Below are 57,671 nucleotides of genomic sequence, written 5' to 3'. Positions count from 1 at the left end.
TAGACGAAATAATTAATGTATCGTTTTCATGTTTTTTTGGCACTTGTAATACAAAATTACCATCGATATTTGTTACTGTACCAATAGTGGTGTTTTTAATGTAGACACTTGCGCTTGCAATAGGAAAAGAATCTAATGTATCTACAACGGTATTTTTAAGTTCGGTTTGCGCGTAACTTGTACATCCTAAAAAAAGTAATAGTACAACTGCTAATTGTTTTGTGTTTTTAAATTGCATAGTATATATTTAATAATAGTCTAGGACAGTTTAGTGTAGTTAACGATTTAGAATTCCATATAGTATTAATTACAAATAAAATACTATTGTTAGTTCGATTCTAAACGAGAAACAATGTAGCAATTTTGAAAATACTACTAAAATTATTTTAGCGTTGCTTTATATGCTAACAAATGAATTACCATTTTAACAAAATAGAGATACTAATTTCATGAAAATGTTAATCGTATTATTTTGCCGCAGGTTTGTATTCCTTTTTATCGATTACCATTTTTGCAATTATTTCGCGAAGTATTTCACTTGTTCCTCCACCAATTGGTCCTAATCTGCTATCACGCAAAAGTCGTGCCATTGGATATTCTTCCATATAACCATAACCACCTAAAAACTGCACACATTGATAAGCAACCTCATCTGCCATTTTGGTAGATTTTAATTTCGAAATGGTAGCTTCTTTTACTACGTATTCTCCTTTATTAAGTCTGTAAGCTACAGAGTAGTTATAGGTTTTACACATATCCATATCTGCATACAAGTCAACAAAACTATGACGAAGTGCTTGAAATTTATCTATGGTTTTACCAAAGGCAGTACGTTCGCTCATGTATTGCCTAGCATACTCTAAAGCGTACTCTGCTCTAGCATGTGCATTAATTCCCATAATTAATCTTTCTAGTGCAAAATGCTGCATAATGTACGGGAACCCTTTTCCTTCTTCTCCCATTAAATTACTAGCGGGAATGGTAACATTATCGAAAGCAATTTCTGCTGTATCACTTGCCCTCCAACCTAACTTATCTAATTTGGTTGCAGATATTCCTGGTGTATCTCTATCCATTATAAAAATACTAATTCCTTTATTTCCTAGATCGGGAGTGGTTTTAGCAGCAACTACGAGATAGTCACTATATACTCCGTTTGTAATAAATGTTTTAGAGCCATTTAACACATAAGTATCTCCTTTTTTAACTGCTGTAGTTCGCATTCCTGCAACGTCAGACCCTCCAAAAGGCTCTGTAATACATAAACATCCTATTTTTTCTCCAGTAATACTTGCTGTTAAGTATTTCTCTTTTATTTCGTGGCTTCCTTCTTTATTAACATGTGTCATTGCTAAATAAGTATGCGCCCATATATTAGCTGCAAAACCGCCAGAGTTTATTTTTTGTAATTCTTCTAACAATATAACCGTATAGAATAAATCTAGATTTAGACCGCCATATGCTTCGGGATAAGCTAATCCAAAAAAGCCCATTTCACCAAATTTCTTCCAAATAAAACGTTCAACCGTTCCAGTTTCTTCCCATTTATTTATATGTGGAACCACTTCTTTTTTCAAGAAATCTTGTAAACTCTGTCTAAATAATTGATGCTCTTCTGTGAAGTACATATTGCTCATAGTCCTAATGGATTTATTATATTCTAATTAAGAGTCAAATATAATTTAATTATCTCAATTTTTTTAACTGGAAAGCCTTTTACTTTTATTAATTCATCAATAGATTGAAAACCTTCACGCAACGTTCTTTGCTCTATAATTTGATGTGCAACTTCATAATCCACATAAGGTATATTAACGAACTGATCTCTTGTAGCGGTATTAAGATTAATTTTATTTACTGTTTTCGGAGTTTTCACAGTAAACTCATTTGTAATACGTGTAATCACTTCTGGTTGCAAGCCATAAACTTCTTGTAACTGTACATCTGCAATAAATCCGTTTTGCTTATTTCTATATTTTATAATTCTATTAGAAAAAGCTTCTCCAATTCCTCTCACTTTTTGCAACTGACTGGCTGTTGCAGTGTTTAAATCAATTTTTTGCTGAAATGTTTTTGGTGTATTGGAATAGTTTGTTGTTTTATAATTTGAATATTTTTTTGGTTTGGGGTTCGTAACCCATTCTGGGAATTTAAAAAAAGGTGAAATAATATTTAAAAGGGAATCGGAAACTTTAGTCACTTGCTGAAACTGCAGCACGGAGTTTACCCATTTATCTTGTTTTCTAAATAGTAGTAATCTATTTATTTCTTCATTAGACATTCCTAGAGTGTACCCTTTATAATCGGTTATAAAATTAGGGTTGAAAGGATAAATCTTCGGTTTACGTTTTTCTATTTCTACAATACGAAGAGAATCCATTTCTTTTTTAAAAAGTGCTAATTGTTTTTGGTTTACCGGAATTTCTTCGGAAGAAAAATCGTTAAAAAACATAAAACATTGTAAAGCAATAATAATTGCCAACAAAAGAAAAATCCCATTTCGTTGGTTTTTAGTAAACACGAAATGGGATTTTAAAATATTCATCTTGTTAGTTTTAGCAAGATGAAGTTACAAAAAATATTTATTTATCTGAAATTCTATTTTTAATAGCGTCTGTATATTTCTTTAATTCCTCACGTACTCTTGGTGCTAATAATACAAGTCCTATCATATTTGGAACCATCATTGCAAAGATCATAGCATCAGAGAAACCTATTACAGATCCTAAACTAGCAGCAGAACCAATAACTACAAATACACAGAATATTAATTTATATGCATATTCCATTTTTTTAGACCTTCCAAAAAGGTAAGCCCAACCTTGAAAACCGTAGTAAGACCAAGATATCATGGTACTAAATGCAAATAAAACAACTGCAACGGTTAATACATATGGGAACCATGAAATTGCAGATTCGAATGCTCCTGAAGTTAATAAAATTGCCTGGGCATCGTTTAATCCTGCATTTGCAGCAGTTACATTTCCTGTAATAATTAATACTAAAGCGGTCATGGTACAAACCACAACCGTATCGATAAATGGCTCTAATAAAGCGACCATACCTTCACTTGCAGCATAGTTTGTTTTTACTGCAGAGTGTGCAATAGAAGCCGAACCTACACCAGCTTCATTAGAGAAAGCTGCACGTCTAAATCCTTGTACTAATACACCAATTGCTCCACCAGCAACACCTTCTGGGCTAAAAGCACCACTAAAAATCTGTCCAAATGCATCTCCAATCATAGAATAGTTTGCAATAATTACAAACAAAGAAGCTGCAACATATATAGCAACCATAAATGGTACAATTTTATCGGTTACTTTGGCAATTTTCTTAATTCCACCAATAATAACGATACCTACTAGTACAGCCATTACAATACCAAACAACCATCCTTTACCATATAAGAAAGATTCGTTTCCTCCTGTAATATTTTGTACTAATTGAAAAGCTTGATTTACCTGAAACATGTTTCCTCCACCAAAAGAACCACCAATTACAAAAATAGCAAATAACCCTGCTAATACTTTTCCTAAAGAGCCAAGTCCTTTTGCCTTTAAACCTTTGGTTAAGTAGTACATTGGTCCACCGTAAACGGTTCCATCTGCGCCAATATCTCTATATTTTACACCTAGTGTACATTCTACAAATTTAGAAGCCATTCCTAAAAAACCTGCAACAATCATCCAGAATGTAGCTCCAGCTCCACCAACCGAAACTGCAATTGCAACTCCAGCAATATTACCTAAACCAACAGTAGCAGATAGTGCTGCTGTTAAAGCTTGAAAGTGGCTTACCTCTCCGTCATGACCTTCGACTCTTATTGTATCTGGATTATCTTCTTCGTCTGTAAATTTAGATTTCTCTATTTCTACTTTATGGTTTTCTCTATGATCTAAATCATCATATTTTCCTCTAACAATATTTACAGATGTAATAAACCCTCTAAAATTGATAAACTTAAAGTAAAACGTAAAATATAAAGCTCCTAATATTAATGGAAATAACACCCAAAAGACTTTAACGTTTCCTCCAAAATCAATCTGGTAGAAAATAAAATTAACAAACCATCCTGTAGCATCTCCAAAAACTTGATCTATTTTCTGGTCAATGCCAACCTCTTGCGCATCTTGAGCAAAATTTATAAATGGTAAAATGAATGTAAAAATGGTAAGAAGATATTTCTTCATGATATAATATTAGTTAGTTAAATTTAAATTAAGATAGCAATATGCTAAAAAAAAACGGTTTTTTAAAGCATATCCTGTTAAAATAGAACTCTAGTGCAAGTTGTATACGGTATTTAACACTTGTATTTGCTCTGGCCTACCAAGCACAATTATCTTGGCATTAGCCTCTAGTTTTTGATCTGCTTCTGGGTTTACAATATATTCGCCATCGCCATTTTTATACCCTATTACATTACAACCGGTTTTTCTACGCAAGTCTAAATCTCGTATCGTTTTAATACTTACATTGGTATCGTATAATTTTTCTACTACAATCTCTTCCACATTAATATTTGAATTCCCTACAATACCTAAGTTATCTATAAACTCTATTAAATCGGGAACAACCACTAAAGATGCCATATGATCTCCACCAATTCTATCTGGAAGTATTACATTATTTGCTCCCGCAAACTTTAATTTTTTATATGATGTTTCTTCCGACGCTCTACTAATTATTCGTAAACCTGTATTCATTTGTCTTGCCGAAAGAACCACAAATAAATTATCCGCATCACTTGGCAATGCAGAGATTAATGTATTTGCTCTATCAATTCCTGCATCCAATAAAACTTCATCTTCATTTGCATTACCTAAAATAAAAGGGATTTCTTCACATTCAAACTTATCTATAGTTTCTTTATCTTTTTCAATAACAACAAATGGCTTATTGTAAGCTAGTAATTTTTTGGCTGCTTGTTTTCCGTTTCTTCCATAACCACAAATAATAATATGGTTTGCAAGTTCATCTATGGTTTTTTGCATCTTTTTTTGTTTTAATTCTTCCAAATTATTTTTGCTTAAAATATATTCTGTAATTACTGTTAAAGCGTAACCAACAATTATTATACTTATTAATATTAAAAATATAGTAAACATTTTAGATATTGGATCTAGTGGTTGCACTTCTCCAAAACCAACCGTTGTAATGGTTATTACCGTCATGTATAAGGAATCTATCCAAGAATAATGGGATAATAATTTAAAACCTAACACTCCTATTAGCAGTAATATTACCAACAAAGTAATAGCTGTATATATTCTAGTTCTAAAAAATTTTAAAAAAGGGCTCATCATACTTATAGATCGAAAACGGATGTTCGTTTTGTATAAATTACATCCTTTATTTTCATCCAAAAAGCTAAGAATAGGTATAAGGCAAATCCAAACCCAACGGTTACAAAAGTGAGATAAATAAAAGAAGTTCTTACCACTTTTGCTCGCATACCTAATCTATCGGCGATACGTTGGCAAACGTAATACCCATGCTTTTGAAAATATAAGAGAATGCGATAAAAAATGTTCATGACTGCAATTTAGTTAATTGACATCAATTTTTAAATAAAAAATGCAAATTACAAAGACATAATAAGAACATATTAATTGCCAGACAATAAACTATTACCAATTGCACATTGCAAACATTTGTTTTTAACGCAATATTCGTTTTTAAGTTGCAGTAATGCTTGGCTATGCATAGCCGATTTAGAAATTACTTGTAACTCTTGAAACTTAGTTACAATACTATTTTTTTCGGAAACTATTTCATTTATAAGTGTAATAACAGCTTCATCTACAGCTTTACCTTGTTTTTTTGCATAACTAAATTTGAGCGGTACAATGGTATTAATAATTAATAGGTCGATAAAAGCAGTTGTGATTCTTTTTTTAGAAGATTTGCTCTTTTTCCCAAAGGTAAAATGTGTTTCCCAATACGCAGAAGTACTAACCTGAAACAATTTGTAAATTTCTTCTTTAGCGGAAGCACTTATAATTTTAGAGAATAAATGGTTTTCTGAAGCATAGACACCAACTAATTGTGACAAACGAATGGTTGGAAAATTTAGTGGTCGCAATCTAAAAAACTGTAATGGAGTAACAGATGGATTAGACAAGCCAAACTTTTGTTTTAAAAATTGATATTCTTTTTGAAGTTCTAAATAATATATATCTTGAACTTCTTCATTTAACAAATCACTTTGACCAAAAAGCAAAGCTTCTAAACTACTATGCTTACTTTGTAGTTTTTGAATAATATTAAAATCTATAGAATTTGCTAGACTTAAAAAAGCATCTCCATTTACTTTTAAACCAAAACTTTTAGCAAGCATTTTAAAAAGTACCGCTTCCCAATTGTTTTTACTACTCTTTAATAATTGTGTAATTTCTTTAGACTTTCGCTCTAAACGTTCCAAATATAAACGCTCTAGCCAATTGTGCACGATAAACTTATCTACAGTTATAAAATCATTTTCGCAATTAATCCACTTCTGCTTTTTATTAAATAGCTTTTGGTAACCATATAATGCGCTTTTATTTACTAAATTTTTAAGCACTAAAGTTGGTATAGTGGTATTGTCTTTTCGGTGTATTTCTGTATCGTGTTTCCAAACCACATGTAAGATTACATTATCGTAGTTTTTATCTTGTTCGTGGTTATGTAAAAACCAATCACTAGCATTTACATGTATTTCTACATTACCTGCCCAAAGTTGATTTGCAATTGTAATTTGCGCATTAAAAAAATCAGGTCCAGCATCAAGGTTATACGAACCAACTTGTAAAACAGAAACTGGTTCTTGGTTTGTAGTTTTTAAGTTAGTAAGTGCAAACTTTTTATATCGCCAAATATAATGTAGAAAATTTTCTATCATTTTACTAAAGTAATATTTAGAATTTAAATGACAAAAAAATGGTTCACTTAATACTAGGAAACAAAGGCTCCGGCAAAACAACCTATGCCAACCAATTAAAAAAAAAGAAACCAAAGGAATCCTTTTTTTTATAGATACCTGGAACAAAACCCTATTTCTTAAAGATAAAAAAATTGAAGATGGATTAGATTGGTTTTTAGAACGAATAGAAAGAGTAGAAACCCTCATTCTAGATTTAATTATACAACTAGAAAACGCTAATACAGATGTTATTTTAGGTTTAGGGCTTTCTAAATTTAAACATCGCGAAAAGTTTAGAAAATTTGCCAAACTTCATGGTTTTGAGATACAATTACATTTTTTAGATATTCCGAAAGAAACTAGATTACAGCGTATATTGCAAAGAAATTCTGAAAAAGGAGACACCTTCCAATTTGAAGTAAGCCAAGCAGATTTTGATTTTATGGAAAGTAGGTTTGAAAAACCTACTGCTGAAGAAATGCAACATGGTATTGTTGTTAATACCTAAAAAAGTAGAACAATTTTTCGAATTAAAAAGGTTGTTTCCTCAAAACCTTTCTTGCATCACGGGTTTTGAAAATAAGAAGTCACTTTATTAAAGTAAATAATACCTTTAATAAAGTGACTTCTTATAAAATATAACAGCTATGAAATACCCCTTAATTCTTTGGGTTATTTTCTAGGGTTTCATTAGGGTCTTCTTCGGTAGCTTTTGGTTTTTCAATTATAGGTTCCTCATGGATATAGTCTCTAATCGATGCTACTTTCTCACTGCTTTTGTCTAACATTTTACTAGCTGTTTGTTTTTCCCTATTTTTATTGTAAAACATTCCTTTTTCTTTTGGTTGGTTATACAATTCTGGAGTTAAATATTTACCACTTCTTTCACCTTCTTTTAATATTACTGTTTCTCTTTTATTCGGGTTTTGCTGTAAATACGGATCATTTCGCTCTGCGGTAACTTCCCAGGATACTTTTTTATTAGGCACCCCTCCAGCAACAACAAATTGTCTGTTAGTAATTTCTGTTTCTATAAACAAATTAGGCATAGCAGCTCCAATTGCGGTTAATTGATAGGATGGATTTTTATTTACACTATCATAGTAATCTGGTAAGCTTACAATTGCTTTACCAGTAGCATCAAAAACAGCAACTCCTCTGTATTTATTTAATACTTCATTAGACTCAATAGAAAAATGTTTTAATATTTTATTTGCTGGATCTTCTGGATGATCTATCATAAATGCTTTTGCTCCTGTAGCACTAGAATCTCCTAAAGAAAATGTACCATACCACCCTCCTTGACCCAACACTCCAATACCCCAACCTGCTACTGGTTGGGAATAACCAAATACTCCAACATGATCAGTAACATCTGTTCCTGTGTAAGCAAAATCGCCTACATTTACAGTTCCTACAATACTATTATTTTGATTTTGAGCAAGAATTGCAGACCCTTGACCTTGATGTACGGAGAAAATGGCAGCATCGGTATTGGCCGTATTATTAATATTAAACTCTGCATTTCTTCCATCGGCTCCAGAGTGATTTACTAGCACACCATGACCAATACCGCTTTGTACGCCAGCTAAAACGGCTCCGTTAACAAAGGCTCCCGTTGCCGTGGCTGTTCTTACAGTGGCATTAAATGCATAAACATCACCTCCTGCAGTAGGAGTGGCCACATTATCCACTGCTATAACCTCTACACCAGTACCATCATTTGTGCCTAGATCTATATATTCCCCTACTCCTCCTGCATTCATTAAGTTAATTGTCCCTAAGGTATTACTATTAAGCACATTGTATATACCATAATTTCCAGCTACTTCATTATATAGACCCATACCCGTACCATTTTGGTAAATTGACATCCCATCTCCACTTCCTGCATGAAAAATATAGACGCCGGAACTATTGGATCCCGCATTTCCCATATTTATATAAGATCCTAGTCCTAAACCTAACTGGTCAATAAATTGGCCTGTGGTTCCCGCTACCGTTGTATTAGTCATACTAATTAAAAGTCCGTGAGCATTTATACCAGTACCTAATTGTATAGCGCGCATAGCGGCAGTGTTGGATGACGTATTTAAATTTTGTGCATGAATACCATATCCTGTACCTGAATTTTTAACCCACAATGCTGAACTTGCATTTGCTAAATTACCATGAGAAGCCTCAATAGTGTTTCCTGTTACTGCAACTGATTCAACATCTAATTGGGAGTTTGGCGTTATAGTACCTATACCAACTTGTGCTTGAATAGTATATGTCATAGACACAAAAACAATACCCATTGCCATTGTTTTAACCGTAGTGAAATATTTTTTTATCATAATAGCTTATTTTTAATAGTAATAAATATATTTTCTAATTTACTTTATTGGTAATTTATTCGATAAATCACCAATTTATAAGTCATAACCTATAAATACACTGAATTACAATCAATTAACCTGCTGGATATTTTTTATTTCTGGATATTAAAAAAGGAACATAGGTATTCTGGAAAGCCTAATCCTTTACAATTAAAAAACAAATAGTAAGAAATTTTATATTTTTATATGTTTAAAGAAACAATTAAAATCTAAAAAAATGGTTCACTTAATACTAGGAAACACAGGTTCTGGGAAAACCACTTATTCCAACCAATTAAAAAAAGAAACCAAAGGAATCCTTTTTTCTATAGATACCTGGAACAAAACCCTGTTTCTTACCGATAAGAAACCCGAAGATGGATTAGATTGGTTTTTAGAACGTATTGAAAGAGCAGAAACACTAATTCTAGATCTAGTGATACAACTAGAAAATGCCAATACCGATGCGATTCTAGATTTAGGTCTTTCGAAATTTTCTCATCGTGAAAAATTTAGACAATTTGCTTCAAAACATGGTTTTGAAATTAAAACCCATTTCTTAGATATTAATAAAGCAACCCGATTACAGCGTGTATTAAAAAGAAACACAGAAAAAGGAGATACTTTTGAATTTGAAGTATCACAAGAAAACTTTGATTTTATGGAATCCTGGTTTGAAAAACCTACTGCTCAAGAAATGAAAGGTGGTGTTATTGTTAGAGAGTAAAAGTAGATTACTTGTATTTTATAAATAATATTACGTTTTTGGCATGTTTTTTGTTAAAATTTTAACAACTATAAAGCAATCCATCATGAAAAAACTTAACGTTCTATTTATTTTAATTATTGCATTTTTACTAGTTTCTTGTAATTCTGACGATGACAACTCAACCACTTCTAACACCTCTATTAATTTAACTTCTATAAAAAAAGACTACTATATTAATGATGCATTCTCACATTCATCCAATTATAGTTTTGAAGAAAACAAATTGATAAAAGTCGAACACTCTTATGGAAGATCTGAAGAATTATTTTATGAGAATGATTTAGTATCTAACATCTTAAAGTATGATGCTTCTAATAATTTAGAATGGACAAACACATACACTTATGATAACGCTAAAAGATTAATACAGAAAAACTCGATATCCAGCTCAAGCAATCCAAGCGCAAATCAAGAGAAAGAAATTACTTATACTGATAATTCTAATATACAAGTATTATTCACTTTAAGTAGTACTCAAACTACTAATGAAAACATTACACTAAATCCTGAAAATCTTATTATTGAAAACAAACTATTAAATGATGAGGAACAAATTATGTCTGAAAAGCATTATGAATATATAAATAATAATTTAACAAGATTTGAGATAAAAGATCCTAACGAAAATACTTTGCTAGAAGCAACATTTGAATATTTAGACATGGAAGCTTCAGATTTTTACAATTATAATATATTTACCTACGGACCAGAATGGAAAAACAACTATGCACTTGACACCCAATTTGGATTAGGCATAGAAACTTACCAAATAAGTAAAAATTATATAAGTAGTTATTATCGTTATGATTACGATATAAATATTTCAAGAACAGTAACATTTGATTATGAATTTGACTCTAATGATAATATTGTTGAGCAGATTGAAAACATGATTGAATCTGACGGAGACACCTATAAAACAGTTACTACTTATAATTATGAGTAAATAATTTATATTAATTTACAACAAAAAACTTCTTAGAATTTAGGAGGTTTTTTTGTTTTTGCTGGAATCCTGAGTTTACTTTATTATTTAGCATTCAAAACAATAGACACATTATATTAATTTGCTGTTAAGAATTCTGGTTTACCTAGTTTATAAGCTAAGACATAGCTATTTTTGTATACACTTAAAACGTACTATTAATACAAAAATACACCATGAAAAACCTTAAAAACAAAAAAGCAATAATTACCGGAGGAGGTAGAGGATTAGGAAAAGCAACTGCAATAGCTTTTGCCCAAGAAGGAATAGATGTAGCCATTACTGGTAGAAATGAAGCTACGTTAATTGAAACAACTGCTCAAATAAAAGCATTAGGTGTAAATGCAACGTACGCCGTTTTTGATGTGGGAAATTATGAAGAAGTTAAATCTGGTATTAAAACTTTAATTGAAACACTTGGCTCAGTAGATATTTTGGTAAACAATGCAGGAATTGCGGCTTTTGGAACTTTAAATGAAATGGATGTAAACCAATGGAGTCAAATAATACAAACTAACTTAATGGGAATGTATTATGTTACCAAAGAAGTTTTGCCGCACTTGATGGAAAAAAACCAAGGCGATATTTTTAATGTAGCTTCAACAGCTGGATTAACAGGTAATGCAAGTACTTCTGCTTATTCTGCTTCAAAATTTGCAGTTATTGGTATGTCGGAATCTTTAATGAAGGAAGTACGCAAAAACAATATTAGAGTGTGCACATTAACACCAAGCACCATTGCTTCAGACATGTCTATAGATTTAGGCATTGCAACTAAAGACTCTGAAGACAGTGTTTTACAACCCGAAGATTTTGCAGAACTTATTGTTGCTGGTTTAAAATTACCTAGAAGAGCGATGTTAAAAGGAGCTTCTTTATGGTCTACAAATCCGTAATAATTTACAAGGATTGACTATCCTTCAAAGATTAAAAAGAAAAAAACACTCGAAATAAAATATTCGATAATAAAAAACCTCCTGAAATTTCAGGAGGTTTTTTTATTTATTTAGAACGGAAACTATAAGATAAGAGTTAATCGATGTAACCCATTTTTTTCATCCAATCGTTATTGTACATTTTACCAACATAACGACTTCCATGATCATGGAATAAAACAACTACGACATCGTCTTTTTTAAATTCATCTTTTAGTTGCAGTAATCCTTTAATTGCTGCTCCAGCGCTATTTCCTAAAAACATACCTTCTTCTAAAGCTAATTTTTGGGTATATATTGCTGCATCTTTATCGGTTACTTTAGTAAATCCATCAATTAGAGAAAAGTCTACATTTTCTGGTAAAATATCTTCTCCAATACCCTCGGTTACATATGGATATATTTCATTTTCATCAAAGATTCCTGTTTCGTGGTATTTTTTAAAAACAGAACCATAGGTATCAATTCCCCATACTTTTACATCTGGATTTTGTTCTTTTAGATATTTACTAATTCCAGAAATGGTTCCTCCTGTTCCAACACCAACCACAAAATGCGTTACTTTACCTTCTGTTTGTTTCCAAATTTCTGGTCCAGTACTCTGGTAATGTGCTTTTGCATTACTTGGATTATCATATTGATTTACATACCATGAGTTTGGTGTTTCTTCCCCTAAACGTTTAGATACCGAGTAGTACGATCTAGGATCTGTTGGTTCAACATCTGTAGGGCAAACTATCACCTCAGCTCCATGTGCTCTTAATACGTCACATTTTTCTTTAGATTGTTTATCACTAATCACAAAAATACATTTGTAGCCTTTAACAATTGCAGCAAGCGCTAGACCTAATCCTGTATTTCCAGAAGTACCTTCAATAATAGTTCCTCCAGGTTTTAAACGTCCGTCTGCCTCAGCATCTTCGATCATGGTTAAAGCCATTCTATCTTTTGCAGAATTCCCTGGATTAAAAGTTTCGTATTTAGCAAGCACCAAACAAGGTAAGTCTGCTGTAAGTTTATTTAGTTTTACTAATGGCGTGTTCCCAATAGTTTCTAGTATATTTTTTGCGTATTCCATGTTATTTTTTTACTGTTGCAAAAATAGTTAAAAGGGAATAGTTAAAAGTTAAAAGTTCTATTTTATTTTTCCATAGCGGTTTGGTTGTTATTTAATCTTTTCGTTTTTAGAGTTAGATTCCTCGACTTTACTCGGAATGACAAAATTGGACTGGAATGATAAAAGCGCCAAAAGAAAGCATCTAAAATAGGATAGAAGTATTGTATTTTTATTAAAAATTTCTTTTTAGGCCGCGTTAGCGATTGTAGTGGCATCCTTTTTTGAGGTACGAGAAAAAGATATAACGAAAAGCGCAGTACTACGCAGCTTAAGCGAAGTAGTAAACGCCATAATTATCTATTCGAAACGAATGGCTTTTACTGGTGAAATTTTGGTAATTAAATAAGATGGTATTAAAAGCATAATTAAGCATAGTATAAAAGTACCAATATTTAGTGCGAGGATATAGCCTAAATTTATATAGACTGGCACTTCACTTACATGGTAAACATCCGGATCTAAAGGGAAAAATTTACCATATTTTTGTGCTAGTAATATGACAAAACCGATAAGATTTCCCCAAAACAATCCAATTAGAATAATATAGCTTGCGTTGTATAAAAATATTTTTCTTATGCTCCAATTGTTACTTCCTAGCGCTTTAAAAACACCTATCATTTTTGTGCGTTCGAGTATTAAAACAAGTAATGCGGTTATCATATTTATTCCCGCTACAAGGATCATAATCCCGATAATACCATAGGTGTTTTTATCGAAAATACTTATCCACTCGAAAATAGAAGCGTGTTTTTGTTCGACAGTTACTGCGTTTAATAAAGAAGGTGTATTTTGAAATACTTCTCTGTATTTATCTTGTAGTTGGTTATAATCGTTTAATAAAACCTCAAAACTCCCTACTTGATCTGGCTCCCACTGGTTAAGTCTTTGTATATGTCTAATATCTCCAAGCACATAGGTCTCATCAAATTCTTTAAGTCCAGAATTGTAAATCCCAACTATGGTATAACGAATTTGTGTAGGTAGTTTGTTTGGATCTTCTTTTTTAAAATAGGTACTGAATTTATCGCCTAATTTAAACTGCATTCTTTTTGCTAAATCTTGTGAAATAAGCACGTCTTGATTTCTTTCTTTCGTGTAGTCTGGCAATCTACCTTCAACAAGAAAATCCGTGAAATATTCCCAGTTATAATCGGCTCCCACACCTTTTACAATAATAGCTTCGAAGTCAGTTTCGGTTCTAATCACACCAAATTTAGATGCAACTGCTTGTACGTTTTTGATGCCTTCTACATGCTTGAACTTTGGGTAAAAATCTTGTTTTGTAGTTATTGGTTTTCCGCTTTCTTGGGAATTATTGCTATCGAAGTTCGAAATAATTATGTGTCCATTAAACGCCGAAACTTTATCTCTAATCTTTTGCTGCAAGCCAATTCCTGTAGCAACTGCTATCATCATCACAATAATACCAACAGCAATTGCAGCAATTCCAATTTTTATTATTGGTGCTGAAACACTACTTTTATACGCTTTACTACTAATAATGCGTTTAGCTATAAAAAACTCGAAATTCAAACTAGATTATGCGATTAAATGTTTTCAAAAATACAGTTTTATTATTTGTTTTGGTATTAATTTCTTGTGCTTCTAAATCAAAAGAAAAATTAGCCGAGAATAAGGAGGTACATCAACAGGTTGCACGTGACATAGAACTACCAAACAACAACGATTTACGTATTGGCGCAAACCAAACAGAAGCTTATTTACCTTTATTAATTGGAAAGCGAGTTGGTATTGTTGCAAATCAGACTTCTGTTATTTTTAAGCTAAATGAGAATGAGATTACTTCGTTAGAAACAACTCCTATAAAAAACACTTACACACATCTTGTGGACTCATTGGTTTCTTTAAAAGTAGATGTAAAAAAAGTATTTTCTCCAGAACATGGTTTTAGAGGTATTGCGGATGCTGGAGAACTTTTAAAAGATGGAGTTGACACCAAAACGGGATTACCTATTGTTTCTATTTATGGACAAAACAAAAAACCATCTATTAAACAACTTGCTGATTTAGATATTATGATTTTTGATATTCAAGATGTTGGCGCACGTTTTTATACTTATATTTCTTCTTTACATTATGTGATGGAAGCTTGCGCAGAAGCGAATATTCCAGTTATTATTTTAGATAGGCCAAACCCAAATGGACATTATATTGATGGCCCAATTTTAGAGTTAGAACACAAAAGTTTTGTTGGTTTGCATCCTATTCCTGTGGTGCATGGGATGACTATTGGCGAATATGCTAAAATGATTAATGGTGAAAAATGGTTAGAAAACGGTTTACAAAGTGACATTACTGTAATTTCTATGAAAAACTACACCCATGAAACGGTATATGATTTACCTATTAAGCCTTCCCCAAACTTACCTAATGCGAAATCTATAAACTTATATCCTAGTTTGTGTTTCTTTGAAGGAACAAACGTAAGCGCTGGTAGAGGAACAAATAAACAGTTTCAAATATTTGGAAGCCCTTTTTTAGATACTAAAATGTTTAATTACGAATATACTTTCACACCACGACCAAATGTTGGATCTAAACACCCAAAAAACGAAAATAAGGTGTGCTATGGCATGGATTTAAGCGACACTAAATATTTAAATAGATTAGACTTAAACTATTTGATAGAAGCATACCAAGCTACAGCAAACAAGGAAACCTTTTTTAATGCATATTTCACCACGCTAGCAGGAACAAAAAAGCTTCAAAAACAAATAGAAACAAAGCATACTGCTTACGAGATTAAGAAAACTTGGGCTAGAGGTTTAGCAGATTATGATAAGATGCGACAACCTTATTTATTATATAAATAAAAAACCTCTAGAATAAAATCTAGAGGCTTTACCTATATGTGATTTTGGTTATATAACTAATTTAAACTAGTTGTATGGTTCTCCATTTGGTCTTAAATTTTCTGCTCTATACTCTTCACGAGATTGAACCACGTAACGACCTCCTCTTCCATTTGTAAGATTGTAACTTTTATACTCTGTAGAATCTAAACTAGGTTTTCTTGCTTCGACAACTCTAGTAGGCCTTTGTGTTTTTGTTCTAACTGGTTTTGCATCTGCAATTGTTTTTTCTTTTTCTACTCTTACTTTTTCAGGTCTAGGTGTGCGTGCTTTGGTAACTCTTGTTTTCTTTTCTTTTGTAATTTCTTTTTTAACCTTTTTCTTTACTACTCGTTCTTTCTTAATACGTTCCTTTTTTACAGGTACTTCTTTTTCTTCTTCTGTAGTAGCAACTTTTTCTTCTTCAATAACTATTGGCTCTTCCTCAATAATTTCAGGCTCTGTAACTGCTTCTGCAATTAATTCTTCTTCAATAGGATCTTCAATTGGTAAAAGTCTAGAAATTCTAAAAACGATTGTTTTTTGATCTTGGTAAATACCTTCTGTTTTTTCTATTTGAAAAGCAGCAATAGTATACTCTCCAACTGGAACAGATTTTAAAGGAATACTTATTTGCTTTTTCTCTCCTTCTACTGGAAAAACTTTAGCTTCATAAGCACCAATAAACTCTACTTTATATAATTTGTAGTCACTGCTTAAATGTAGCGTATCTCCTGCTCTATTTAAATTGTGCTGTAAACTATTAGCCTCTGAGTTAATATTTTTTGCAATTGTAGAATATACTGTAGTTTGACCAAATGATGCACTAAAGGTCATCAAGGCCATAAATAAACATAATATCGTAATTTTCCCCTCTTTCATTACGTGAATAAATTTGTACCGATTAATTGATTTAATTATTTGCTATTAATCAAATTCCGATCCAAAGATTAGTATAATTTACAAAAAAAAGGAATTTACATATGTTAGATGTAGGTATTTTCGTTGAATACCAAATTTTACAGACGAAATACTATTGAGCTGAAACAAAAGACTTTAGTTTCGAATACAATTCACAAAAAACACGAAATGCTTACGTTTTTTTACAAAAAACAACAATTCATCAAAGCTAATCCCTTACCACCAAATAAGTTGTAAGGATTTAATAATTTTCTTGATAAATCTGCAATAATACATCTGGATAATCCGTAATAATTCCGTCTACATTATTATGCATCATTTCTAACATTTCTGAAGCAGTATTAACAGTCCACGGAATTACTTTAAATCCTTGAACATGATATGCACTTGTGTTTTCTTTATTTACTAGTTTATAATACGGACTTATAATTTCTGGTGAAAAACTTAACTGTTTTAATTTTTCTGAAATGTCTTCATTTTCATCTACCAAAAGAGCTACTTGCATTTTTGGTGCTTGTTTTTTTATTTCTTCTAAAATACGAATATCAAAAGATTGCAAATTGCATTGATTAAATACTTGATGCTCATGGATCGTTTGTAAAACTAACTGAACAAATTCCTCCGGTTTTGGAGTAAAAACAGTATCGTATTCGGGAAGTGCCTTGATTTCAATATTGAATTTAATTTCTTTATTTAATGCATTAGAAACAATGAATACTTCACTTAAAGAAGGCTTATAGGCTTTTTGTTTTTCTTGACTTGGAAATCTTTCATGAAATTTAATTCCGCAATCGTAAGCTTTAATTTCTTCGTGTGTTAATTGGTATAGATTGTACTTTTTAGCATCTGCCTCTGGTATTTCTTTACCGTTAGCATCTAAACAAATCACAGGGTTCATATAAGGTTCGTGAGATACAATTACAATATTATCTTTAGAAACAGCTACATCCAATTCTAAAGTATGTACACCAAGTACTATTGCTTTTTTAAACCCTTGAAGTGTGTTTTCTGGCATTAAACCTCTACAACCTCTGTGCCCTTGAATGTCTATCGTTTTCGAAGAATTACAGTTCATAAATAAAAACATTAAAAAAAAGACTGTTAGCTTTTGCATTATTCTTCCTTTACAGCAACTATAGTTTGGTTTCTATATTCTTGGAAAGGTTGCTTTAGCAAATTAGTAATACTACTATTTTCTGCTTCGTTAGGAAACACATCCACTCCATAAACTAATTTGTCTCTATCTAATATCATGAAAGTTCCGAAAAGCCTATCCCAAACCGAAAAAATATTTCCGTAATTAGAATCGGTATAAGGCAACACGTAATGGTGATGTACTTTGTGCATATCTGGCGAAACTAAAAAGTAACTTAATGCATTATCTAATTTTCTTGGTAACTTAATATTTGCATGAGTAAATTGTGTTGCGACTAAGGATAAAGATTGATATAACATTACAATTGCTATTGGTGTACCAACTATAAAAACCCCAAAAAGAGTAAATGCAAAACGGATAATACTTTCTAACGGATGATGCCTATTTGCAGTTGTTGTATCTACTTTATGATCTGAGTGGTGAACAATATGAATTTTCCATAATGGTTTTACTTTGTGTTCTACATAGTGTGCCAAATATGCACCAAAAAAATCTAGAAAAAACACACCTAAAAAGACATATAAAACCAATGGCATATTAGGAAGCCAGTTAATAATACCAAAGTCATTTATTTTAACCCAATCGGCAGTTTTTAACAATAAAAAGGCTAATGTGAAATTTACAATTATAGTAGTAAGCGTAAAGAATAAATTAGGCACTGCATGTTTCCACTTTTTATAATTGAATTTATACAATGGAAGCACTCCTTCTAATAGCCAAAAAAAAGTGATTCCACCAACAAGAATAAGACTTCTATGTAAGGATGGAATAGTTTCAAAGTAGTTAATAAGGTTTTCCAAATTAGAAAGTTTTAGTTTTTAAAGATACTAAAAAAAAGGAATGCTTGCAGGAAGCAACAATATGCAATAAAAAACACGCTTTATATTTTTATTCTTTTTTTCATAGCTTCTACTATATTAAAAGCAGCAGGACATATAGCAACATTTTTCATGGTAAGATTAGAAATTTGCTGAAATTTTTTTCGATCGGTATGTGGAAATTCACGACAAGCTTTTGGTCTTACATCATAAATAGAACAGTAATTATCTGCACCTAAAAAAGTACATGGTACCGATTGCAACACATAATCGTTTTCTTCGTCTACTCGTAAATAATTCGCAATAAACTGCTGTGGCTTTTGTTTGAAAAATTTAGCTATTCGTTCTACATCTTTATCTGTAAACAAAGGACCTGTTGTTTTACAGCAATTCGCACAAGTTAAGCAGTCTGTTCGCTCAAATTCTTCTTCGTGCAATTCTTGCATGATATAATCTAAATTTTTTGGTGCTTTCTTTTTTAGCTTTGTAAAAAAGGTTTTGTTTTCCTTATGTTTATCTTTGGCAAGCTTTGGGAGCTGATTTAGAAATTCTTCCATAGAAGCAAAAATAGAATTTTTTGAGACACTTTGATCGTGCTTAGTGTGACAAAATAAATAAATAAATAACAGATTGCTAAAGTCTCGCAACAATAATTATATGGAAAAAGATTTATTTGGAAAAGCTTTATTAGATTACCAAAACGGAAACTATACCGAAGACATTATCACTTCTACTAATATTAGTGACGCAGACGAGTTACCAATTCCATATCTTTTTAGAAGTTTTAAGGACATGCCGAAACTAGAACAAAAAGCACTACAACTCTGTAAAGGAAGTGTTTTAGATGTTGGAGCTGGAGCAGGAAGTCATAGTTTATATTTACAAGAAAAAGGCTTTACAATAAAAGCTATTGATATTTCGGAAGGTGCTATTACAGTTTGCAAAAAAAGAGGCATTATTAAAGCAGAAGTAAAAGCGATTTTAAATGAAACGCAAACCTTTGACACTATTTTATTACTTATGAATGGTACTGGAATTTTTCAAGAATTACAACAAGTTGCAATGTATTTGAAGCATTTAAAAAAACTACTAAATCCCGAAGGACAAATACTAATAGATTCTAGCGACATTAAATACATGTACGAAGATGAAGATGGCGGATTCTGGATGGATACCACTGCCAATTATTATGGTGAATTAGATTACTTTTTAAGCTATAAAGACGAAAAAGAAAAACCTATGAAATGGCTCTATTTAGACTTTAATACTTTATTTACTGCTTGTACTTCTGTTGGGTTACAATGCGAATTAATTACCGAAGGAGCACACTTTGATTATTTAGCGAAAATTTACTAATTACAATTCGTATTGTAAAAAGCTGCTATTTCATAAAAATTATCTTTATGCATTTTTTTTGAGTCTAGTTTTTTTACTAAAGCATCACAATCTGCAAAAAATTCCATGGCACGAACACGAAAGCCTTTCACTTTTACTTTCTCTAAGACTTCACCTTCTTTGACTAAAAATAATCGATTATGATTAAAATAATTACTAGCAGAAGGGCCTTCTTGTTCCCAAGGGTTTTCGTCATTTTGTATTGATGTTTGCATGTTCGTTTTTTCTGTTCTACCTACAATAGCTACATTTCCTTCTACAATTAGTTGAACAAAAGCTAAACGTTTTTTCTTTTTTGAGATAAACATGGTTGTATATTTATCTACTCTATCTTCTACTTTAAAAAGAACACTATCTACTTGATTCGGTTTATACTTTTCTTTTTTAGCTTTTCTATCGGTTCTAAACTTTAGCATTTCATTAGAAGAAATAGTAATAGCATTATAGGGCTGCAAAGGCAAAAAGGCTTGTCCTGTTTTTACTTCGCCTGATTTTAAAAACACCTCAGCATCTGTCCATCCATATTGAGCAACTAGAGAATGACTAACAAAAACAAAAAAGAGTATCGTTATTAATTTACTTTGCATGATTCCGATTAAAATTAGAGATTTCTTTTTGCTTTACGTAATCGCTTTTTTTCGTCTTTGGTGTATTGCTTGTATGCTGCAATAGTTTTTAAATCTGCTTTACCAGTAATAGCAACATCGTAACCTAAATTAGACATTTTAATCTGTAGTGTATTCAATTTGGCTTTATCCTTTGCTAACTTTGAAAACTCACAATCTATAGTTTGCCAATTTGATAAGTTTCCATCTTCCAGAATACATTTAACATAGCATTTTCCAGGTTCAGGATTAGGAGGTAACTCTTGTGCAAAACTGTTTAAAGAAAAAAGCGCAATAAAAATGATACATAAGAAATATTTCATCTTACAAATTAAATCCTTTTTCACTTAGTTTATCTACAATTGTTCTATAAAAACCACTACTCCACATTTCCGAAATCTGGCTCATAGATGCATTCATAGAGTCTTGAGAACCTGTGATTTTTTGTCCGGTATCACTTCTATAAAATTCGGTTAAAGCTACTTTATCACCTTCGGTAAGGTTTTCTGCTTTTTTAAACATATTCTGTCCAGCTTTGGTAGCGTATAAAGCGTTCATGTTTTTTACATCTTGGTGTGTAAAATGGCCACGATAAGCAGAAACTACCATTTGGCTTAGTTCTTCTAAAGATTCTGTTTTAAGACCTTTAAGTTCGGTCCAAAGCGATGCAGGAACTTCTTGAGAAGCATATTGTTCTTGTAGCATAGAAAACATTTGGTCTACTACATTTTCGTAATAATCATAGGTACCATTGCTTTTAATACATTGTTTTACATCTTCACTATAGGCATCTACTTGTGCAAAAGTTGTTGTAGTTATAATTAATGCTAGTATAAATGTGTATATTTTTTTCATGTTTACTTTCCGCGAAAGCGGTAATCTTAGTTAATAAATATTTTTACAAAGAAAGCAATTATTGTGCCACGCCACCTATAAAAGTTTGTTGTACTTTAATTTTAGGGATTTCTTGAACAGCAACTTGCATGATATCTTTATCTAATATAATAAAATCTGCATACTTTCCAGTTTCAATGCTTCCTTTTTCTCGATCTACAAAATTAGCTTAAGCTTCCCAAATAGTCATTTCTTTAAAGTTTCTTTTCCTAAGCGTTCTTCTGCCCAATACATATCGTTTGTGCTTCCTAGTCCTACAAACTTCTCCTCTTTTATGGCAAAAGCGTATGCGTTTTCAAAGTTAGGATTAACAGTGTACGCTTTGCTTTCGTGATTACAATGTCTACTTATTCTTTTTCATAATTACCAAAGAATATTAATAAAAAGGCGAGTATACTTTTCCTGACTATAATGTCCATACGCAATACAATTTAACTTAAAAAAAGAATGAATCAAAATGGTGTTATTAAGTTAAACAAGAAAAGTATTCAAAAATAGAACGCTTATATTTTAAAACCCTTTTGAGTTTCGATTTTTAGATTTTGAATCCGTTTTTAGTAGGACAGCTTGTCTTAAAAATCAAATTTATAAGTTGCTCCTGCTAAAAACTGAAGCCCTTGTACGGGATAGTTTTGCCAACGATTGTATTCTTGGTTTGCAATATTATTTATTTTAGCAAATGCAGACCATCTATCGTTAATATGATAACCAACGTGTGCATTAGCATCAAAATAACTTTTTAAAGAGATAGTTTCTGTAGGATTTAATAAATCTACAAACAACGGATTGTCAATATCATTAAAACCGGCTAACCCTTTACGTTCTCCTACAAAAAATAAATTTGCACCTGCAAACCACTGTTTGGTAATTTGATAATCTAAAAACAGATTTGCTTTAAAGTTTGGAAGATTCCATGCTTCCGCTTCTTGATCTACATTATAAGAAAAATATGCCGCTTTAACACCTAATGTAAAATTACGATTTAGGTCTGCATTTATTTCTCCTGAAACTGAAAAGGTAGAAACATCATCGTAAACGATTCCAAAAGAATTTCCATTTTGGTATGCTTCATCGGCATCAAACCCGTAAGGAACCAAATTATTTCTATACATTGCTTTATCGTTTTCTCTACTATATTTTCCATCAATATTATAATTTACACCATTAGCCACTTTCCCTTTTAAACCTACAAAAACATTATACTTTTGATCGGTTGGTGTTATAAATAATGTTGGAGATACAAATGGGTTTTCTTGCGCAAAATCGTAATAAGTGTTTTGAATTAAGTCTCCTTTAATTCCTCCATAAGCGATTAAAATTTCATCTACCATTCTGTACGAAGCTTTTATATTAGGATAGATGAAAAATTTATTATCTCCATATTCTGTATCGTTTAAATAGAAGAAAGAAACTCCTAAGTCTAGGGTTAGATCCTCTTTAATTAATTGATACGTTGGCGAAATACCAATATTAAAGTTTCCATATTTTAATTCTTCATCTATAGCATAATTTCTATCGAATTTCCCTCCTAAGTAATCTACTTGTAAGCCAATATTAAAATCTAAATCCTGAATAGAGATATCTCCGTTAGTTTGGATTAACAATCTATTTTCACCAGAACTATTATTGTCTCCAAAACGTCTATATAAAATACTGGCTTCGTTTATATACGAATCTGTAAAGGCAACATCTGCTCCAAGATTAAAGCCTAAAAAAGCATGATCTACATCTCCAATAGCATCGGCAGCATCTTTATTATATAAAGGTTGCGGCAAGCCGTACCAGTTGTATTTTTGGTGTAGAAATCCGCCTTCAATATTCCATGCTAAATCGCGTTCATTTCTAGAGTAATTAGCACTTACTTTAGTATTCGAAAAATTATCGTCTAAAAGAATATCATTAATTCCGCCTTGTGATGAATGATGACTCACATAACCACCAACACTTTCGGTTCTACTAAAGGCATGATTTAAATATACTTCACCTAAAATAGAAGTATACATACCTCCTGCTAAAGTGGCATAATTATCATACAATTTTGCAGGTTCTTCTTTATCTACAACAGCAGCTTTTCCTTTTGCAGGAGTAAATGTAGAAGCCACAGGAAAAGAAAAAATGTTGTATTTAATTTCCTTTTTTGTAGTAGTCGTTGCATCATCTAAAGACGGAATTTCTTTTACTTTAAATGCATCGGAAACAGAAGGAGTATATGGTTTTACAACTTGAATAACATCTGGATTTAGAGTATCCTGTTCTCTTTCTTGTGAAAAACCTAATGTAGAAACAATGGTTAGGATAAAAATTAGAATTTTATTTTTTTGCTTTCGCATATCTTTTTGATATTTATTTGAACGATGAAATGCTATAACTTGGCTTAGCATGACCTTTTTTTTTTTAACGCTTATAGCTTGTAACAAAACTAATCTTCTGGTACAACAGAAGCATTTGTTTTTGCTTGTTCCGTTTTTATTTTGTTTAATTCGGTTTGTGCTTCTGTAACAACATCGGAATAGCTTGCAAAATTTTTAACTACACTTTCTAGAATATAAGTTGCTTGAAAGGCATCGTCCAGAGCATAATAGTTTTTCGCCATAACAACTAATCCTTTTGCACTATAGTATTTATAACCCGAATAATCTTTTGCTAATCGTTGCATGGTTACGTTAGATGCTTTATAACTTCCAGCTTTATTTTCAAAATACCCGTTGTAAAATAATGCTTCTGCTGCAGTTTCTCCTGTTGCGGTAAGCGCTACTTGTGCATAAGCCGTTTTTGCCTTTGCTTCGTCTCCTGTTTTTATTGCAGAACGAGCAATAATAACATGTGCATCGCTTTTAATTTTATTATCTAAGCCATTTTTTAATAGTACTTTTTCCGCGTAAGCGACCGCTTCATTATACTGTTCTAACTCGTAATTTGCTTTCATTAAATTAGATTGTGCAAAAATAACATTCTGCGGAAAACTAGCTTCTGTTTCTAACCTACTTAGCACAGGTATAGCTGCAGTCCAATTTTTATTTTCGGTATGCACTTGTGCTAAACGCAATAAAGATTCTTCGGTAAATTCACTTTGCGAAGCATCGATTACATATTGAAAATGAGGAATAGCAGTTTCTTTTAAATCTTTTTTAAAATATAATTCTGCGATATAAAAATGCGATTGTAAAGCATGTAATCCGTTTGGGAACTGATTTAAATACACATTAAATTGTTGGATTGCTTGATTTGTATTATTGTCTAAATATTTCTTCTCTGCTGCTTCGTAGGTTGTATTATCTAAATCGGCATCTGTAACTTCTACATAATCTAATGTTTGCACCCAAGACGCGTATTCGTCGACTCTACCAGTATCTATATAAATTAAACGTGCAGTTGCCACAGCTTGATTAGCTTCTGGTGTACTTGGAAAATCTGCAGCAATTTGTTTAAACTTCACTAAAGCAGGATCATTTTCGCTGGCATTATAATGCACTAATCCTTGGCGTAAAAGTGCTTTTGGCACGAATACACTACTATTATATTCGCTATTTAAACGGTTATAAGACTGCATTGCTTTTTCAGTATTGCCAGCCTTTACATAAGAATTACCTAATTCGTACATAGCATCATCTCGTAAAGTAGATTTTGGATACTTCGAAATAAAAGTTTCTAATTCGGAAATCTTTTTCGCAGCATCTCCTGCATAACCAGCACTTAATGCTTTTTGAAAAAATGCATAATCGGATTCTATTTCTCCAATTTGAATGGCTTTATTATATGCTTGAATTGCTTCGTTATATTGACTAGAAACGAAATAACCATCCCCTAAACGAAGGTATGCATCATTCCTCCTAACCGGATCTTCTTTTCTTTTAGTAATAAACTGATTGAAATACGGTGTTGCTTGTGTGTAGTTTTTCTGTTTAAAATACGTGTATGCAATATTGTAATCTAAATTGGTAATTTCTGGTGTTTGAGATGCAGAAGTTTGCTGTTCAAACTGTTTAAAACCGACTAAAGCATCCTCAAAATTAGAAAGATTATAATCTGTTTCTGCTTTCCAAAAAGTAGCTCTTGCAGTATATTTAGCATCTTGTGGTTCTTTTAATGAAGCATCAAAAAGGCTTTCTGCTTCTTGATATTTACTATCGTTATACAATTCGATCCCTCTATAAAAGGTTACTTTTTGATAAGCGACTTTATTTTCAAAACTTTTTTTTCCTTCTAATAATTTTAAAGCCTCCTTGTAGTTTTTAGATGTGATATAAGAATCTATTAGTAGAGTTTCCATTTCACTCTTATAAGATGTCTCTGGATATTTTTCTAAATAAGCAGCTAATACCTGCGGAGCCGATTGATAGGGATTTCCTATTTCGTAACTAATTTTCGCATAGTTTAACCACGCATCTTCTTGAATTTTTAAATCGTAATCCATTTCGGAAGCATTACGAAACGCATTTAAAGCCTGTTGTTTTTTATTAACATTTACATAGCTTTCTCCTAAATGATAGTATGCATTTTGCGCTACACTATTATTACCTCCTATTATTTTATTGAACTCACTTATTGCTTTGTCATAGTCTTTTTGTTTGTAGTAAGCGTAACCTAATTGGTAATAATCTGTGTTATTCCATTTACCACGAGTTCCTTCGTATTTGGTTAAAAATGGAATAGCTTCAGCATATTTTTCTAGATTAAAATAACTTTCGCCTATAATTTTATTGAGTTGAGACACTTCAGTTTCATCACTATTTGGTAGTTGTTCTTTTGCTAATGTAATTGCTTCTTCAAACTTGCCAAGTTTAAAATGTAAATCTGCTTGATAATAGGAAAGTTTTTCTTTGTATTTTTCTTCTTCTCCTACCTGATTAAAGTATTCATTTGCCTTGTCATAATCATCATTTTCATAAGCCATAAAACCGATATAATATTTTGCTTGCGCTCCATATCTTCCTGAATTTTCTACACGACTTAAATACTCTCTTGCAGTTTTATAATCTTGAGTTACAAAAGCAACATAGCCATTATTAAAGTTATAGCGTTCTTTTTCTGATCTAGCCAATCCGCTTTCTTCCACTTTATCATACCATTTTTTAGCATGTGCATATTTTTCGTTAACAAAATAATAATCTGCTACATCTGCATATGCTGTATTTCGTTTGGTACTTGTTGGATACTTTGCTACAAAATCTTCGATTAACTGATCTGCATTTTGTTGGTTTAAACGCACTGCACAATTAGCAATATAAAATGCACAATTACTTTGTAACACATCTGTTTTTGCTGTTTTTTTTATTTGATTAAATAAAGACTGAGCTGCCAGATATTGTTGATTATTATATAAACTAAGTGCTTTTTGATACGCTACTAAATCATTAGTATATGCTGCAGATTGTTGCGCTATTATTTGAAAACTACAAGCAATAGCAAGGAGAAATATATAAAGGTTTTTTCTAGTCATGGACTATGTTTTTTATTCAAGAATCAAATATAAATCAATATATAAATGATAACGTTAGAATTTTGTTATAATTATACACCGAGTTATTAATAATTAGTGCTGTTTACTAATTATTAGACACAGAAATATTGAGAAGTCTTCGTTTTAAGAAAACTTTTAAATTATAACTTTTCACTTTTAATTTATTAATAATACATTTACAACTCTTAAAACCAAAATACTATATGTCGAATCCTGTTTTACAATTAAAAGATGTTTCTATTTTTCAAGGAAATAACTTAGTCCTTTCTGATGTTAATGTAGAAGTAAACAAAGGTGATTTTGTGTATTTGATTGGAAAAACGGGTTCTGGAAAAAGTAGTTTTATGAAAACCCTTTATGGCGATTTAGCTTTAACAGAAGGCCAAGGGCATATAGTAGATTATGACTTACGAAAACTAAAAGAAAAGGAAATTCCATTTTTAAGACGAAAATTGGGTGTTGTTTTTCAAGACTTTAAATTACTTACAGATAGAACCATTAACGACAATTTATTATTTGTTTTAAAGGCTACTGGTTGGAAAGACAAAGCTAAAATGAAAACTAGAATAGACGAGGTTTTAGATAAAGTTGCAATGAAAACCAAAGGTTTTAAATTTCCGCATGAACTTTCTGGAGGAGAACAACAAAGAGTTGCTATTGCTAGAGCTTTGCTTAATGACCCTGAACTAATACTTGCCGATGAGCCAACAGGAAATCTAGATCCGCAAACTAGTATTGAAGTTATGGAAGTTTTACAAGAAATAAATAAAAACGGTAATACTATTTTAATGGCAACACATGATTATGCATTGTTATTAAAATACCCAAGTAAGACTTTAAAATGTGATGAGAATCAGATTTTTGAAGTTGTACAACGTAAAGGTTAAAACAACCTCTTAAAAAAACGTTTTAAGCCACTTTCTTTTTTAGAAGGAGTTGCTTTTAATTGTTTATCTTTCTTAAATTCAATAATAAAAACGCCAAAATTATTTAATGTTTTATTTCTTGAAGGATCTACTGCCTGCATTGGCACTGTAATTTTAGAGTCTTCCGTTACAGTTCCAGATTTTAAAATATGGTTTAAATCCTCAACATCTGTAATAGTAAAAGCGCTACCTTTTTCGATATTATATTCCGAGAAATCGATAACTACGTCTTGTTCTTCCTTATTAAAAAGTACTACTCGAAAGCTGTTATTTTTATATTCACTTTTTGTGATATCTAAAACATTGTTTAGATTAAAAGCACCAATATGTTTTTTCTGGCTACTAATATCGATGTTAAACATGGATTTCCATTTGTTAAGTGGATAGTTTGTTTTATTAATTCGAAAAGCATCGTTATTTTTAGAGTAGTATAAATTGTTACTAAACTTCCAGTTTTTATTTTTTGCCAAATCAAAAACGGAATTTGTAAAATTCATATAACCAGTATAGACAATATTATTTTTAAAGGTTAATGTTTTTGCGTATAATATTCTGAGTGCATTATTTCTTCCTAAAATAATATTATTATCTACCACAACATTCTCTACTGGTGACTTGTGGTAAAAACCTAAAGTTAAAGAAGGTGCATCTCCATTAACCTCATTTTTTAGATAGTTTGTATTGTGGTACAATATGTTATTGGTTACTTTAATATTTTTAGCAATGTTTATGGCATTTCTATCATCTGAAGCTACAATAATATTATCTACCGTATATTTATTTGCAGGCAAACCACTATTAAAAATCACATTATTATCTAAAGTTATGTTCTTCACATATTCAAAATCTGCTTTTCTTCCTGCAGACCAAACCTCAATACCTTTGTAGTAGTTATTAAAAATAACATTGTTTTTTATAATTCTTTCTTCTTCACTTTTATTCTGCACATAAAAACCTTCTCCTGCTCCTCTTCCTTTTTCATTAATTACACCATTATTAAAAACAAAACACTCTGTAATTAAAGTTCCTCCTGTACTTTTCCAAGAGCCAAAACCCAAACCTGGATTATTATATATTTTAAGGTTAATAAACTTGCAGTTTCTTCCCGACAAATGATATACACCTGCGATTTGATTTTTGAAGTTGGCATCTTTTTTATTTCTAGAAAATTCACCTAACCATGTAACTTCAAAATCTTTATAAATTACTTGTCCGCCTCGAATTCCTAATGTTTGTTCTTTTGTTGAAGCAACATTTCCATTTAAAATTACGCTTTCCCCTTGGTATGCACTTACCGTTATATATGTATTAGGTATTGTACAGTTAAGCGTACTATTATACCTGCCATTATACACACCTTCGTGCAACCAAATAGTATCGCCTCCTTTAACCACCTTAATAGATTGTTTTAATGCGGTCTGCAGATCCCAAGGGTTTTGCAAAGTACCATTGCCAGTAGCTGTTCCTGGCGACGTTTTATGGTCTTCTGGAAACACATGAAACTCTTGTTGCGCATAGCCAACAGCAACAATTAATACTGATAATAAGGTTAGATAAATTTTATTCATAGTAACAAAATTACAATTACTATACCAATAGCAAACAGATTACATTATTTTTGTTAGTTTTGAACAAATCTAACAAGCATTCATGCTCTCTATTTTAATTCCTACATACAACTATAACATTAGCGCACTTGTTGAAGAAGTGTATGCGCAAACAAAACAGCTATCTGTAGATTTTGAAATATTATGTTATGATGATGGTTCGACAGATAAAAATATTATTACTGCTAATAAAGAAATAAATAATTTAGAAAACGCTCAATATTTAATACTTGAAAAAAATATTGGTAGAAGCGCTATTCGGAATCTTTTAGCAAAAGAGGCAAAAAACGAATGGTTACTTTTTTTAGATGCAGATGTATTACCAAAAGAAAGCAATTTTATTGCTACCTATTTACAAGCTATAACAAAAGCTTCGCAAGTAATTTATGGTGGCATTTTATATACTAAAAAAAAGCCTGACGATGACCATTTACTGCGTTGGACCTACGGAAAAAAGCGAGAGGCATTAGCTACTAAAAAAAGGAACGAAAATATTTATTTAAGCTTTTTGACCTTAAATTTTTTAATAAGAAAAGATGTTTTTAATGTAGTTTCCTTTGATGAAGACATTCCTAACTTAAGACATGAAGACACTTTATTTTCTTACCATTTAAAATTAAATAAAATAAAAGTCGAACATATTGAAAACCCAACCTATCATTTAGGTTTAGAAAAAAGCAGTCTGTTTTTAAAAAAATCTATTGAATCTGTAGACGCCTTACATTTATTTTTAAAACAAAACTTAATACCCAAAAATTATACTTTAATTACAAGAGTCTTTTTTAGTATAAAAAGATTAAAGCTTCCATTTTTATTTGCCTTTATTTATAGAACGTTTAAAGGTTCTTTTGAAAAAAATTTACTTTCAAAAAAACCGTCTTTATACCTATTTGATTTATATAGATTAAGCTACCTTTGTTATTTACATATCTAATAAATGCCATTTTTCTCCATAGTAATTCCATTATACAACAAAGAACACTTTATTGTCAACACAATAAAAAGTGTACTTGAGCAAACATTTCAAGATTTTGAAATTATTGTGGTTAATGATGGTTCTACGGATGCGAGTTTAAAACTATTAGATACTTTTAACGATTCTAGAATACAAATATTTACGATAAAAAACCAAGGTGTTGCACATGCTAGAAACTATGGAATAGAAAAAGCAACTGCAGCTTATATTGCTTTTATAGATGCTGATGACTTATGGTTAAACAACCATTTAGCACAACTTAAAAAATTACAAGAAGATTTCCCTAACTGTGGTTTATATGCAAATGCATATGTAAAAAAAATGGGTGAAATCGCTTTAGAATCCGATTATATAGACATTCCTAATGCATGGAATGGTATTGTTAAGGACTATTTTAAATCCAGTCAATTTAGCTGTGTTGCATGGACATCTGCAGTAATGGTTCCTAAAAAAACATTGGAGGCCTTTAATGGCTTTGATGAAAAAATTACACTTGGCGCTGGAGAAGACACCGATTTATGGATGAAAATAGCGATACAACATCCAATAGCTTTTAACAATAATGTTACTGCCGTTTATAACTTACATGCAGATAACAGAATTTCTAATGCCAATACCAATTTAAGACAGTTTTTAGATTTAGATGTATATGAAGAAGCTGCTAAAAACAATCCTTCTTTAAAAAAATATCTAGATTTCAATAGATTTTCTATTGCTTTGCAATACAAACTTGTAGGTAATAAAGAGAAGATGGATTTTTATTTAAAGCATTTAAACAAGCGTAATTTAAATGCAAAACAACGTTTTATACTTAGTTGCAATAAAAGCACTTTATTGTTTTTAATGAAAACACAAAAAGTACTACGACAGTTTCACGTTAATTTAAGTCCGTTTAAATAACTCGAAGTCTTTGTATTCTCGAATGTAATCGCTCTCTTCAAAAACATCTGAAGCTAACACCAAACAAACAGATCCGGAAGAAAAATCTTCCAGCTCACGCCAAATCCCTGTTGGAATTAACAACCCTTTATTTGGCTTATTAAGTGTAATAGATTGTTTTTGTTTTCCATCATCTAGAATCACAGTAAAACTACCACTTAAGGCAACCAAGAATTCTAATTGCTCTTTATGTGCATGACCACCTCGATATGCATCACTGGGCACATCATATAAATAATACACTCTTTTAATCTCAAAAGGAGTACAATCTTTCTCTATAACAGCTAGATTACCTCTACTATCGGCAATTCGAGGTATATCAATAATTTTAATATCTTTTATAATAGTATGACTCATGTACTTTCAATTATTTTTTTCCAATTCTTAGAAATCTTCTCTATAGAAAACCTAGCAACACTTTGTTTTGCATTTGCTTTACAGTGTTGATACAATGTTTTGTCAAATATAAAACTATCCATAGCTTCCGCTAGTGCATTTATGTCATAATTTTCTACTAACAATCCATTTACCTTATTTTGTATTACTTCTCTTGGCCCAGAATTACAGTTCACAGAAATTACTGGAGTTGCTAATGCTAACGATTCTGGAATTACCATAGGGAAACCTTCGTGTCTACTTGTAAGCATAGTAAACAAAGCATTTTTAACATACGGATACGGATTTGCGGTAAACCCCTTAAATACCACATGTGTTTCTAATTGTATTTTTTTTGTGTATGTTATTATTTCATTTAGATCTTCACCATTACCGAGAATCCATAATTTAATGTTTTGGGTTGGCAATTTGGATGCTTTATATCCATTTAATAAAAGTTTTAAATTCTTGTGTTCATCGTCTATCCGTCCGTAATAAATAATATACGTACTCTTTTCTGCTTCAACCACATTGAAATCTAAAGCCTTTCTTTCTATATCCTCAAAATCAAATGCATTATAAATAGTATGCATCTTTTTAATTTGAAATTCTTTTTTAAATTTCTGATTTATTTCTTCGGAAACCGCCGTAAATGTTTCGTTTTTATACAACCACGCATTCAACCATTTATAAGGAGTAAATGTTTTTTCTTGCACATAATTATGAAGTACATAAATTACAGGAATATGTCTGTATAAATATTTTGTGAATATATATTCTCTGTAGGCTAAGATACGATATCTATTATCGATAATACAATCAAAATGATGCTCTTTAAAGTATTGCTTTAATTTTCGGAATCTTTTTATTTTCCCTAAAAAAGTATCATTTTTATCTTTAAATTCCCCTAAATTAAAAAGCGTACCAGAATACTCATATTCTACTTGTGATAACAGCGTTACCACATGTACATTATATCCTAGATTATGCAAAATAGTGGTAAGTGTTGCCGAAGATTTTTCTGCTCCTCCTTTAGCTAATGAAGGAGTAACGACACAAATCTTTTTTTTATTGTTATTTTGCAAGGGTAAATTTTTAGAAACCAAAGATAGTAAATGAAAATTTTATTAATAGGAGAATATAGTAGATTACATAATTCTTTAAAAGAAGGGTTAGAATCGCTTGGAGCACAAGTTACTATTGCCGGTTTTGGTGATGACTTTAAAAATTATCCTGTCGATATTTATTTAAAAAACGCGTATAACAAAGGGATTCTACTTTTAGCAAAAAAAATCATCTATAAATTAACAGCAATAGATATTACTTCTTTAAGTACGAAAAGGCAAATTAACAAACACAAAAGTAAGCTTGTTAATTTTGATGTTGTCCAATTAATAAATGAAAACCCTTTTTGTACAATTCCGAAATTAGAGATCACATTATTACAACACCTTTTCAAACATAATAAAAAAGTGTTTTTACTGTCTTGTGGTACCGATTATATCAGTGTAAATTATGCTTTTGACAAAAAGTTTAGATACTCCATTTTTACTCCGTATGAAAACAATAAAGTCTCTAAAGCTAATTACTGGAATGTATTAAAATGGCGTACAAAACCTTTTAAAAAATTACATGATTATGTTTTTAAAAACATTCAAGGCGTAATTTCAAGCGACTTAGATTATCATTTACCAATGCGTAATGACAATAAATATATTGGCTTAATACCGAACCCCATAAACACAGATAAAGTAAAAGTAGAGCCCATAAACATTACAAATAAGATTGTAATTTTTCATGGCATAAATGACAAGAATTACTACAAAAAAGGTAATGATTTATTTGATGAAGCATTACAAATAATTAAAGATAAATATCCCTCAAAAATTGAGATTATTGAAGCTAGAAGCCTTCCGTATTCCGAATATATAAAATCTTATAATTCTGCTCATATCCTTCTGGATCAAGTATTTGCTTATGACCAAGGTTATAACGCCTTAGAAGCAATGGCAAAAGGAAAAGTGGTTTTTACTGGAGCAGAACAAGAATGGTTAGATTATTATCATATTGAAGAAGATACTATTGCTATAAATGCCTTACCAGATGCTAAAAAAATTGCAGAAAAATTAGAATGGCTAATTCTACATCCGGAGAAAATTGCTGAAATTTCTAAAAACGCTAGAGCTTTTATTGAAAAAGAACATCATTACGTTTTAATAGCTAAAAAGTATTTAGAAGCTTGGTCTATAACGCGCTAAATTAATGTCCTTATCCTTTTCACTAAAGCGCCTCTTAGTATAACATTTTCAGGCAAAACCTTTCCTTCGAAGCAAATAAAGGTATTCTCTATTTCAACTGAAGATGGATAGGATCTAAAACGAACTTCTTTCATTCTAATAGTAAAAAATACAATTCAGAAAAAAAAAAAAACGTACTAGTCATTAGCTTCATCTACATCAGGAATAACACCAAACAACGAAGAACTAAAGATTAATAAGATTACCACATAGTAAATAAGGTAATTAACAAAGTGAGCTATTGCTGCCCCTTTTACACCATACAAGTCAATAAAATATATGTTCGCTAAATACATTAATAGTACAGAAAACGCTTCGGTTATTATATAGTGCCAAAACATATTTTTTGCTAAAAACTGATAGGCTATTACAATGGATAAAATCTTAACAAAATCACCTAGTAGTTGCCAAAAAAACAAATCTTCTACGGGTTTAAATTCGGCAGTAAAAACAATTGCAACAATATACGATCTAAGGAAATAAATAATAACTAAACCTACCGCAAAAATGGGGATTATCGTTTTATAAAACCCAAAAACTTCTTTTCTAAATTCTTTAACGTTATCTATTTCAGACAAACGAGGTAAAATATATAAGGTTAACAAAGAACTTACAAACATTAAATAATACTTTGATATTCGTGTCATTGCTTCCCAAAAACCAGCAGCTTGAGGACTAACATTATCTATAATATAAGTACGAACTGCAATTGCTACAAGAGGTAAAATTATTGCAGAAAACAATGCCATTACCGAATATGAGCTTAATTTTTTAATAGAAGAAAAACTTATACTCTTAACCTTTACTAGCGGCATTAAGTTTCGATGATTTAAAATACCAACCAGAGTAATTAATAAAATTAAAGACTCCGCAATTACAATAGCAATTAAGGCGCCGTCTATTTTATTTAACCAAATTAAAACAATCGTTATAAGCGCTCCTAAAACTTGACCAATAATACTAATAATAAGAATGATTCTATATTTGGAAAACCCATTTAAAATGGAGAAAGCGAACATATTCAACGCATAGAAAGGTAATGCAATTGCAAATATTTTAATTACATACGCATAATTATTATATGCTGGAAAAAGATAGTTATTGATATGTTCTGCATTAAAATAACTTAAAAAAGAAACCAGAAAAGTAGATATAAAACCTAAGTAAAAGACGGTCGATAAGGTTTTACTTAATTCTAAAGCATTGTCTTTAAACTCTGCCACATATTTAACCACGCCGTTATAAAGCCCAAGAATAGAAATGGATTGTGCGGAATGTAAAAAATTACGCAAATTCCCAATTAAAGCCATTCCTTCTGCTCCTATAAAATAAGCAATAGCTTTAGAGGTTAAAAAACCCGTAAGTATTTTAGTTAAAACTGCCGCAGAGTTTAGCGAAGCAACTTTAAATAAAACATTAGAGTTTATATAATTTAATACGCGCTTCATCGGTTTACACGTTTTGATTTATTGCGTATAGAGGAAGCATTTGCATATATTTTTTTTAGATAAAATGTAGGTCGAAATATTTTCAATTAATAGCCGTTTAAAATTTTAATAACTTGCGTTACCTCGTCAGCTGTAAGAACAGGACTCATAGGTAAACTTACAATGTTTTTATGAATTTCTTCTGTTATTGGCAATTCTAATGACTCAAATGCTTTAAATGCCTCTTGTTTATGGGGCGCAATAGGATAATGCATTAAAGTTTCTATTTGATGTTGATCTAAATAATTTATAAAATGGTCTCTATTTTCTACTAAAACTACAAACACATGAAACACATGATTGTTAGAATTATTATAAAACGGAAGTATTACTTTTTCGTTATTAACTTCAGCAATATAGCGCTTTGCTACCTGTCTTCTAATTTCATTATCTGCATCTAACGTTGGAAGTTTTACATTTAAAAATGCGGCTTGAATTTCGTCCAATCTATTATTAAATCCGATTAGTTCATTTACATATTTTTTGGAAGCACCGTAGTTTCTTATTTTTTTAATCACTTCTGCTAAAGCAGTATTATTTGTAGTAACTGCTCCTGCATCACCTAAAGCACCAAGATTTTTACTCGGATAAAAACTAAAGGCTGCAGCATCACTTAAATTTCCCGCTTTTTTGTTGTTTTCATACACTGCACCATGTGCTTGTGCTGCATCTTCGACAACTAATATATCATGCTTTTTTGCAAGTATATTAATACGTTCCATATCTGCTATTTGTCCGTATAAATGTACCGCAAGAATCGCTTTTGTTTTTGGTGTTATTTGCTTTTCAATATTAGTGACAGAAATATTATAAGTGTTTAGGTCTGGTTCTACAAAAATCGGTTTTAATCCAGCTTGCATTACCGATATGATACTTGCTATATATGTGTTTGCAGGCACAATAACCTCGTCATTATCTTGTAATAGGTCAAGTTCTTTATAGGCCTTAAATATTAAAATTAATGCATCTAAGCCATTACTTGTTCCAACACAATGTTTGGCACCGCAATAGTTTGCAAAGTTGGTTTCAAAAGCTGTTACTTGCTTGCCTAAAACATAGTAACCAGAATTTAAAAACTGTTGAAACTGTTCTTGAAACTGCATTTCAAAACGTGCATTAATTTTATGTAAGTCTAGAAACTTAATCATATAAAAATAGCATCAAGGTTATTAATATTTTTTAAATCTATTTGGTAAAAGTCTTGCGTAATGGTTCTTGCTCCAAAACCTTCTTTCCAGTATTGCAATCCTTGATTTATATTTTTGCTTTGGTTTTCATTCGAGATTCCGAAATCAAAATAAGCTTTATCGGCAAAGACTTCCTGCATCAAATATAGATGTAAAAAATCTAAACTTCCTATTATATTTTTATCTTCATTACCAGAAATGTATTGGGAATGCGCAACATATTTTGTTTCAAAAATAGTAGTTCCAGCAACAATTTCATCGTTCTTATACACGTTAAATTGTCTAATTTGTTTTGGAAACTTACGCTTTAAATATGTAATTTCTGCTAAACTATGAACTGGTTGCGCTTCATGCTTCGCATTTAAATTTGGTACGAGAATCGTATTCCAAAAAGCATCGAACGTTTCTACTTCTTCCACTACCAAATTATTTTTTAAAGCTCTTTTATTTCCTGCAATTCTATCTTTAGATGGCTTTGGTTTTTGCTGCACATTTAAAACCGAAAGCGTATCTCTACGAATCAGATCTGCTTTCAAAATAAAAGACAAATACTGCATTTCATCATTTGGCACCAAACTATAAAAAGAAGGAAGCTCTTTTAGCTGTATACTTTCAAACCCATTTTTTTTATAAAAACTTAAGGCTGCTTTTAAACAGTCGGCAAACTCTTTTAGTTTTATGGTTTCTAAAACTACCATTCCGCCATACGTTAAACCTTGATGCGAGTATATTTTATTCCCTACAAAGTTAGCAGGTAAAACAGCTATGAGTTTTTCTTTTTTAAAAACAAGTATCGAGTAATCGTTAAATCGATCTTCATGGTATTCTATAAAGTCTCTATGAAATAGAAAAGTAGCATTTTTGGCTTTCGTTATAAAACGATCCCAAAGTGCTTTATGCCCCGGTTTATATTTATGTATCGTGAAAATAATTACTGCGTTTTTTTAGAAAGCTGAATTTACTAATTTAAAAGCTATTTATGTAATTTAACCGCTTTGAAGTTTAGTTTCCCTCCTTTATTAAATTATAATCGCCATTACTTTTTATTGCTTGCTGTGGCTTACGGAATATACCGTTTTTATTATCTAGGTAATAGCTTTCATCTTCTTCTAGATTATTTAGGTAGGTTTCATCTTCACTTAACACTGAAAACAAAACTCGGAACAAATTAACATTGGATTTTAATTTCACATCTTCATCTCCTACTAAATTACCATTCCATTTTATAGCTAATAATGAAGAAAAAATAGAATTCATATTTTGAATACTATTATATTTTTCCGTAAAGTTATCTAAACCAAGCATTCCTCCATGATCTGCAATTACTATTACAATAGCATCCGGGTCTTGAATAGCTATATGATTGATCGTTTTTTTTAACCATAAATTGGCCTCCTTAATTCTACTTAAATACCATTCTCTTTCGATTTCTACATCTGTAATATCATCATAAAGTATAACGTGATGCGGCATTAATTTTTCTACAAAGAAGAATTTTGGATTAGAAGCATCTATTTTCATCATTTCCTTTAAATCGACTAAAACATCTTTTTCGACATTTCCACCATGACTAAAAAGCGGTATTTCCTTTAGGCTAATATTTCTATAATCATACTTTTGATCACTATTATTGTGTTGAAAATATTCATTTTCAACAACCAAAAATGTACTATAATTATTCTTGTCCAAAATAGAAATAACCGGATTTTCACCACTTATAACATCTCGTGCATTTAGCATTTCTAGTGAAGGAAAAATATATTCACCAAAATAGTGATGTTTCATACTAAACATGGATGCATTAGAGGTCAAAGTAGCTGGATAATTGCTTCTAAAATCGGGATATACTTTAAAGCCTTCTGTTTCTAGCCAATTATATATTTCACTTTCCGAATTATATGGCGCCTGGCTTAAAACCTCTTTACTAACATAACCATCTGGCTGTATTAAGTAAATATTTGGTGTTTTTGTTAGCTCCACATTTTCAATAGCATCTGGTTGTTCTTGCCAGCTTAATGGTTTAAAAGAATCATATAAAGAAATTACAATTTTACAAAAAGGAAAAATACACATTAGTACTACTAATACTAAAAGCTTCTTGTAGGATTTGTAAAACTTAAAGGATAATAAAAAGGCAAGAATATAGATAAGAACTAAAGCCTTCTTCATTAGTTTGAAATAAATAATTTGAGATAAAAATGTAGCAACAACAATAATTACAAGAACAAAAAGCAAATGTTTTTTATACTTTTTTAAAGCGGGTAATCTATTAAAGATAAAATAAGAAATGGTAAAAACAAAAACGGAAACCCCCACAAATAAAAGAAAAAAGGTTGCAAATTGTTCTAGTGAGTTTTTAGAAAAAAAGTAGTTAGAATAAAAATATAATAAAGGATACAAACCACATATTAATCCTGCTAGTAGTGGCGTATCTTTATCTGAATTTATGAAGTTTAATATTTTGTTTTTAATCATAGTGCTAAATTCAACTTGCAAGTGAAATCACTTACTTATTCGTTTTTTTTATCTAGTTTTATAATAGGCAGGTAATTTAGTCATTTTCTAACTTTTATAATTCTTCTCTAAGGTAATTTTATATAGATGGATAAAGAAAAGTTAATTTTCAATATTATTTATACGTATTACTAGAATATATTTTAAGAATAAGCTCTTGTTTTAATCCAATAACTCTATATTTAAACTCTCTAAATTAAACTTCTTTTGAAAGCTAAAAAACTTTTTAATACTAACTACATTCTATTATTTGGTTATGCTTTGATTTTTTTTTACTTACTGTATAAAGGAGCTATTTACTATCCTGACTCTCCAAGTTATTTAGAAGCAAACATTTTTAGATCTCCTGGCTACCCTATTTTCACTAGGCTTATTCAAGTTTTTAGTCAAAACTATTTTGACTATGTCATTCTGACAATACAGATACTATTTAATCTATTTGCTATACATATTCTATATAAAAAAGTATTAGACTTGCTAACTCTCAATTTAGTTTTTAAGATCCTATTATTTGCTATTTTAGTTTTCCCTTTATTTGAACCATTATTAATGGCTAATAGAATTTGTTCGGAAGCTATTAGTTATCCTTTGTATTTATTATTTATCTCCTTTACGCTACATTTTTTATTTAAAAAGAATAACAGGTCTTTAATATTCCTTTCCATTAGCTATGTATTGTTAGTGTTAACTAGAGGTCAATTTCTTTTATTGCCAATTATTATAGCATTTATATATGTATTAAAATGGAGGAAATCTATTTTTAAACAAGAGAAGTTAATTCCATTTATTATTCTTCTTTTTATTCCTCTACTTCCTATATTACTAGACAAAAGTTATCATAAAGTAAAGGACGGTGTTTTTATCTCTACTCCTTTTAAATATGTAAACGCAATGGCTTCTGCATTATATGTTAGTGAAGCTAGTAACGTAAACTTATTTAAAGATCCCGATCTTAAACACATTTTTAAAATGAGTCATGATTTTACAGCAAAAAACAATTGGCTAATGTCTAGTAAAGAAAGAGCTTCCTTTGCTGCGTACTACAACGATTTTCATGGAAAATTAGTCCATATTTGCAATACTACTTTTCATAACAAAGGGACACAATACTATCTAGACAAAAATCAATCAATTGTTGAAGCTAGAACCAACATAGAATTAGCAGGAAAAAAAATGTTTCCAATACTTATTAAAAACAACTTTAGTAAATGGTTTCCTTTATATTTAAGCAATATCATTCATGGCTTTAAATCCGTTTTTCTATTAATATTCATTGCTATTATTTTATTTTTTAGCGGATTAAAAATATGCCGTTTTTATTCTGATAAGTTTGCCATTCTATTTCTTTTCTCTTCTTTTATTTTAATAAATGCACTTATAGTATCTTTCGTTAGCCATTCTATTATAAGATATTTATTTTATAATTACTTTTTAATTTTTTTAATCTTTGTTGAACTTTACAAACTAATTCTTACTAAGAAAAATGATTGAACTATCTGTTGTAATGCCGTGTTTAAACGAAGCAGAAACCCTAGAAACCTGTATTGTAAAAGCATTCACCTTTATGAAGCTTCATGCTGTTTCTGGAGAAGTAGTTATTGCAGACAATGGTAGTACTGATGGTTCACAAGAAATAGCCAAAAAACTAAACGCCAGAGTCATTACTGTTAAAAATAAAGGCTATGGCTCTGCCCTTAGAGGTGGTATTGAAGCTGCAAATGGCAAGTATATAATTATGGGGGATGCTGACGATAGTTATGATTTTGAAGCACTTTTACCTTACTTAAAAGAGCTAAGAAATGGTAATGATCTTGTTATGGGAAACAGGTTTAAAGGTGGAATAAAAAAAGGCGCAATGCCTTTGCTTCATAAATATTTAGGAAACCCTGTATTATCGTTTATTGGGAGATTGTTTTTTAAAATCCATATTGGTGACTTTCACTGTGGTTTAAGAGGATTTTCTAAAGAAGCGTATTACAAAATGAATTTACAAACTACAGGAATGGAGTTTGCATCAGAAATGATCGTGAAATCTAAACTTAACAACCTAACTATAGCAGAAGTATCAACCATTTTACATGAAGATGGAAGATCAAGACCTCCGCATTTAAACACGTGGCGAGATGGTTGGAGACATTTACGTTTTTTAATGCTATATGCTCCTAACTGGTTGTTTTTATATCCTGGTATTCTTCTATTTTTAGTTGGTTTTATTTTTTCTACTTTATTAATTAAAAGCCCGTTAGTTTTTGAAACATTTACATTAGATGTGCACACCTTACTTTACACTTCAACCTTTTTACTTATAGGTTTTCAGTTTATAGTATTTTATGCATTAACAAAAATTTATGCTGTAGAAAATGGCTTACTCCCCAAAAGTAATAGATACAATAAGTTATTCCACTTCTTAAACTTAGAAAAAGGGCTTATTCTTGGTTTCGTTATACTATTAATAGGATTAGGTCTAAGTTATAATGGCTTTTCGAACTGGAAGGCTTTAAACTTTGGAAACCTAAATATAAAAACTACCATTCGAAGTATTATACCTGCTGTTATAGCATTACAATTAGGGATTCAAATAATTATTTTCAGTTTCTTTTTTAGTATTCTAGGATTAAAGAATCAAAATTGAATTTTATTAAAAACAACTTCCCCTTCTTCATTAATTAGTTCATAAACTCCAAAAGGAGCCTTTTTTTCTATAATAGTATAACTTTTATCTTCTTGAAGGTGTTCTAAATACTGTTCATTTTCACTTAAGTAAGCAAATAAAATTCGAAACAAATTTACATTCGTTTTTAGTTTATCATCAAAATTCGGAGCTTGATTTGGCCATTTAATAGCTAAAGCAGAAGTAAAAATAGTGTATACCAAATCTCTTTCTGTTTGTTTTACTTTAGACTGTGAAGTATAATCCATACCAACAAAGCCGCCATGATCTGCTACCACTACTATCAAACTATTAGAATCATTTTTAGTTATAATATCAATAGTTTGTTTTAACCAGACATTTGATTCTTCTAGCTCCTTTAAATAATTTAATCTTCCAATATCAGCACCTTTTGAACCGCTTTTATAATTAGCTATATGCCCAGGTTTTATTTTTTCAATAAAATAGAAATTATTAGTTTTAGCATTACTTATTATAGAAGTTTCCAAATCTTTTACTAGATCTCTTACAATAACATTTCCTTTGGATAAATAAGAGACCTCTTTATTTATTAGATTGGAATAATCATATTCTATTTCGGGTCTATTTAATAATAAATAAGGCTTTTCAAGTAATAAAAGGGTCTTATAATTATTCTTTTTAAAAATAGAAATTACAGGGTTTTTTCCAACAATAATATCTCTTGCATTATAAAGCTCATTCATTCCTGGCTTTGGCTCATGGAAATAATGGTGTTTCATAGAAAACATAGAACTGTTTGAACTTAAAGTTGAACTGTAATTACTTCTATAATTAGGATACAGTTTAAAATTATTTTCTACTAAAAAAGATTCAAATTTACTATTATCATAATTATAATTACTCTTATTTAATTCAGCAAAATTTGCATAACCATCTGGTTGAATAATATAAACATTAGGTCTTTTTTTAAATAGCACTTCTTCAATAGTATCTGGTTGTTGCATCCAAGCGCTAGAGTATGTTAAGTGTCTGTGAAAATTTGGTAGTAATTTTGAAAAAACAAAACAGGAAAGTAGGAGCTGAAATACAATTACTTTTTTAAAATGCTTTTTTAATAAAACACCTAGAGCAATTGGTATTAATAATAATAAAAAATTTTCCTTATTATCAAATCCAAATGTGCTTAAAATTATTAGAAAAGTAAATATAGATAGGTTTAAAACTGGTAATATATAGCCGCTATACTTTTTTAAAAAGCTAGTTTTAAAAAAAAACTTATAAAGCAGATAAAAACTAACTGCAGGAATAAGTATATATATAAATGCAAAGAAAAAAAACTGACTCCAAGAATTTACTAAAGTAAAATTCTTATCATAATAATATAACAAAGGATAAAGTCCTGCTGCAAGAGCAGCAATAATTGGAGTTTCTTTTTTACTATCAATAAAATCAACAACCTTATTTCTTAAATTATTTAACATCTTTCGGCTTTAGCAAATACATCACGCGTTCGCTATTTGCTATAGATTTTTTTTCTATTACCTCAAAATATATAGCATAAGCGGTTTCAAAATTCTCTAAAGAATACCAATCAAAATAATCTTTAAAATCTACCTTACTACTTAACAAGCGTTGTACCCAAGAATCGTTTCGTTTTGGGAATTCGATAACCAAGTGCTTAGAAAACGATGCGAAAAACTGCGCAGACATTTCAAAAGTTACGTTACCAGATAAAGACATGTGGTGAATAACCGCCAATGCTAATGTAACATCTGGCGTAAAATCTTTCATTCTATTTATAAAAGAATCCCGTTCTTTATTTTGAAAACCTATGGCTGCAGACGGATTTAAAACATCTAAAACAAAAGGAGTAATAAAGGATTCTTTATTTTCTCTAATGGCTTTATAATTAAAATCTACTGCGTTATTATCGATATCACAAACCAGAGCTTGCTGTAAGTCTGTAGTTATTTTTCTAACAAAAGTACCATCATTTCCACCAACATCAATTAGCGTTTTCGTGTTTAAATTGGTAATCCACGAATTAATTATTGCAGATTTTTCCACAAAAGCATCTGTACTATAATTGGTTTTATCATAATAATTCCCCCATTCGCTATGCTCTTTTAAAGACAGTTTTTTGATATAATCATACAAACTTTGTATGATATTTAATTGTCCTTTTTTAGACAAAGCGGAAGCTTTAGATTCCCCTTTATAGTCTTCGTTATGCTTATCTTCAAATTTGGCTAACAAATGAATATTAGAATACAAAAAAGGATTCATTTTGGTTTTAAACGGAAGCATAGAAGCTAGCATTTTAATAGGAATTCCATCTATAAAATTGCTCATCAACTTTAAAGATTGTGCACCATGATAATGTGCTAAAACTAAAGGACCTAAAAAATGAGTAATAAATTGTTTGTATGCGCGCCAAGGTGAGTTTTCTTGATAGAAATCGAAAGAAAGTGTATCTATAAAAATAGCTTTGCCTTCATGAAAAGCAATGTTAAAAGCCGTTGCATCTTTAAGTGAAAAACCTTTTTCTAAACTGTACTTCTGAAGCTTAAGTGTTAATAAAGCAGCTTCTTTATACATATTAAAACTCCATTCGTAAGGGTAGCTTATAAACGGAATATGATCTGGCTGAATAACAATTTTATCTCCGGTTTTAGATTTTTCGCTATGCGGAATTAATAGTTTGTTTATAAATAAACTATCAAAAAATCCAGAAGTAGTTAGCGCTTCGTATTGCTTAAAATATATAGGAAAAATAGCTCTTTTAATAACGCCTTCTTCCGTAAAAATATAACCAGAAGGATCTCTAAATGAAGAAGCATGCTTGCTATTATCTACCACGAACTATTGTTTATTTTCTGTATCTTGATCTTTAATTTCAATATCATCAAACATTTCTTCTTCTTGGTTTTTAGAAAACCCTAAAAGTGTTTTTATTTTATACATTAACCCTTTTGAAAACAAAACAACTCCTGCAACTGCTGCTACAACTGCTTGAACAATCATTGCTCCTAAACCTGGATCGAAATATAAAAAATGCATATTAAAATTTTTTGTAAATATAGTAAACTTAAACTTTACTACTCACTTATATCTTTAGATTTAATATCTCCATTTATTTTCCAGTCAAAAAAAGTAAGTATAGCATTAATAATATAAAAAACATACTTTACAACATTAGCAATATTTCCTTGAATTACATTTTTTATAATTTGCACTAAGTTATAAAAAGACCAAGTTAAAAATGTCTGTTCGTATTTAAAAGCTGTACTTATGTTTCCTACCAAAGAAATACCAAAAATAATAGCCACAGTGTGCTTAAAAAACGGATTAGTAATATTTGTACCAAACCAATAAAACCCTAAAAAAACTAATGTATAGGAAACCAAAAAAGCACTAAAAATTAACAAATAATACTTTGCATCTGCTTTTTTTACGCGTTCCCCATCATGCCATTTTTTTGTTGCTATTATAGCGATTACAAAAGTTAAAGGATAGGTAATAATTGCAGAGCGGTTACCAAAAAGGTAATCGATAACACCAGAATTAACGGTTGTAAAAATACCAATAAGATTTCCTAAGTTTTGCTGTTTAACTATCATTCTTGCTGCTAACAAAGACACAACAGCTCCCAAAGTAGACAAAAGCCCAATTGGGAAAGCTCCTTTTACAATATATGCATACAGCTCTACAAAAGGAATCCCAAATACGATCTTTCCATTAAAATAAATGGTTTCATGAAAATCTCTATAAATACAAATGGCCAAAACCAAAATTACGCCAAATAAATCCACATAATTAGAGTGGACTATTTGACGTAATGTTTTTTTGTTGAGCACTTAAGTTTTACTTAAGCGATCTTGTTTCTTTTACGATCTGTTTCCGATAACCAAATTTTACGTAAACGTAAGTGATTTGGAGTAACTTCTACATATTCGTCTTTTTGAATATATTCTAAAGCCTCTTCTAAGCTAAATTTAATTGCCGGTACAATTTTAGCTTTATCATCTGCTCCAGAACTACGTACATTACTTTGCTTTTTAGCTTTTGTAATATTTACAGCCATATCATCTTGACGAGAATTCTCACCAATTACTTGTCCTTCGTAAACACTCTCTCCTGGTTCAATAAAGAATTTCCCTCTATCTTGTAATTTATCAATAGAATAAGGAATAGCAGTACCATTTTCCATAGATATTAAAGAACCTGAAATACGTCCAGGAATCTCTCCTTTTAAAGGCTGGTATTCTTTAAAACGGTGTGCCATAATAGCCTCTCCAGCAGTAGCTGTTAGTAATTGGTTACGTAAACCAATAATACCACGAGAAGGGATTATAAACTCACAAATCATACGTTCTCCTTTAGCAACCATGCTTAATAACTCCCCTTTACGTTTGGTTACAAACTCTACCGCTTTTCCAGAGACTGTTTCTGGAAGATCAATAGTTAACTCTTCTATTGGTTCACATTTAACACCATCAATTTCTTTAATGATTACTTGTGGTTGTCCAATTTGAAGTTCATAACCTTCACGACGCATTGTTTCGATTAAAACCGATAAGTGTAATACACCACGACCAAAAACCATAAACTTATCTGCAGTATCAGTTTCGCCTAAACGAAGTGCTAAGTTTTTTTCTAATTCTTTTGCTAAACGATCTTTTATATGACGAGATGTTACATATTTACCATCTTTACCAAAGAAAGGCGAATCGTTAATTGTAAATAACATACTCATTGTTGGTTCATCTATCGCAATAGATTTTAAACCTTCTGGATTTTCTATATCGGCAACAGTGTCTCCAATTTCAAATCCTTCAACACCAACAAGTGCACAAATATCTCCAGTTTGAACGCTTTGTACTTTTTTACGTCCTAGACCTTCAAAAATAAATAATTCTTTAATTCTTGTTTTTGTAGTTGTTCCATCTGCTTTTACTAAAGAAACCTGTTGTCCTTCTACAAGACTTCCTCTTTGTAATCTACCAATTGCAATACGACCTGTAAAGGAAGAGAAATCTAAAGATGTAATTAACATTTGTGTTGTTCCTTCTTCAAATTTTGGTGTAGGAACATGCTCTATAACCATATCTAATAATGGTTCTACATTTTCCGTTTCTACTTTCCAATCGTCACTCATCCAGTTGTTCTTTGCAGAACCGTATACCGTAGGGAAATCTAGTTGCCACTCTTCTGCTCCTAATTCGAACATAAGATCGAAAACTTTTTCATGTACCTCATCTGGAGTACAGTTTTCTTTATCTACTTTATTTACAACAACACAAGGTTTTAAGCCTAAATCAATTGCTTTTTGTAATACGAAACGTGTTTGAGGCATTGGCCCTTCAAAAGCATCTACCAATAGTACAACACCATCAGCCATATTTAATACACGCTCTACTTCTCCACCAAAATCGGCGTGACCAGGAGTATCAATGATATTAATTTTTGTGTCTTTGTATACTACCGATACGTTTTTAGAAGTAATTGTAATTCCTCTTTCTCTTTCTAAATCGTTGTTATCTAGAATTAAATCACCAGTATTCTGGTTTTCTCTAAAGAGTTGACAATGGTACATGATTTTATCTACTAATGTAGTTTTACCATGATCTACGTGTGCAATAATTGCAATGTTTTTAATATTAGCCATAATAGTGCCTTATTTTAAGCGTGCAAAGGTACATTAAATTCTTGTGAATATATGCATCTTATAAATTATTTCTAATTTCCATAAAATATACTGGATTTCAATACATTATAAAAACAGCTCAAAATCGCTACTGCTTTATTACATTACCGATTATTGATATTACATTTTAACATATCAATTCTTTTTTAGTTAATAATTTGTTATAATTGAAAAATACTGTAATTTTTCTTACTACTTTTCGTTCTAATATTTAATTGTTCCCTAAAACAACTAAACAGAATTACAAATTATCCCTAATTAAAAATTAATAGCATTATGAACCAAATTAGTAAGTACTCCAAATTCATCCCATATCTATATTACTTAACAATAATTGCTTATTGGTTTACAGATATAAATAAAAGTGAAGGTGTTTCTGCCTATCCTATTTTATTATTTGGTATCCCGTTTTTATGGCAACTAATAAAACCTAATAAGAAATTAAACTTTGGATTAGGTATTACATTTGTGTGTTTATCTTCGTATATGATATTAGCATACTTATCTGATTTATTTCATATTGTTACCATATCTAATGCTTCAAAACAGTTTGCTCTTTATGGTGGATTAACAGTTGCCGCTAACTTTTTCATGGCATTATGGATTATGAGAAATAGTATGAAAAAAACTTTTTAAATTGATTACCTTTGTCGCTTAAATTTTAAGTTGATGAATCTTCAAGATATTCCAAAAATAAAACATACCAATTCTAATAATTTTTTCCTTTTAGCAGGACCTTGTGCTATTGAGAGTGAAGAAATGGCATTTCGGATAGCCGAAAAAGTAGTAGAAATTACTAACAAATTAGAGATTCCTTATATCTTTAAAGGGAGTTTTAAAAAAGCAAACCGAAGTAGAATTGACAGTTTTACAGGAATTGGAGATGAAAAAGCTCTAGAGATTTTAAAGAAAGTTTCCGAAAAATTTGATGTACCAACGGTTACAGATATTCATGAAGCTAGCGATGCTGCGTTTGCTGCAAAATATGTAGATGTTTTACAAATCCCAGCATTTTTAGTGCGTCAAACCGACTTGGTCGTTGCTGCCGCAAAAACAGGTAAAGTGGTAAACTTAAAAAAAGGGCAATTTATGAGTCCCGAAGCCATGAAACACGCAGTACAGAAAGTAAAGGATTCAGGAAGCGATAAAGCATGGATTACAGATAGAGGTACCATGTTTGGCTACCAAGACATGATTGTAGATTTTCGTGGCATACCAACCATGCGCAAATACGCACCTACGGTTTTAGACGTAACACATTCTTTACAACAGCCAAATCAAAGTGTTGGTGTAACTGGAGGAAGACCAGATATGATAGAAACTATAGCTAGAGCTGGAATTGTAAATAATGTTGATGGTTTATTTATTGAAACACATTTTGATCCTGCAAATGCTAAAAGTGATGGCGCTAATATGTTGCATTTAGATAATTTAGAAAAATTGCTCACCAATTTGGTAGCTATTAGAAAAACTATAAACGCATTATAATTATCCCAAATCATATTTGTAATGAAAAATGCTACGCAAACAAAACTAGCACTATTTAGCTTAATATTATTTTCTGTATTTACAACTGCTCAAGAAACGCAAGTAGAAATTAATACCGAAAAATACACAGCGAATAACAAAGGAAAGTTTTTTATAAGCTGGGGAGGAAACAGAGAAACCTTTTCTAAATCGGATATTAGATTTCAAGGGGAAGGTTACGACTTTACCATTCACGATGCTTCTGCTAAAGACAAACCAAAAGGTTGGCATATCGATTATATTAACCCTACACGAATGACCATACCGCAAACCAATGTGAAGGTTGGTTATTTTATTTCTAACAAATACAATATCGCTTTTGGTGTAGACCATATGAAATATGTAATGAAAAGAAATAAATATAAAAATGTTAGTGGCTATATAGACCTTCCGGAAGACGAAGAAGGCAGCATTTACAACCAAGAATTTAGTGGAGACTCCTATTTTGTTTCCGAAGACTTCTTAAAATTCGAACACACCAATGGCTTAAATTATGTGTATTTAGAGTTTAATAGGTTTGATGATATTTCTTCCCTTTTAAAAATTAATAATACCGATATCTTTCAAATAAATTTAACCGAAGGTTTTGGTGCTGGAGCTCTATATCCAAAAACAAACACGACACTTTTACAAAAAGAAAGGTATGATGAGTTTCATGTAGCTGGCTATGGTGTTTCTTTAAACGTTGGACTAAACCTTACTTTCTATAAATACTTTTTTATAGAAACCGATTTAAGAGGTGGTTTTATTAATATGCCAGACATTAGAACAACAAGTAATAGCAACGAGAGTGCTTCGCAACATTTCTGGTACTTACAACGTGTCATTTCTGTTGGAGGAAGATTTAGAATTTAATCTACTTTTATCTAGTATTTATCTTTACTTATAAAAACTTTTGTCTTTGTGTTTATATACCTCTTCAAGAATTGCAACAAAAATAGCATCATCTACTTCTTCTAAAGCTGTATAACGTAATGATTTTACTAATTTCCTGTTTTCACTAACTAAATAATCTACATACTTTTTAGAGATATGTGCCGAATGCCAAAAGCCAACATCTACAAATGCTTTTTTATGAGTAGCATTTAAGTAGCAAATAGGTTTTTTATTAATATAATAACAAGGTATTCGCCACTTATACTTCAATTCTGCTTCAGGTAAAGTATGTTCAATTACTGCCTGTAAATGCATTAATATAGCACGATATGGCTCAGGTTGGTTAACTATATAATCTTCAGCTGGATTCATGCTTAAAAATAATAAAATTTATTTAGGAAACTTTTAACTTGTAACATTGCTTTATTTTTATTTACTTTGTATTTCAAAGTACTTTTATATGGAAGCTAAAGATTATTTAAAAGACATTAGTGAGATTAAAAACCTAATGAATAAATCTTCAAGATTTATTTCTTTAAGTGGCTTATCAGGAATATTAGCTGGGATTTACGCACTAATTGGTGCAACTATTGCATATTGGTTGGTAATAAATCATAGCTATGGCACATTACTTTTAGATGGTTGGGTCTTTAAAACTTGCTTACTTATTTTAGCCTTAATAGCTTTTTTTAGTATTGCAACTGCAATATTTTTAACCACTAGAAAAGCAAAAAAGAATAATGAAAAAATTTGGGACACCTCTTCAAAACGTTTAATCTTTAACTTTTTAATTCCGCTAATTACTGGAGGTATTTATATTTTAATCATTTTAGCACAACAAAAATATGGACAAGCTGGGGCTTTAATGCTCATTTTTTATGGTCTTGCACTTGTTAATGCATCCAAATATAGTATTGGAGATATTAGGTATTTAGGTTTCATAGAAATTATTTTAGGTTTAATTTGCGCGCTGTTTCCTGGTTATGGCTTTATACTTTGGGTTATAGGCTTCGGGTTTTTACATATTGTTTACGGAACTATAATGTATATTAAATACGATAAGAAATGAGTAATACAATAAAGACAGGGTTAATTGCTACCTTAATGATATATGTACTTGGAGTAACCTTTACGTATTATTCCAACCAAAAGTTTCATCTGCAATTTGAAAAATTTGATATAGACAAGAATGGCTCTATAGATGCCAACGAAATGTCTGAACAAGCAGAATTCTATTTAATCCAAAAAGAAAAACGAAAAACAACAAAGCAAGCAATTATAATATTAATTCCTGTTGCGATAATTATTGGTTTTATTTGCTTTGCTATTGCAGTGCTTTTTAAGAAAATGAAAACAATAGACACGAATGAAATTAATTACCAATAGATGAGCTTTCTAATAATTCTAATTCTTGCTATTCCTTCCTACTTTTTATCAAAGTGGGGCTTAAAAAAATTTAATCTAGGAAACGACGAGAACAGAAAATTAATAGCCCTAATACCAGCTATATTATTAAGTCCTATAATTTATATCGGACTAATGTATTTATGGATATTATCGATTTCGTATTATCCTACCAATGATTTCGATAAACAAGAATGGGAAACTAATATTGAGGAGAGGTATAAAATGTCTGAAGACATCATAGAAAGTAAAATATTAATCGGAAAAACAAAAGAAGAAATAATCGAATTATTAGGAAAAGATTTTTACACATACAACCAAAATCACATTGCCTATGGCATTGGATTTGTTCCCGGACTTTTTAGTATGGATCCAGATGTATTAGATATCTATTTTGAAAATGGAAAGGTTACTAAAGTAGAGCAACACCAAACTTAAATAAAAAAATTCCTGCTTGTTCAGGAAATATATGAGTATAATAACCAACATAAATAAAGCTTTCGATCATCGCATTAGATTAGGCATCATGTCTATTTTAATGGTTAACGAATATGCCGATTTTAAAATGCTTAAAGAGCTACTAGAAGTTACCGATGGTAATTTAGCAAGTCACACCAAAGCACTTGAAAAAGTAGCATATATTACAGTAGAAAAACAATTTATTGGCCGAAAACCAAACACACGATATGCAACAACAAATCTTGGTAGAGCTGCATTTAAAAAACATATTGAAGCGCTTGAAAAATTAATTAACAAACAATAAACTCCTTCCTTGCAAGGGATAGAAATATTTTTTTAATCTTTTACTTTGAAATTCAAAGTACTTTATATTTATGAAAAAAAGAAAACAACTTATCGAATGGCTTTTTGAAAAATCTCAAAAAATATATACCAACATATTCAAAAAGCATCAACCATGGGGAATTTACAAAGCAGAGCTTTTAACCTATCCAGAGGCTTCTCTAGGTAAACATCTTGGCGAATTTTTAGATAAAAACAACTTCGAATTAATTTCTAAAGTAGAAAGACATGATGCCTACCATACTTTAACTGGGTTTGGCTCCAAAGTAGAAGACGAGATTGCACTACAATGTTTATGCTTTGGAAACGGAAAAAGAAGTCCTTATTTATTTGGAGCAATTGTATTAGGCGTAATTATTCTCCCAGAGTATTACAAGTACTATTACAAGTCTTACTTAATAGGTAAAAACGCAAATTCTTTTCATCAATATGATTATAAAAAACTATTACAAGTAAACATACATTCATTTAGAATGAGCATTTTTTCGAAACAACAATTAGACATTCTATTAACAACAAAAATCTAAAACACTTTTACTATGGAAGAAATACAAAAACATAATACAAACAGATTCACCAATTGGCTAAAAACATCTATAACTGCAAGAATGCTTATGATAGGTTTTTTAACCTTAATATTACTTGTTCCATTATCGTTTATAGAAAGCTTAATAAAAGAACGTGCATTTAGGCAACAGGATGTAGTAAACGAAATCAACCAAAAATGGGGGAATCATGTTTTAGTCTATGGTCCCATTTTAAAGATCCCTTATAAAACTTATAGCGAAACAAAAACCTATAACGAAAAGACAAAAACCTACTTTAAAGAAACCCAAACACATATTAATTATGCATATATCTTTCCCGAAAATCTAGATACTAAAGCTTCAGTAAATTCTAAAACCTTAAACAGAGGTAACTTCGAATCTGCTGTTTTTACAACCAACATGGATTTTTCAGGGTATTTTATCCCTACAGACCTTTCTTCAAAAGGAATAAAAAAAGAAGACATTATTTGGGACAAAGCAAGCGTAATCATAAAAACATCTAACCTAAAAGGTATTAAAAGTGAAATGCTTTTAAAACTAAACAACAATACCTATTCTTTTCAAACCAATTTTAATGACACCAACAATAATAACCACAATCGTCTAGACGTATTAGAATCTGGATTTATAAAAACCGAAGATATTACCGAAACAAGGAATTCTAATTTTAATATTACAATGGCTTTTAATGGTAGCAAGCAAATAGAATTAATCCCTATTGGTAAAACCACAACCATGAGCATGACTTCTAATTGGGCAGATCCAAGCTTTATTGGCAACTATTTACCAGACGACGAAACCAAAGAAATTACCAAAAACGGATTTACAGCAGACTGGAAAATACTTCACATTAATAGAGCTTTCTCGCAACAACACCTTAACAAAATACCAAACCTCAACAGCTTTGCTTTTGGCACCAAATTTATGGTCATGGTAGACGAGTATCAAAAATCCGAACGCTCTGCAAAATACGGTTTTCTAGTTATTGGTTTAACCTTCCTCATTTTCTTCCTTATACAAAGCTTAAGCAAAATAAACATTCACCCTTTTCAATATTTAATGATTGGTATTGCACTCACCATGTTTTATACCTTACTCGTTTCTATTTCCGAGCACAGTAACTTTTTAAAAGCCTATCTTATTGCAGGTATTTCGGTAATTGTACTCATCACACTCTATTCCAAATCCATACTAAAAAACTTTAAATTCCCCATTTTTATCGGGGTATCACTCACAGCACTTTACACCTTTATTTACGTAATCATTCAATTAGAAAACTACGCATTATTAGTTGGTAGCATTGGTTTATTCCTCATCCTAGCTACTGTTATGTTTGTGTCTAGAAAAATAGATTGGACAAACGGATAATGAATAAGTAGGACGTTACCCGTTTCGCAAAAAAGCTTCAAAGGGTCGCGCTTTACGTTAAATCTTTTTGCAAAACAGAGCTAAACTTGTTTCAATATTTTATTAATAACAAACTTGTAAGCCAATAGAACTAATTCACTTTATAATCTCGCAAAAAGGATACCACTGCAATCGCTAACGCAAATAGTAACTATCATGAAAAATATAATTTTAACCAGTAAAATAACAGCAGCAACCAGCTTTATTATAGGAACAGTATTATTAGCCGTTTACCTATATTTTGATAATCTAAAAAACCTAGAACAAATCGGATTCGGTTTTATACTAATAGCATTTTGGATAAACCTTATTTTATTAGTTATTCTAATTATTTCCGCTTTTGTAAAACCTAAATTTAGAATCGAAATACTAAAAACCTGCGCTATCTTATTATTAAACATACCAATAGCAATAGGTTACTTCTTTTTAGTTTTATGGTCTTTAGATTTAAGCAAGCATTTTTAATTATGAAATTTCAATGTAACAAAAACTACAGCATAGCAGCCATTGTACTATTTATAGTAGAAGCTTTTATTGCAACCTTTTTAAAAGATGGTTTTATCCGACATACTTTTGGCGATTACCTTGTCGTTATACTACTCTATTGTATGTTTAAAAGTGTTATAAAAACAAAACCATTTTATATCGCAATAGCAGTTTTTATCATTGCTTATGGTATCGAGTTTTTACAACTCACCCATTTTTTAGAAGTATTAAAGCTTCAAAACAACACAGTAGCTAAAATTATTTTAGGAAGTACTTTTAGTATTCAAGATCTAATCGCTTACACATTAGGTATTATTACCATTCTAATTTTTGAACACAAAACACAAAACAATGCATAATTTAAAATCCCATATCTTTAATCAATACAAAGTCATTTCACTCCTTAGTGCTTCTATGCTTTTAAGTATCTTTTTACTAATGGTTAGAATAAAAATTACACACACTTATTTTTTCATATTTTTAGTATGGAACTTGTTTCTTGCAGTGATACCTTATGCAATTACAATCTACTTAAAAAGCAGAGAAAAAACAAACAAATTTCAACTTGCAATAGCGTTTAGTATTTGGTTGCTCTTTTTACCTAATGCGCCTTATATTATTACAGACCTAATACATTTAAAAATTAGTGAAAACCCATTTTTTTGGTTAGATGTTTTACTAGTAACTTCCTTTGCTTATAATGGGTTAATGCTATTCTTTTTAAGTATGGTAGATATAAAAAAATTATTGCAAAATTATTTTAGTAAAAACAAGGTAAGTTATCTTATGCATGCAATTCTTTTATTAACTGCTTTTGGTATTTACTTGGGTAGATTTTTACGCTATAATTCTTGGGATATTTTACAACACCCTTCTATCCTTTTTAAGGATATATTACACATGGTTATACAGCCAAATCAACACTTAGAAGTTTGGTTATTTACGTTTACATTTGGCTGTTTTTTAGCCATTAGCTTTCGTATGTTTCAGGTTTTTCAAAAAACAGGAAACAGTTAATCTTCTCTGTTTTTTTCTTGAATCTTTCTAACAATATTAGCAGCTACATTTCTAGGCATTAACCTTGGTAGTGTAGCAAGAAATTTATTAAAACCTCCAGGTATTGCCACAGGTTTCCCTTTTAACATGGCTTTATAACCATAAGCAGCAACTGCTTTGGCGGAAGCCATATTAAAAGTGATTTTATTTTCTTTACTATCTTCTGAAACTGTTTCTTGAAAATGCGTTTTTGTTGGCCCAGGACATAAAGCGGTTACAGAAACTCCTGTTCCCTTTAGTTCACATGCAATAGCTTCAGAAAAAGAAAGCATATAACCTTTAGAAGCATAATAAATAGACATTAAAGGTCCTGGTTGAAAAGCCGCAAGAGAAGACATGTTTAATATTTTACCCGATTTACGTTTTACCATACCCTCTAAAACCAGTTTAGTTAAATGTGTTGTGGTCATTATATGCACATGCAACATAGCAGATTCTCGCTCCCAATTGGTTTCAGCAAAAGAGCCAAACAAACCAAATCCTGCATTATTAATTAACACATCAATTGGTTCGTTATTTATATCGTCTATAATTTCTTGTGAAATATTTGGAAGGCTTAAATCTTTAGCTAGCGTTATTACTTCTACTTTAAAACCACGTACTAATTCATCTTTTACTTTAGCTAGATTTACTGCATTAATATCAACTAATATCAATTTGTAAGCGTCTTTGGCTAATAAAAGAGTTAACTCATAGCCTAATCCAGATGCTGCTCCTGTTATTAATGCTGTTTTAGTCATGTTGTGATTTTAAAATAATTATTTTTTTTTAGTTTACAATTAATGTTACAGATGCAGTAGAACAGTTATCATTACTAGTGAAATTTTCACATATTTGATAATCGATAGTATACGTCCCTGAAGGTACATTAGCAATTAATATATCAATAGTTCCGTTGGTATTTAACACAAAATAATCGCCACTACTATTCGATATTGTATTTACAGTTACTGCGTAATTTATCATCGTTCCTCCATTTAAAGTATCATTATCTAATACATTTAAAATAGAAGTTGCTGTAGCACTACCATCTATTGCGTCTAATGCATCATTTACAGCCGTAATTGTATTGTTTACATATATACTAACCGATGAAGTACTGCAATTATTTGGGTTTGCAATTTCACATATGGTATATGGAAATTGATAATCTGCCGAAGGTGTAAACTCTAATGGCATAGAAATATCACCATTGGCATCTAAAGATATATAATCTCCTTGATTACCATCGCCTACCGTTATAGTCACATTATTTGGTGTAGCATCTAAACCATTTAAGGTGTCATTATTTAATACATTTAAAAGCGTTTGTCCTTGTGGTGTACCAACAGCATTTATCCAGTCATATACTGCATTAATACTACCTGAAGTATTGAATACATATAAAGTCACTGTTGCAGAAGCGCAGTTGTTTGGATCTGTAATTTGACAAATAGTATAGAATATATCGTAGGTTCCTGTTGGTGTGTTTTCATTTACATCAATAGTTCCATCTGCATTTAGAAAAATGTTATTTGGGAAATTGGTAGAGGAAGTTATGGTTACTTCATTTGCATTTACTGCTATTCCATCAATAGTATCGTTATTTAAAACGTTTACAACTGCTGTTGCTCCCAGAGAGTTAGAAACTTCAATACCATCCATGAAATCGTCTTCTGCATTAATTATTGCTGTAGTATCATCTGTATTGGTAACAAATAAAGTTACTGTTGCAGAAGCGCAGTTGTTTGGATCTGTAATTTGA

General features: G+C 30.7%; 58 protein-coding genes and 1 pseudogene (1 of these 59 running past the window's edge). 24 read left to right on the top strand and 35 right to left on the bottom strand.

The features are described 5' to 3' along the window. The 7 genes from Q4512_RS15470 to Q4512_RS15440 form a co-directional block, all read right to left on the bottom strand. On the bottom strand, positions 1-238 hold the beginning of the coding sequence (locus tag Q4512_RS15470; protein ID WP_303426231.1) for a carboxypeptidase-like regulatory domain-containing protein. The gene continues 1,187 nt to the left of window position 1, outside the view; 238 of the gene's 1,425 nt are visible here — the first part of the coding sequence; it begins with the start codon at positions 236-238; the stop codon falls past the left edge of the window. Between the two features lie 229 nt (positions 239-467). Beyond that, positions 468-1,637, bottom strand: a complete 1,170-nt coding sequence (locus Q4512_RS15465; RefSeq protein ID WP_303426229.1) for an acyl-CoA dehydrogenase family protein — start codon at positions 1,635-1,637, stop codon at positions 468-470. Positions 1,638-1,660: 23 nt separating this feature from the next. Further along, a complete protein-coding gene (locus tag Q4512_RS15460; protein WP_303426228.1) occupies positions 1,661-2,545 on the bottom strand; it encodes a helix-hairpin-helix domain-containing protein in 885 nt (294 codons plus the stop codon). 37 nt (positions 2,546-2,582) lie between these two features. After that, complete coding sequence (locus Q4512_RS15455; protein ID WP_303426227.1) at positions 2,583-4,193, bottom strand: sodium:alanine symporter family protein; 1,611 nt, start codon at positions 4,191-4,193, stop codon at positions 2,583-2,585. 90 nt (positions 4,194-4,283) lie between these two features. Beyond that, positions 4,284-5,309, bottom strand: a complete 1,026-nt coding sequence (locus tag Q4512_RS15450) for a TrkA family potassium uptake protein (RefSeq protein WP_303426226.1) — start codon at positions 5,307-5,309, stop codon at positions 4,284-4,286. 2 nt (positions 5,310-5,311) lie between these two features. Beyond that, on the bottom strand, positions 5,312-5,539 hold the full coding sequence (locus Q4512_RS15445) for a PspC domain-containing protein (RefSeq protein WP_303426225.1): 228 nt from the start codon (positions 5,537-5,539) through the stop codon (positions 5,312-5,314). Positions 5,540-5,611: 72 nt separating this feature from the next. Next, on the bottom strand, positions 5,612-6,886 hold the full coding sequence (locus tag Q4512_RS15440; protein ID WP_303426224.1) for a DUF2851 family protein: 1,275 nt from the start codon (positions 6,884-6,886) through the stop codon (positions 5,612-5,614). 94 nt (positions 6,887-6,980) lie between these two features. On the opposite strand from Q4512_RS15440, the gene Q4512_RS15435 reads away from it, so the two are divergent. Next, positions 6,981-7,415: an AAA family ATPase gene (locus Q4512_RS15435; protein ID WP_368389423.1), complete on the top strand. Its 435-nt coding sequence runs from the start codon at positions 6,981-6,983 to the stop codon at positions 7,413-7,415. Between the two features lie 151 nt (positions 7,416-7,566). On the opposite strand, the gene Q4512_RS15430 is transcribed toward Q4512_RS15435, so the two are convergent. Further along, positions 7,567-9,246 (bottom strand): hypothetical protein, encoded by a 1,680-nt coding sequence (locus Q4512_RS15430; RefSeq protein WP_303426222.1) that lies wholly within the window; start codon positions 9,244-9,246, stop codon positions 7,567-7,569. 259 nt (positions 9,247-9,505) lie between these two features. On the opposite strand from Q4512_RS15430, the gene Q4512_RS15425 reads away from it, so the two are divergent. From Q4512_RS15425 to Q4512_RS15415, 3 genes are all read left to right on the top strand, one after another. Then, positions 9,506-9,994 (top strand): ATP-binding protein, encoded by a 489-nt coding sequence (locus Q4512_RS15425; protein ID WP_303426220.1) that lies wholly within the window; start codon positions 9,506-9,508, stop codon positions 9,992-9,994. 85 nt (positions 9,995-10,079) lie between these two features. Next, on the top strand, positions 10,080-10,982 hold the full coding sequence (locus Q4512_RS15420) for a hypothetical protein (protein WP_303426218.1): 903 nt from the start codon (positions 10,080-10,082) through the stop codon (positions 10,980-10,982). Between the two features lie 215 nt (positions 10,983-11,197). After that, positions 11,198-11,917 carry a 3-ketoacyl-ACP reductase gene (locus tag Q4512_RS15415; protein WP_303426217.1) on the top strand — a complete coding sequence of 240 codons (720 nt, stop codon included), beginning with the start codon at positions 11,198-11,200 and terminating at the stop codon, positions 11,915-11,917. Positions 11,918-12,053: 136 nt separating this feature from the next. On the opposite strand, the gene Q4512_RS15410 is transcribed toward Q4512_RS15415, so the two are convergent. Together Q4512_RS15410 and Q4512_RS15405 are read right to left on the bottom strand one after the other, a co-directional pair. Then, entirely contained in the window at positions 12,054-13,034 is a 981-nt protein-coding gene (locus Q4512_RS15410; RefSeq protein ID WP_303426216.1) for a PLP-dependent cysteine synthase family protein, read from the bottom strand. A 336-nt stretch (positions 13,035-13,370) separates the two neighbouring features. After that, positions 13,371-14,606 carry an FtsX-like permease family protein gene (locus tag Q4512_RS15405; protein ID WP_303426215.1) on the bottom strand — a complete coding sequence of 412 codons (1,236 nt, stop codon included), beginning with the start codon at positions 14,604-14,606 and terminating at the stop codon, positions 13,371-13,373. Between the two features lie 8 nt (positions 14,607-14,614). On the opposite strand from Q4512_RS15405, the gene Q4512_RS15400 reads away from it, so the two are divergent. Next, a complete protein-coding gene (locus Q4512_RS15400) occupies positions 14,615-15,907 on the top strand; it encodes a DUF1343 domain-containing protein (RefSeq protein WP_303426214.1) in 1,293 nt (430 codons plus the stop codon). A gap of 66 nt (positions 15,908-15,973) precedes the next feature. Here the strand turns inward: Q4512_RS15400 and Q4512_RS15395 are convergent, their stop codons facing one another. The 4 genes from Q4512_RS15395 to Q4512_RS15380 all read right to left on the bottom strand — a co-directional run bounded on the left by Q4512_RS15395 (position 15,974) and on the right by Q4512_RS15380 (position 19,377). Beyond that, the gene (locus Q4512_RS15395) at positions 15,974-16,807 is read right to left on the bottom strand and encodes a hypothetical protein (protein WP_303426212.1); all 834 of its coding nucleotides are present in this window, start codon (positions 16,805-16,807) and stop codon (positions 15,974-15,976) included. Positions 16,808-17,087: 280 nt separating this feature from the next. Next, complete coding sequence (locus Q4512_RS15390) at positions 17,088-17,921, bottom strand: glycerophosphodiester phosphodiesterase family protein (RefSeq protein WP_303426211.1); 834 nt, start codon at positions 17,919-17,921, stop codon at positions 17,088-17,090. A 38-nt stretch (positions 17,922-17,959) separates the two neighbouring features. Continuing rightward, positions 17,960-18,802 carry a sterol desaturase family protein gene (locus Q4512_RS15385; protein WP_303426210.1) on the bottom strand — a complete coding sequence of 281 codons (843 nt, stop codon included), beginning with the start codon at positions 18,800-18,802 and terminating at the stop codon, positions 17,960-17,962. 80 nt (positions 18,803-18,882) lie between these two features. Then, positions 18,883-19,377 (bottom strand): YkgJ family cysteine cluster protein, encoded by a 495-nt coding sequence (locus tag Q4512_RS15380; RefSeq protein WP_303426208.1) that lies wholly within the window; start codon positions 19,375-19,377, stop codon positions 18,883-18,885. A 100-nt stretch (positions 19,378-19,477) separates the two neighbouring features. On the opposite strand from Q4512_RS15380, the gene Q4512_RS15375 reads away from it, so the two are divergent. Beyond that, positions 19,478-20,176 (top strand): bifunctional 2-polyprenyl-6-hydroxyphenol methylase/3-demethylubiquinol 3-O-methyltransferase UbiG, encoded by a 699-nt coding sequence (locus tag Q4512_RS15375; RefSeq protein ID WP_303426207.1) that lies wholly within the window; start codon positions 19,478-19,480, stop codon positions 20,174-20,176. Here Q4512_RS15375 and Q4512_RS15370 read toward each other — a convergent pair. From Q4512_RS15370 to Q4512_RS15345, 6 genes and pseudogenes are all read right to left on the bottom strand, one after another. Beyond that, positions 20,173-20,802: a hypothetical protein gene (locus Q4512_RS15370; protein ID WP_303426206.1), complete on the bottom strand. Its 630-nt coding sequence runs from the start codon at positions 20,800-20,802 to the stop codon at positions 20,173-20,175. The two genes, Q4512_RS15375 and Q4512_RS15370, sit on opposite strands and share 4 nt — an antisense overlap. A gap of 14 nt (positions 20,803-20,816) precedes the next feature. Continuing rightward, positions 20,817-21,143, bottom strand: a complete 327-nt coding sequence (locus Q4512_RS15365) for a hypothetical protein (RefSeq protein ID WP_303426204.1) — start codon at positions 21,141-21,143, stop codon at positions 20,817-20,819. A 1-nt stretch (position 21,144) separates the two neighbouring features. Continuing rightward, on the bottom strand, positions 21,145-21,675 hold the full coding sequence (locus tag Q4512_RS15360; protein WP_303426202.1) for a DUF2059 domain-containing protein: 531 nt from the start codon (positions 21,673-21,675) through the stop codon (positions 21,145-21,147). Positions 21,676-21,733: 58 nt separating this feature from the next. Further along, a pseudogene (locus Q4512_RS15355) lies at positions 21,734-21,862 on the bottom strand (amidohydrolase family protein); the annotation flags it as partial. Between the two features lie 424 nt (positions 21,863-22,286). Further along, positions 22,287-24,095 (bottom strand): TonB-dependent receptor, encoded by a 1,809-nt coding sequence (locus tag Q4512_RS15350; RefSeq protein WP_303426201.1) that lies wholly within the window; start codon positions 24,093-24,095, stop codon positions 22,287-22,289. 38 nt (positions 24,096-24,133) lie between these two features. Next, the gene (locus Q4512_RS15345) at positions 24,134-27,154 is read right to left on the bottom strand and encodes a tetratricopeptide repeat protein (RefSeq protein ID WP_303426199.1); all 3,021 of its coding nucleotides are present in this window, start codon (positions 27,152-27,154) and stop codon (positions 24,134-24,136) included. Positions 27,155-27,378: 224 nt separating this feature from the next. On the opposite strand from Q4512_RS15345, the gene Q4512_RS15340 reads away from it, so the two are divergent. Further along, the gene (locus Q4512_RS15340) at positions 27,379-28,062 is read left to right on the top strand and encodes a cell division ATP-binding protein FtsE (protein WP_303426198.1); all 684 of its coding nucleotides are present in this window, start codon (positions 27,379-27,381) and stop codon (positions 28,060-28,062) included. Here the strand turns inward: Q4512_RS15340 and Q4512_RS15335 are convergent. Next, positions 28,059-29,669, bottom strand: a complete 1,611-nt coding sequence (locus Q4512_RS15335) for a hypothetical protein (protein ID WP_303426196.1) — start codon at positions 29,667-29,669, stop codon at positions 28,059-28,061. The two genes, Q4512_RS15340 and Q4512_RS15335, sit on opposite strands and share 4 nt — an antisense overlap. Positions 29,670-29,751: 82 nt before the next feature. Here Q4512_RS15335 and Q4512_RS15330 point away from each other — a divergent pair, with 82 nt between their 5' ends. Both Q4512_RS15330 and Q4512_RS15325 read left to right on the top strand, forming a co-directional pair. Further along, complete coding sequence (locus Q4512_RS15330) at positions 29,752-30,642, top strand: glycosyltransferase family A protein (RefSeq protein ID WP_303426194.1); 891 nt, start codon at positions 29,752-29,754, stop codon at positions 30,640-30,642. Between the two features lie 3 nt (positions 30,643-30,645). Then, entirely contained in the window at positions 30,646-31,584 is a 939-nt protein-coding gene (locus Q4512_RS15325) for a glycosyltransferase family A protein (RefSeq protein WP_303426193.1), read from the top strand. On the opposite strand, the gene Q4512_RS15320 is transcribed toward Q4512_RS15325, so the two are convergent. Together Q4512_RS15320 and Q4512_RS15315 are read right to left on the bottom strand one after the other, a co-directional pair. Beyond that, positions 31,567-31,980, bottom strand: coding sequence for an FdtA/QdtA family cupin domain-containing protein (locus Q4512_RS15320; protein WP_303426190.1), 414 nt, complete (start codon positions 31,978-31,980; stop codon positions 31,567-31,569). The genes Q4512_RS15325 and Q4512_RS15320 overlap by 18 nt on opposite strands. Continuing rightward, the gene (locus Q4512_RS15315) at positions 31,977-33,083 is read right to left on the bottom strand and encodes a glycosyltransferase (RefSeq protein ID WP_303426188.1); all 1,107 of its coding nucleotides are present in this window, start codon (positions 33,081-33,083) and stop codon (positions 31,977-31,979) included. Before Q4512_RS15315 ends, Q4512_RS15320 begins: the two co-directional genes overlap by 4 nt. A gap of 30 nt (positions 33,084-33,113) precedes the next feature. Between Q4512_RS15315 and Q4512_RS15310 the strand changes: the two genes are divergently transcribed. Continuing rightward, entirely contained in the window at positions 33,114-34,256 is a 1,143-nt protein-coding gene (locus tag Q4512_RS15310; RefSeq protein WP_303426186.1) for a glycosyltransferase, read from the top strand. Between the two features lie 176 nt (positions 34,257-34,432). On the opposite strand, the gene Q4512_RS15305 is transcribed toward Q4512_RS15310, so the two are convergent. The 4 genes from Q4512_RS15305 to Q4512_RS15290 all read right to left on the bottom strand — a co-directional run bounded on the left by Q4512_RS15305 (position 34,433) and on the right by Q4512_RS15290 (position 39,444). Then, the gene (locus tag Q4512_RS15305; RefSeq protein ID WP_303426185.1) at positions 34,433-35,743 is read right to left on the bottom strand and encodes an O-antigen translocase; all 1,311 of its coding nucleotides are present in this window, start codon (positions 35,741-35,743) and stop codon (positions 34,433-34,435) included. An 86-nt stretch (positions 35,744-35,829) separates the two neighbouring features. Next, positions 35,830-36,930: a DegT/DnrJ/EryC1/StrS aminotransferase family protein gene (locus Q4512_RS15300; protein ID WP_303426183.1), complete on the bottom strand. Its 1,101-nt coding sequence runs from the start codon at positions 36,928-36,930 to the stop codon at positions 35,830-35,832. Beyond that, entirely contained in the window at positions 36,927-37,667 is a 741-nt protein-coding gene (locus Q4512_RS15295; protein WP_368389422.1) for a GNAT family N-acetyltransferase, read from the bottom strand. The genes Q4512_RS15300 and Q4512_RS15295 overlap by 4 nt, the downstream gene beginning before the upstream one ends. 304 nt (positions 37,668-37,971) lie before the next feature. After that, positions 37,972-39,444: a hypothetical protein gene (locus tag Q4512_RS15290; protein WP_303426182.1), complete on the bottom strand. Its 1,473-nt coding sequence runs from the start codon at positions 39,442-39,444 to the stop codon at positions 37,972-37,974. A gap of 588 nt (positions 39,445-40,032) precedes the next feature. Here Q4512_RS15290 and Q4512_RS15285 point away from each other — a divergent pair. Beyond that, positions 40,033-40,974 (top strand): hypothetical protein, encoded by a 942-nt coding sequence (locus tag Q4512_RS15285; RefSeq protein WP_303426180.1) that lies wholly within the window; start codon positions 40,033-40,035, stop codon positions 40,972-40,974. Beyond that, a complete protein-coding gene (locus tag Q4512_RS15280; RefSeq protein WP_303426179.1) occupies positions 40,967-42,115 on the top strand; it encodes a glycosyltransferase family 2 protein in 1,149 nt (382 codons plus the stop codon). Before Q4512_RS15285 ends, Q4512_RS15280 begins: the two co-directional genes overlap by 8 nt. On the opposite strand, the gene Q4512_RS15275 is transcribed toward Q4512_RS15280, so the two are convergent. The 5 genes from Q4512_RS15275 to typA are packed head-to-tail and all read right to left on the bottom strand — an operon-like array spanning position 42,106 to position 47,783. Continuing rightward, entirely contained in the window at positions 42,106-43,596 is a 1,491-nt protein-coding gene (locus tag Q4512_RS15275; protein ID WP_303426177.1) for a hypothetical protein, read from the bottom strand. The genes Q4512_RS15280 and Q4512_RS15275 overlap by 10 nt on opposite strands. Beyond that, positions 43,586-44,974, bottom strand: coding sequence for a class I SAM-dependent methyltransferase (locus tag Q4512_RS15270; RefSeq protein WP_303426175.1), 1,389 nt, complete (start codon positions 44,972-44,974; stop codon positions 43,586-43,588). The genes Q4512_RS15275 and Q4512_RS15270 overlap by 11 nt, the downstream gene beginning before the upstream one ends. A 3-nt stretch (positions 44,975-44,977) precedes the next feature. Then, positions 44,978-45,175 carry a hypothetical protein gene (locus tag Q4512_RS15265; protein ID WP_303426173.1) on the bottom strand — a complete coding sequence of 66 codons (198 nt, stop codon included), beginning with the start codon at positions 45,173-45,175 and terminating at the stop codon, positions 44,978-44,980. A 38-nt stretch (positions 45,176-45,213) separates the two neighbouring features. After that, complete coding sequence (locus Q4512_RS15260; protein WP_303426171.1) at positions 45,214-45,972, bottom strand: nicotinamide mononucleotide transporter family protein; 759 nt, start codon at positions 45,970-45,972, stop codon at positions 45,214-45,216. Positions 45,973-45,983: 11 nt separating this feature from the next. Continuing rightward, the gene (gene typA / locus Q4512_RS15255; RefSeq protein WP_303426169.1) at positions 45,984-47,783 is read right to left on the bottom strand and encodes a translational GTPase TypA; all 1,800 of its coding nucleotides are present in this window, start codon (positions 47,781-47,783) and stop codon (positions 45,984-45,986) included. Positions 47,784-48,098: 315 nt separating this feature from the next. Here typA and Q4512_RS15250 point away from each other — a divergent pair, with 315 nt between their 5' ends. From Q4512_RS15250 to Q4512_RS15240, 3 genes are read left to right on the top strand one after another with little or no spacing between them, the layout of a single operon-like run. Next, positions 48,099-48,458: a hypothetical protein gene (locus Q4512_RS15250; RefSeq protein ID WP_303426168.1), complete on the top strand. Its 360-nt coding sequence runs from the start codon at positions 48,099-48,101 to the stop codon at positions 48,456-48,458. A 33-nt stretch (positions 48,459-48,491) separates the two neighbouring features. After that, a complete protein-coding gene (gene kdsA / locus Q4512_RS15245) occupies positions 48,492-49,310 on the top strand; it encodes a 3-deoxy-8-phosphooctulonate synthase (protein ID WP_303426166.1) in 819 nt (272 codons plus the stop codon). Positions 49,311-49,331: 21 nt separating this feature from the next. Continuing rightward, on the top strand, positions 49,332-50,204 hold the full coding sequence (locus Q4512_RS15240; RefSeq protein ID WP_303426164.1) for a hypothetical protein: 873 nt from the start codon (positions 49,332-49,334) through the stop codon (positions 50,202-50,204). A gap of 24 nt (positions 50,205-50,228) precedes the next feature. Here Q4512_RS15240 and Q4512_RS15235 read toward each other — a convergent pair whose 3' ends face one another. After that, positions 50,229-50,597: a DUF1801 domain-containing protein gene (locus Q4512_RS15235; protein ID WP_303426163.1), complete on the bottom strand. Its 369-nt coding sequence runs from the start codon at positions 50,595-50,597 to the stop codon at positions 50,229-50,231. Positions 50,598-50,685: 88 nt separating this feature from the next. Here Q4512_RS15235 and Q4512_RS15230 point away from each other — a divergent pair, with 88 nt between their 5' ends. From Q4512_RS15230 to Q4512_RS15190, 9 genes are all read left to right on the top strand, one after another. Continuing rightward, the gene (locus tag Q4512_RS15230) at positions 50,686-51,294 is read left to right on the top strand and encodes a hypothetical protein (RefSeq protein WP_303426162.1); all 609 of its coding nucleotides are present in this window, start codon (positions 50,686-50,688) and stop codon (positions 51,292-51,294) included. Further along, complete coding sequence (locus tag Q4512_RS15225; RefSeq protein ID WP_303426160.1) at positions 51,291-51,611, top strand: hypothetical protein; 321 nt, start codon at positions 51,291-51,293, stop codon at positions 51,609-51,611. The genes Q4512_RS15230 and Q4512_RS15225 overlap by 4 nt, the downstream gene beginning before the upstream one ends. After that, on the top strand, positions 51,612-52,067 hold the full coding sequence (locus tag Q4512_RS15220) for a hypothetical protein (RefSeq protein WP_303426159.1): 456 nt from the start codon (positions 51,612-51,614) through the stop codon (positions 52,065-52,067). Positions 52,068-52,098: 31 nt separating this feature from the next. After that, positions 52,099-52,392 (top strand): transcriptional regulator, encoded by a 294-nt coding sequence (locus Q4512_RS15215; protein ID WP_303426158.1) that lies wholly within the window; start codon positions 52,099-52,101, stop codon positions 52,390-52,392. 70 nt (positions 52,393-52,462) lie between these two features. After that, positions 52,463-52,957: a Coq4 family protein gene (locus tag Q4512_RS15210; protein ID WP_303426157.1), complete on the top strand. Its 495-nt coding sequence runs from the start codon at positions 52,463-52,465 to the stop codon at positions 52,955-52,957. 12 nt (positions 52,958-52,969) lie between these two features. Beyond that, on the top strand, positions 52,970-54,346 hold the full coding sequence (creD, locus tag Q4512_RS15205) for a cell envelope integrity protein CreD (protein ID WP_303426155.1): 1,377 nt from the start codon (positions 52,970-52,972) through the stop codon (positions 54,344-54,346). Positions 54,347-54,541: 195 nt separating this feature from the next. Further along, entirely contained in the window at positions 54,542-54,850 is a 309-nt protein-coding gene (locus Q4512_RS15200; protein WP_303426153.1) for a hypothetical protein, read from the top strand. A gap of 2 nt (positions 54,851-54,852) precedes the next feature. Then, on the top strand, positions 54,853-55,230 hold the full coding sequence (locus tag Q4512_RS15195; RefSeq protein ID WP_303426152.1) for a DUF2809 domain-containing protein: 378 nt from the start codon (positions 54,853-54,855) through the stop codon (positions 55,228-55,230). Continuing rightward, entirely contained in the window at positions 55,223-55,888 is a 666-nt protein-coding gene (locus Q4512_RS15190; RefSeq protein WP_303426150.1) for a DUF1361 domain-containing protein, read from the top strand. The genes Q4512_RS15195 and Q4512_RS15190 overlap by 8 nt, the downstream gene beginning before the upstream one ends. Here the strand turns inward: Q4512_RS15190 and Q4512_RS15185 are convergent. Beyond that, the gene (locus tag Q4512_RS15185; protein WP_303426148.1) at positions 55,885-56,667 is read right to left on the bottom strand and encodes an SDR family oxidoreductase; all 783 of its coding nucleotides are present in this window, start codon (positions 56,665-56,667) and stop codon (positions 55,885-55,887) included. The genes Q4512_RS15190 and Q4512_RS15185 overlap by 4 nt on opposite strands. A gap of 28 nt (positions 56,668-56,695) precedes the next feature. Continuing rightward, a partial coding sequence (locus Q4512_RS15180; RefSeq protein WP_303426147.1) for an Ig-like domain-containing protein occupies positions 56,696-57,671 on the bottom strand: 976 nt, incomplete at its 5' end.

It is taken from the genome of Oceanihabitans sp. 2_MG-2023 (assembly GCF_030547245.1).
GTDB lineage: Bacteria > Bacteroidota > Bacteroidia > Flavobacteriales > Flavobacteriaceae > Oceanihabitans.
The sequence above is the reverse complement of the archived record's forward strand: the minus strand, read 5'-3'. Positions and strand labels throughout refer to the sequence as shown.

Excerpts from the sequence above, each read along its gene's own strand:
- Q4512_RS15465 (WP_303426229.1), bottom strand. The coding sequence starts at position 1,637 with ATGAGCAATATGTACTTCACAGAAGAGCATCAATTATTTAGACAGAGT.
- Q4512_RS15460 (WP_303426228.1), bottom strand. The coding sequence starts at position 2,545 with ATGAATATTTTAAAATCCCATTTCGTGTTTACTAAAAACCAACGAAAT.
- Q4512_RS15455 (WP_303426227.1), bottom strand. The coding sequence starts at position 4,193 with ATGAAGAAATATCTTCTTACCATTTTTACATTCATTTTACCATTTATA.
- Q4512_RS15450 (WP_303426226.1), bottom strand. The coding sequence starts at position 5,309 with ATGATGAGCCCTTTTTTAAAATTTTTTAGAACTAGAATATATACAGCT.
- Q4512_RS15445 (WP_303426225.1), bottom strand. The coding sequence starts at position 5,539 with ATGAACATTTTTTATCGCATTCTCTTATATTTTCAAAAGCATGGGTAT.
- Q4512_RS15440 (WP_303426224.1), bottom strand. The coding sequence starts at position 6,886 with ATGATAGAAAATTTTCTACATTATATTTGGCGATATAAAAAGTTTGCA.
- Q4512_RS15430 (WP_303426222.1), bottom strand. The coding sequence starts at position 9,246 with ATGATAAAAAAATATTTCACTACGGTTAAAACAATGGCAATGGGTATT.
- Q4512_RS15425 (WP_303426220.1), top strand. The coding sequence starts at position 9,506 with ATGGTTCACTTAATACTAGGAAACACAGGTTCTGGGAAAACCACTTAT.
- Q4512_RS15420 (WP_303426218.1), top strand. The coding sequence starts at position 10,080 with ATGAAAAAACTTAACGTTCTATTTATTTTAATTATTGCATTTTTACTA.
- Q4512_RS15415 (WP_303426217.1), top strand. The coding sequence starts at position 11,198 with ATGAAAAACCTTAAAAACAAAAAAGCAATAATTACCGGAGGAGGTAGA.
- Q4512_RS15410 (WP_303426216.1), bottom strand. The coding sequence starts at position 13,034 with ATGGAATACGCAAAAAATATACTAGAAACTATTGGGAACACGCCATTA.
- Q4512_RS15400 (WP_303426214.1), top strand. The coding sequence starts at position 14,615 with ATGCGATTAAATGTTTTCAAAAATACAGTTTTATTATTTGTTTTGGTA.
- Q4512_RS15395 (WP_303426212.1), bottom strand. The coding sequence starts at position 16,807 with ATGAAAGAGGGGAAAATTACGATATTATGTTTATTTATGGCCTTGATG.
- Q4512_RS15390 (WP_303426211.1), bottom strand. The coding sequence starts at position 17,921 with ATGAACTGTAATTCTTCGAAAACGATAGACATTCAAGGGCACAGAGGT.
- Q4512_RS15380 (WP_303426208.1), bottom strand. The coding sequence starts at position 19,377 with ATGGAAGAATTTCTAAATCAGCTCCCAAAGCTTGCCAAAGATAAACAT.
- Q4512_RS15375 (WP_303426207.1), top strand. The coding sequence starts at position 19,478 with ATGGAAAAAGATTTATTTGGAAAAGCTTTATTAGATTACCAAAACGGA.
- Q4512_RS15370 (WP_303426206.1), bottom strand. The coding sequence starts at position 20,802 with ATGCAAAGTAAATTAATAACGATACTCTTTTTTGTTTTTGTTAGTCAT.
- Q4512_RS15365 (WP_303426204.1), bottom strand. The coding sequence starts at position 21,143 with ATGAAATATTTCTTATGTATCATTTTTATTGCGCTTTTTTCTTTAAAC.
- Q4512_RS15360 (WP_303426202.1), bottom strand. The coding sequence starts at position 21,675 with ATGAAAAAAATATACACATTTATACTAGCATTAATTATAACTACAACA.
- Q4512_RS15350 (WP_303426201.1), bottom strand. The coding sequence starts at position 24,095 with ATGCTAAGCCAAGTTATAGCATTTCATCGTTCAAATAAATATCAAAAA.
- Q4512_RS15345 (WP_303426199.1), bottom strand. The coding sequence starts at position 27,154 with ATGACTAGAAAAAACCTTTATATATTTCTCCTTGCTATTGCTTGTAGT.
- Q4512_RS15340 (WP_303426198.1), top strand. The coding sequence starts at position 27,379 with ATGTCGAATCCTGTTTTACAATTAAAAGATGTTTCTATTTTTCAAGGA.
- Q4512_RS15335 (WP_303426196.1), bottom strand. The coding sequence starts at position 29,669 with ATGAATAAAATTTATCTAACCTTATTATCAGTATTAATTGTTGCTGTT.
- Q4512_RS15330 (WP_303426194.1), top strand. The coding sequence starts at position 29,752 with ATGCTCTCTATTTTAATTCCTACATACAACTATAACATTAGCGCACTT.
- Q4512_RS15325 (WP_303426193.1), top strand. The coding sequence starts at position 30,646 with ATGCCATTTTTCTCCATAGTAATTCCATTATACAACAAAGAACACTTT.
- Q4512_RS15320 (WP_303426190.1), bottom strand. The coding sequence starts at position 31,980 with ATGAGTCATACTATTATAAAAGATATTAAAATTATTGATATACCTCGA.
- Q4512_RS15310 (WP_303426186.1), top strand. The coding sequence starts at position 33,114 with ATGAAAATTTTATTAATAGGAGAATATAGTAGATTACATAATTCTTTA.
- Q4512_RS15305 (WP_303426185.1), bottom strand. The coding sequence starts at position 35,743 with ATGAAGCGCGTATTAAATTATATAAACTCTAATGTTTTATTTAAAGTT.
- Q4512_RS15300 (WP_303426183.1), bottom strand. The coding sequence starts at position 36,930 with ATGATTAAGTTTCTAGACTTACATAAAATTAATGCACGTTTTGAAATG.
- Q4512_RS15295 (WP_368389422.1), bottom strand. The coding sequence starts at position 37,667 with ATGGTAGTTTTAGAAACCATAAAACTAAAAGAGTTTGCCGACTGTTTA.
- Q4512_RS15290 (WP_303426182.1), bottom strand. The coding sequence starts at position 39,444 with ATGATTAAAAACAAAATATTAAACTTCATAAATTCAGATAAAGATACG.
- Q4512_RS15285 (WP_303426180.1), top strand. The coding sequence starts at position 40,033 with ATGGCTAATAGAATTTGTTCGGAAGCTATTAGTTATCCTTTGTATTTA.
- Q4512_RS15280 (WP_303426179.1), top strand. The coding sequence starts at position 40,967 with ATGATTGAACTATCTGTTGTAATGCCGTGTTTAAACGAAGCAGAAACC.
- Q4512_RS15275 (WP_303426177.1), bottom strand. The coding sequence starts at position 43,596 with ATGTTAAATAATTTAAGAAATAAGGTTGTTGATTTTATTGATAGTAAA.
- Q4512_RS15265 (WP_303426173.1), bottom strand. The coding sequence starts at position 45,175 with ATGCATTTTTTATATTTCGATCCAGGTTTAGGAGCAATGATTGTTCAA.
- typA (WP_303426169.1), bottom strand. The coding sequence starts at position 47,783 with ATGGCTAATATTAAAAACATTGCAATTATTGCACACGTAGATCATGGT.
- Q4512_RS15250 (WP_303426168.1), top strand. The coding sequence starts at position 48,099 with ATGAACCAAATTAGTAAGTACTCCAAATTCATCCCATATCTATATTAC.
- kdsA (WP_303426166.1), top strand. The coding sequence starts at position 48,492 with ATGAATCTTCAAGATATTCCAAAAATAAAACATACCAATTCTAATAAT.
- Q4512_RS15240 (WP_303426164.1), top strand. The coding sequence starts at position 49,332 with ATGAAAAATGCTACGCAAACAAAACTAGCACTATTTAGCTTAATATTA.
- Q4512_RS15235 (WP_303426163.1), bottom strand. The coding sequence starts at position 50,597 with ATGAATCCAGCTGAAGATTATATAGTTAACCAACCTGAGCCATATCGT.
- Q4512_RS15230 (WP_303426162.1), top strand. The coding sequence starts at position 50,686 with ATGGAAGCTAAAGATTATTTAAAAGACATTAGTGAGATTAAAAACCTA.
- Q4512_RS15225 (WP_303426160.1), top strand. The coding sequence starts at position 51,291 with ATGAGTAATACAATAAAGACAGGGTTAATTGCTACCTTAATGATATAT.
- Q4512_RS15220 (WP_303426159.1), top strand. The coding sequence starts at position 51,612 with ATGAGCTTTCTAATAATTCTAATTCTTGCTATTCCTTCCTACTTTTTA.
- Q4512_RS15215 (WP_303426158.1), top strand. The coding sequence starts at position 52,099 with ATGAGTATAATAACCAACATAAATAAAGCTTTCGATCATCGCATTAGA.
- Q4512_RS15210 (WP_303426157.1), top strand. The coding sequence starts at position 52,463 with ATGAAAAAAAGAAAACAACTTATCGAATGGCTTTTTGAAAAATCTCAA.
- creD (WP_303426155.1), top strand. The coding sequence starts at position 52,970 with ATGGAAGAAATACAAAAACATAATACAAACAGATTCACCAATTGGCTA.
- Q4512_RS15200 (WP_303426153.1), top strand. The coding sequence starts at position 54,542 with ATGAAAAATATAATTTTAACCAGTAAAATAACAGCAGCAACCAGCTTT.
- Q4512_RS15195 (WP_303426152.1), top strand. The coding sequence starts at position 54,853 with ATGAAATTTCAATGTAACAAAAACTACAGCATAGCAGCCATTGTACTA.
- Q4512_RS15190 (WP_303426150.1), top strand. The coding sequence starts at position 55,223 with ATGCATAATTTAAAATCCCATATCTTTAATCAATACAAAGTCATTTCA.
- Q4512_RS15185 (WP_303426148.1), bottom strand. The coding sequence starts at position 56,667 with ATGACTAAAACAGCATTAATAACAGGAGCAGCATCTGGATTAGGCTAT.